Origin of the sequence: Haemophilus paracuniculus (genome assembly GCF_002015115.1) — a bacterium.
Taxonomy (GTDB): Bacteria; Pseudomonadota; Gammaproteobacteria; order Enterobacterales; family Pasteurellaceae; genus Haemophilus_E; species Haemophilus_E paracuniculus.
The window spans coordinates 141,606-183,619 of the sequence record NZ_MUYA01000003.1; the positions used below are offsets into that span (position 1 = coordinate 141,606).

A 42,014-nucleotide genomic window follows, 5' to 3' on the forward strand; every position below is an offset into this window, starting at 1 on the left:
ATCAGCAAAATGCTCGGGGCGTGTTTCTTTGGTTACTTTCTTTGCACGAGCAAAGAAAGTAACAATTACAAGCGGTCAGATTTGTGAAATTTTCTGCATATTAAGAATAATAAACAGGTACAGCAATGAAACAATCCATTCGCCACAAAAAAATCATCGATCTGGTGAAACAACTGGGTTACGTTAGCACCGAAGAGCTGGTGAATCAGCTTGGGGTGAGTTCGCAGACGATTCGCCGTGATTTAAATGAACTGGCGGAAAATAACCAGATTCGCCGTCATCACGGTGGGGCGGCGTTGCCGTCGAGTAGCGAAAATAGTGATTATGCCGACCGTAAATTGTTCTTTTCGCACCAGAAAAATGCGATTGCCAAACAGGTGGCGGAACATATTCCGCACGGGGCTTCGCTGTTTTTGGACATCGGCACGACTTCCGAAGCGGTGGCGTTTGCGTTGCTTTCCCATAAAAATTTACGTATTGTTACCAATAACCTCAACGCCGCCCATATTCTGATGCAAAAAGAGGATTTTCATATCACGGTGGCGGGTGGTAATTTACGCACGGACGGCGGGATTATCGGCGAGGCGACCGTCAATTTTATCAGCCAATTCCGCCTTGATTTTTGTATTTTGGGGATCAGTGCGGTGGATAAAGACGGCTCAATGCTGGATTACGATTATCACGAAGTGCAAGTGAAACGTGCCTTAATGGAAAGTGCCAGACGGGTAATGCTGGTAACGGATCATTCCAAATTTAGCCGTAGTGCGATTGTTCGTTTAGGCGACATTCGAGAGGTCGATGATCTATTCACGGATAGCCCTTTGCCGTTAGAATTACAACAACATTTAACTGCCTCTAACGTCAATTTGCATATTTGCGAATAATGAAGAAAAAATAGATGAATTTTTTGCAACGCCATTTTAACCGAGATAAATTAACCGCTTACGCCCAACTGATGCGGCTCGACAAGCCGATCGGCACGCTGTTACTGTTGCACCCAACCTTGTGGGCGTTGTTTGTGGCGGCTAACGGAATGCCACCCTTGCCGATTTTGCTGGTGTTCGTGCTGGGCGTGATTGTAATGCGTTCGGCAGGTTGCGTGATCAATGATTATGCGGATCGCCACATTGACGGCAACGTAAAACGCACCGCCAACCGACCGCTTGCCACGGGGCGAGCCACCCCCAACGAAGCGAAAGCCCTGTTTGCGGCACTGATTTTGATCGCCTTTGTGTTGGTATTGCAACTCAATGCTTACACGATTGGCTTATCCTTTGTGGCGGTGGGCTTGGCAGTGGTCTATCCTTTTATGAAACGCTTTACCCACTTACCGCAAGTGGTGCTGGGAATGGCGTTCGGTTGGTCGATCCCAATGGCGTTCGGGGCGGTGTCGGAAACTTTACCGCTGGAATGTTGGATTTTATTCTTCGCCAATTTAGCGTGGACAGTCGCCTACGACACTCAATACGCAATGGTTGATCGTGATGATGATCTACGGATCGGGGTTAAATCCACTGCGATTTTGTTCGCCCAATACGACAACAAAATCATTTCCCTACTGCAACTGATCACCTTGATTTTACTCGGCTCGCTCGGGGTGGTAAAAGGCTATTCCCTCGGCTATTTTGTGGTGCTTGCCCTCACCGCCACTCTGTTTATCTATCAATGTAAATTAGTCAAAGACCGCCAACGTGAAGATTGCTTCAAAGCCTTTTTGAATAACCATTATGTCGGGTTGGGGGTGTTGATCGCCATTTGGGTGGCACTTTTCTCGTGATTGGGTGGGTTGTTTATCTGCTCAAAAGTGAGATAATACGCCGATTTATTTTTACGAGATAAAAAATTCAAGAGCTTGCAATTTAATGGTTGATTATCTACTTCTCATCATCAGCACGGCGTTGATTAACAACTTCGTGCTGGTTAAATTTTTGGGGCTATGTCCGTTTATGGGGGTGTCGAAAAAGGTCGAGACCGCCATTGGAATGGGCTTGGCGACCACCTTTGTGCTAACAGTGGCGAGCCTCGCCGCCTATTTGGTGGAACGCTATTTGCTCGTGCCGTTGGATGCCCAATTTTTACGCACCCTTGTGTTTATTTTAGTAATTGCGGTCATCGTGCAATTAACGGAAATGATCGTCCACAAAACTAGCCCCTCTTTATACCGCTTGCTCGGCATTTATTTGCCGTTGATTACCACCAACTGTGCCGTATTGGGGGTGGCGTTGCTGAATGTGAACCTCGCCAATAATTTGGTGCAATCGGTGCTTTATGGCTTTGGGGCGGCAGCCGGTTTTTCGTTGGTGCTGGTGCTATTTTCCGCCCTGCGTGAACGCCTTGCCGCCGCCGATGTGCCGAAACCGTTCCAAGGCACGTCTATCGCCTTTATCACGGCAGGGCTGATGTCCCTCGCCTTTATGGGCTTTACAGGATTGGTAAAAATCTAATGTTCGACCAAAGCCTTTTAACCTATGTGATTTTGATTATTGCGATCATCGCCCTGATTTTCGGGGCGGTGCTGGGCTATTCCTCGATCAAGCTCAAAGTGGAAGCCGATCCGATTGTCGATCAAATTGATGCCTTATTACCACAAAGCCAATGCGGACAATGTGGCTACCCTGGTTGCAAACCCTACGCCGAAGCGATAGCCAACGGCGATCAAATTACCAAATGCGTCCCTGGCGGACAGCCTCTTGTCGTCAAAATCGCCGATTTAATGGGGGTTGAAGTGCCAGAAATGGACGGCGAACCAGCCCCCGAAGCGAAAGTGGCGTTCATCATTGAAGATTTATGTATCGGCTGCACCAAGTGCATTCAGGCTTGCCCCGTTGATGCCATTATCGGCACGAACAAAGCAATGCACACGGTGATCGCCGATCTCTGCACGGGCTGCGAATTGTGCGTTGCCCCTTGCCCGACCGACTGTATTGAAATGAAACCGATTAAAATGACCACCCAAACTTGGAACTGGAAATTCGATCAAAATTTAGTGATCCCGATTGTGAACACCACCGAATTGCAACCGAAATTGGTGGTTGGCAATCAAACAGGGGGCGGCAATGTCTGATGTGATTAGTCGTATCCGCCAAGGGAAATTGTGGGATTTCCCAGGGGGAATCCACCCGCCTGAAATGAAAAAACAGTCGAATCAAAAACCGATTCGAACCTTGCATTTGCCGAAATTTTTCTACGTTCCCGTGTTGCAACATAGCGGCGAGGCAGGCGAACTGATCGTGCAAGTGGGCGATTTGGTGCTGAAAGGGCAACCCCTCACCAAAGGCAGCCACTACCGCCAACTGCCCGTGCATAGCCCCACTTCGGGCAAGATCGTGGCGATTGCCCCTCACGTTTCTAGCCACCCCTCTGGGCTGGCGGAACTGACGGTGGTGATCGAAACGGACGGCAAGGATCAATGGATCGAACGCCAGCCGATTGAGGATTTTTTGAGCCTCACAAGCGATCAGATTATTCAAAAAATTTACCAAGCAGGGATCGCAGGCTTGGGCGGTGCGGTGTTTCCAACATCCAGCAAACTGCACCATGCCGACAAGCGTTGTCGCCTGTTGATTATCAACGGGGCGGAATGCGAGCCTTACATCACCTGCGATGATCGCCTAATGCAAGATTACGCCGTTGAGCTGATCGAGGGCATTCGCATTTTGCGTTATGTGCTACGCCCCGAAGAGGTGGTGCTGGCGATTGAAGACAACAAACCGCAACCGATCAAGGCGATTGAAAAAGCCCTGCGTGGGGCGAACGATATTATCCTGCGTGTGATCCCAACCAAATATCCCTCTGGGGCGAGCGATCAACTGGTGCAAGTGCTGACGGGCTTAGAGATCCCGCAAGGCAAACGTTCAATCGAAATGGGGATCGTGATGCACAATGTCGGCACGGCATTTGCGATCAAACGAGCGGTGATCAATGATGAACCGCTGATCGAGCGTGTCGTAACCCTAACGGGCGATAAAATCCGCAACAAAGGCAATGTGTGGGCAAGGCTCGGCACGCCGATTTTGCACCTGCTCGAACAGGTCGATTATCAAGCTGACGAACGTTTCCCCGTGTTTTTGGGTGGCCCGATGATGGGCTTTATTCTGCCGTCTTTGCAGTCGCCGATTACCAAAACCGCCAACTGCATTATCGCCCCAGACCATTTTGAATACGCACCGCCCGAGCCAGAGCGAAGCTGTATCCGCTGTTCTGCCTGCTCGGACGCTTGCCCTGTCGGTTTGCTGCCGCAACAACTTTACTGGTTCGCCCGATCCGAAGATCACGACAAATCCAAAGCCTACCATTTGGACGCTTGTATCGAATGTGGCGTGTGTGCCTACGTCTGCCCGAGCTACATTCCGTTAATTCAATATTTCCGCCAAGAAAAGGCGAAAATTGCCGAAATTGACCTCAAAGCGAAACAGGCGGAAGAAGCCAAACAGCGATTTGAAGCCCGCGAAGCCCGTCTCAACAAAGAAAAAGAGGCTCGCACCGCACGCATTCAACAAGCCGCCGAAAAACGCCGCGAGGAAATCGCCAACCAACAAGGCGAAGACCCCGTCGCCGCCGCCCTCGCCCGCCTCAAAGCCAAAAAAGAAGCGGAACAAGCGGTTGCTTCCCAAAACTCTCTCCCTCAGAAAGAGGGAGAGAGACAGCTCGACACTGCGTTCAGCAGTGGCGAGCAGAGAGAGGGTAATGATGTAGAACTCGACCCACGCAAAAAAGCCGTCGCCGAAGCCCTCGCCCGAGCCAAAACCAAAACCAAAACCAAAACCAAACCAAACGGCGAACCCGACAACAGCGAACTAATGGCACAACGCCGAGCCAGACACTTAGCCAAACAAGCCGAAAACGAAGCTCAACAAGCGGTCTCTTCCGAGCAAATTTCTGCAACATCTGCCCCCGCTCGCGGGGGAAGTACCGCCGAAGGCGGGGATGGGGGCAACGAACTTGACCCTCGTAAGAAAGTAGTCGCCGAAGCTCTCGCAAGAGCCAAAGCCAAAAAAGCAGCTCAACAAGCGGTCAGTTCCGAGCAAATTTCCACAACGACTGAACCAACGGAAGAATTGGACCCTCGCAAAAAAGCCGTCGCCGAAGCCCTAGCACGAGCCAAAGCGAAAAAAGCGGCTCAACAAGCGGTGAGTTCCGAGCAAATTTCCGCAACGGCAGAACCTGCGGAAACATTAGACCCACGCAAAAAAGCCGTCGCCGAAGCCCTAGCCCGAGCCAAGGCTAAGAAAGCCGCTCAACAAGCGGTGCGATCAGCAGAAAATTCTGCAAAAGTGGAATAAAAGGAGAAGGCAATGAGCGAAGTGATCTCGACCCAATTAGTCAATCGGATTAGCCAACTGCTTGAATTAGCTCGTCAAAAAGTGGTGCAAAGTGTCAACACCACAATGGTTCGTACTTATTTTGAAATCGGTCGAATGATTGTGGAAGACGAACAACAAGGCGAGAAGCGAGCCAGCTATGGAAAACAGCAGTTGCAACAAGTCTCGGCAGTTTTAACGGAAAAATATGGTCGAGGTTTTTCCGTTGGAAATCTGAAAAATATGCGTCAATTTTTCCTGACCTACACCCAACAGCAAACATTAATTGAGGAAGTGAGCAATACTTTACAAATTCGCCAGACACTGTCTAGCGAATTTGAATTAAGCTGGTCGCACTACTTAAAATTGATGCGAATTAACGATCCTTACGAACGCCATTTTTATGAAGTGGAAGCAATTAAAAATCAGTGGAGTTTACGAGAATTAGAACGTCAATATGACACCGCATTATTTGCTCGTTTGGCGAAAAGTAAAGATAAACAAGCCGTTTTAGATTTGGCGTTACAAGGACAAAAAATTGAAAAACCGCAGGATTTAATTAAAGATCCTTATATTTTGGAATTTATTGGTTTACCTGAAAATTATCATTATTCTGAAAATGAATTAGAGCAAAAACTGATTGATAAATTAGAACATTTTTTATTAGAACTCGGTTCTGGCTTTACCTTTGTTGGTCGCCAGCAACGAATGAGTTTTGACGAAAAACATTTTTATATTGATTTAGTTTTTTATAATCGTTTATTACGCTGTTTTGTGTTAATTAATTTAAAATTGGGTGAATTAAAACATCAAGATATTGGACAAATGCAGATGTATGTCAATTATTATGATCGTCAAGTGAAATTAGCCGAAGAAAATAAAACGATAGGCATTATTTTATGTCAAGATAAAAGTCAATCAGTGGTGGAATTTACTTTGCCCGAAGATAATACCCAAATTTTCGCCAGCCTTTATCAAACCGTATTACCGAGTAAAGAAACCTTAATTCAATTACTCGAAAATGAAACCAAAGGACAACTATGTTTAGAATAACCAGTTCCCCCCACACCCACGCCAAGCGTTTAACGGCGAATGTGATGTTGTGGGTTGTGGCGGCGATGTTGCCTGCCCTCGGTGTGCAGAGCTATTTTTTCGGCTACGGCACGCTGATTCAATCCGCCCTTGCGATTGCGTTGGCGGTGACGATTGAGGTGGCGGTGGCAAAACTGCGAGGCAAACCGACCGCTTTCTATCTGGAAGATTTGTCGGGCATTTTGACCGCCCTGATTTTGGCGATGTCGATCCCAGCCTACGCCCCTTATTGGCTGATTTTGATCGGCACGCTAACCGCCCTCGCCCTTGCCAAACATAGCTACGGCGGTTTGGGGCAGAATTTGTTCAACCCTGCAATGGTGGGTTATGCGTTGCTGTTGGTATCGTTTCCGTTGCAGATGACCTCGTGGCTACCGCCTGTGGATTTATTGAGCGAACCACCCACCCTAGCGGATAGTTTTTCGTTAATTTTTACGGGCGTGAGTACGGACGGTTTTACCTTGCATCAACTGGTTAATAGCATTGACGGCATTTCGCAGGCGACCCCCCTCGACAGTGCCAAAACCAGCCTTGCCAAGTTAGGGCTGGACGGCGTACTTGCCTCGCCAATTTTTAGTGGCAGCTTTGCGAATGGTTGGTGGCAAGTGAATGTGGCGTTTTTGCTCGGCGGTATCTTCTTGATTTATAAGAAAATTATCCATTGGCAAATTCCGTTTGCGATGTTGGCGAGTTTTGCCCTGTTAAGCGGATTGACCTCGCTGATTTCGCCGAATTTGCATTTGAACGTATTGAGCCAACTATTGAGTGGGGCTATGATGTTCGGGGCGTTTTTTATCGCCACCGATCCCGTTACCGCCTCGATCACCCCTCGTGGCAAATTGATTTTTGGCGGTTTGGTGGGCGTGCTGGTTTATCTGATCCGCTACTACGGCAACTACCCTGACGGTGTGGCGTTCGGCGTGTTGCTTGCCAACATTGCCGTGCCGTTGATCGACCACTACACCCAACCTCGCTTATACGGCACAAACAGAGGGAAGAAATAATGAACATTTACAATGATCGACCACTAAACCCAACCTCGCTTAAACGGCACAAACAGAGGGCAGAAATAATGAACATTTCCAAAATTAGCGTCCGCTACGGCTTGATTTTAGGGGCGGTTGCCCTCGTTTGCACCGCCGTTTCGGTGGCGGTCTATGGGCTAACCAAGGGGCGAATTGAAGCGGTCGCCGCCGCCCAGCAACGCCAACTGTTGTTGGAAGTCGTGCCACAAAGCGAATTTGATAACGACTTGCTCGCCACCTGCAAAGCCCTCAACTTGCCGAATGCGACCTTTTTAAATCGCCTTTATGTGGCAAAAAAAGCGGACAAACTGACCGCTTACGCCATTCAAGCCACTGCCCCAGACGGCTATTCGGGCAATATCGTGTTGCTCATCGGCATCAAGCCAGACGGCACAGTTCTCGGCGTGCGAACCCTCGCCCATAAAGAAACCCCAGGGTTGGGCGATAAAATCGAAACTCGCTTATCCGATTGGATTTTATCCTTTAATAATCAACAGTTTAGCCTCGAAAACGAATCACAATGGGCGGTCAAAAAAGACGGCGGTCAATTCGATCAATTCACAGGGGCGACCATCACCCCCAGAGCGGTGGTCAATAACGTCCGCCAAACGGCAAAATGGGTGATCACTGAATTGGCGAAATCGCCAGAGGTGGTGGGGGATTTTGCGAATTGTAAGTAAATTCCCCAAAATCTACCCGCTTGTAGATCTACTTTTCTTTGCTTCGCCAAAGAAAAGTAGCAAAAGAAAGGCGACCCCGAGCATTTTGCTATGTTTCGCTTGTTGCTAATTTCTACGGTCGATTTGTAAACTCGCCAGCAAGCTGGCTCAAACAGTACAAATCGCCCTTGAAATTTAACGCAACCGCTCAACGCAAAATGACGGGGAATTTGTCGAGCAATGGTTTAAAATTTTTGGAAATGAAAGTAACAATTACAAGGGGGAGGATTTCTGAAAATTTCGCCCCCTACCCCCTGCTTCGCAGGGTACTTCCCCCGCAAGCGGGGGAAGATCTGTATCTATTGGTGAGGATAGGTCTTAGAATTGTTGAAGAACTAGATCTGCCCCCGCTTGCGGGGGAAGTGGCACGAAGTGCCAAAGGGGGCAAATCCGAGTAAGGATTTTAGATCATAGAAGTAGCACATTTAGTTTTGATAATAGAGAAGAAGATGAATAACGAAAATAGAATTGAAATTCAACAGATTGATACAGCGGATTCAAAATCAACTGTGTGGAAAAACATTTTCACGCAGGGGGTGTGGTCGAATAATGGGGCGTTGGTGCAGTTGTTGGGGCTTTGTCCGCTGTTGGCGGTGTCGAATAGCGTTACCAACGCACTCGGTTTGGGGCTGGCGACAATGGTGGTGCTGATTTGCACCAATTTTACCGTGTCGCTGTTCCGCAAATTTATCCCGCACGATATTCGGATTCCGATTTATGTGATGATTATTGCGACTGTCGTTACTGCGGTGCAGTTGCTGATGAATGCCTTTGCTTTTCCTGTTTATCAATCCCTCGGGATTTTTATTCCGTTGATTGTAACCAACTGTATTGTGATTGGGCGTGCCGAGGCATTTGCCTCGAAAAATAGCCTCGCTCATTCCGTGTTTGACGGTTTTTCAATGGGGCTGGGAATGGCATTTAGCCTTGTGCTACTTGGCTCGATTCGTGAAATTATCGGCAACGGCACGCTGTTTGACGGTTTGGATCAACTTTTCGGCAGTTGGGCGAAAGGGCTGAAAATCGACCTGCTCAATTTGGATTTTGGCTTATTACTCGCCATTCTGCCACCTGGGGCGTTTATCGGTCTGGGAATTATTTTGGCGGGCAAAAATCTGATTGATCAACGTAAGAAAAAATAAGTAAGGGGAAAGAAATGGCAGACGAAAATCAACGTTTAACCGCTCGCACGGGCTATCAACATCAATTTTCCCTCTCGTTTTTGCACCCGAAGTATTGGGGCGTGTGGCTCGGCATTTTCGGCTTGGTGCTGCTTGCTTTTGTGCCGTTTCGCCTGCGAGACAAATTCGGGGCGTGGTTGGGCAAAATTGTGGCAAAAAAATTGAAGGGCAAAAAACAGTATCATCGTGCAGAGGTCAATTTGCGTTACTGCTTTCCCGATTGGTCGGCGGAAAAGCGAGCCGAAGTGATTGAGCAGATGTTCATCACTGTGTCGCAAACGATGCTGGCGATTGGCGAAATTGCGATTCGCTCGACCAAACACCTGCAACAACGTAGTGAATTTAAGGGGCTGGACTATGTGAAAGCGGTGCGATCTTCGGGAAAAAATGTGATTTTGCTGGTGCCGCACACTTGGGCGATTGATGCGTCTGGCATTATTATGCACACCTACGGAATGCCGATGACCTCAATGTATAATCCGCACCGCAATCCGCTGGTGGATTGGCTTTGGAACCGCACCCGTGAACGCTTTGGCGGCAAGATGCACGCCCGTCAAAATGGGATTAAGCCCTTTTTGGCGGACGTTCGCAAAGGCGAGTTGGGCTATTTTCTGCCCGATGAGGATTATGGCGAAGAATTGAGCGTTTACACCGACTTTTTCGCCACTGAAAAGGCGACCCTGCCAGGACTGAATAAAATGGCGAAAGTGGCGAATGCGGAAGTGATCCCGATGTTCCCGATTTACAATGCGAAAGCGGGCAAATACCAAATCGAAATCTTGCCACCCCTTGAATTTTCAGGCTTGCCAGAGCAATCGGCACGCGAAATGAACAAAGTGATTGAGTATTTCGTGAGCAAAAATCCTGAGCAATATGTGTGGATTTTACGCCTGCTCAAAACTCGCCGAGACGGGGCAGACATCTATGCTTAACATCTATGCCTAGCAAGCGGTCAGATTTCACGAAATTTTACGTTTTTACCTTAAACCTCTGCCAAAAGCAGAGGTTTTTTATCGGCTGTTGAATGTGAGTTGAAAATGCTAAATGCACCGATAAAAACCAATGGATTATGCTAAATCATTAAAATTTAACCAAACAATCCACCAAATTCCGCAAAAATGTTAGCGAGATCACAAAATTGAAATCTGGTGCTTGTGGATTTGCCAAATAGGTTTACCATACGCCCGTTTTTTCAACCTTTTTAAGGATTTTGTTATGACAAACCGTCATTTTTCTTTAACGTGGATATTGAACTTATTTGGTACGGCGGTCGGGGCTGGCGTGCTGTTTCTGCCGATTAACGCAGGAATGGGCGGATTTTATCCGTTGCTGGTAATGACGTTACTCGTTGGACCGATGACCTACCTTTCCCACCGTGCCTTGGCACGTTTTGTGCTTTCGTCAAAACAACAGGGCAACGACATTACCAACGTGGTGGGCGAGCATTTTGGCAAAGGGGCGGGTAAGTTGATTACCTTGCTCTATTTTTTTGCGATTTTCCCGATTCTACTGATTTATGGGGTGGGGATTACCAATACGGTAACTTCGTTCATTGAAAATCAGTTGCAAATGGTTGCACCGCCGAGAGCCGTGCTGTCGTTGATTTTGATTGCAATAATGATCGGCGTGATGTTGCTAAGCGAGCAACTGATGTTGAAAATTACCACTTGGTTGGTTTATCCGCTGGTGCTGATTTTGCTTGGGCTATCGATTTATTTGATTCCGCAATGGAATGGGGCGGCGTTAAGCCAAATGCCGACCACGGGCGATTTCCTCACCACTTTATGGCTGACGATCCCTGTTTTGGTGTTCTCATTTAACCATTCGCCAGCGATTTCTTCCTTTGCCCTTTCGCAGCAGAAACATTATCAAGATCCTGCTCGCACCGATGCGGAAGCCAGTCGCGTGCTACGTTCAACGGCGTTGATTTTGGTGCTATTTGTGATGTTCTTCGTGTTTAGCTGCGTGCTAACCCTCACCCCAGCGGAATTGCAACAGGCGAAAGCTCAAAACATTTCGATCCTCTCTTATTTGGCGAATAAATTTGATAATCCGATAATTTCTTATTTCGGACCGCTTGTGGCATTCTTGGCGATTGGCAGCTCATTCTTCGGGCATTATTTGGGGGCGAGAGAGGGCTTAGAGGGTTTGGTGAACCAACTACGTGATAAGCCGATTGAGCCTGCCAAATTCCGCAAAATTACCGCAGGGGTTTTCCTCGTGATTTTATGGATTGTCGCCACCCTCAACCCAAGCATTCTCGGCTTTATCGAAAGCCTTGGCGGACCGATTATTGCGATGATCTTATTCGTAATGCCGATTTATGCGATTTACACCGTGCCAGCTTTGCAACGCTTCAAAGGGCAAATCAGCAACATTTTTGTGCTGATTATGGGGCTAATCGCTATTTCAGCGATAGTGTACGGATTGTTTTAATCCGAGTAAAATAAGCGACTTTTGCAAGCGGTGGGATTTTTCCCTCTCTCTGCAAAAAATGCTGAACGCATTTTTCGCTGTCTCTCTCCCACAAGTGGGAGAGAGTTTTTACCCTCGCCCGCTTGCGGGAGAGGGACAGAAATTGACTTCGTGTAGAAGTCAATTTCAGGGAGAGGGTAACAAAATTTTGAAAAATCCCACCGCTTGTTTACAACAACTGAGTGGATTTTTTTATGATTAGTGTGTTTGATATGTTTAAAGTGGGCATCGGGCCGTCGAGTTCCCATACGGTCGGGCCGATGAAAGCGGGCAAATTGTTCGTTGATGAACTGATTGCTCGTAATTTTATGGCGGAATTAAACCGCTTGCAAGTTGATGTTTATGGCTCGCTCGCCCTCACGGGGCGGGGGCATAACACCGACATTGCGATTGTAATGGGGCTGATGGGCTATCTGCCCGATAGTGTTGATATTGAGCGAATTGAGGGCGTGATTACCCAGCTCAAAGCGGATCATCAACTGACGGTTGCCGAGCCAACCGCCCAAGCGAAAACCATTCATTTCGACTTTTTCGCCGATATGCCGTTCCATTACGACTTTTTGCCTCGCCACGAAAATGGGGTAACCTTTAAAGCGTTCAACGGCGATAAGTTATTGTTTGAAAAGACATTTTACTCAATTGGCGGCGGTTTTATCGTGGACGAAGAAACCTTCGACCAACCCAAACAAGCGGACATCAGCGTGCCGTATCCCTACAAAAATGCGGCGGATATTTTGCAACACTGCAAAGAGCAAGGCTTGCCGATTTCCACCCTCGTGTGGCGAAACGAACTTGCCCTACACCAAAAAGAGGACATCGAGGCATATTTGGCGAACATTTGGCAGACAATGGAAGCCTGCATTGCACGAGGGTTGCACACCGAAGGCTTGTTACCAGGACCGCTGAAAGTAACTCGCCGCGCCAGCTCGCTACGCCGAACCCTTGAAGCGACAGGGCAATTAACCAACGATCCAATGCAAATTATCGACTGGATCAACCTGTTTGCCTTGGCGGTAAACGAAGAAAATGCGGCAGGCGGACGGGTGGTTACCGCCCCAACCAACGGGGCGTGTGGCATTGTGCCAGCGGTGCTTGCCTACTACCAAAAATTTGTCGCCCCCCTCACGCCCGAAACGGTGGAACGCTATCTGCTCACGTCTAGCGTGATTGGCTCGCTCTATAAAATGAATGCGTCCATTTCAGGGGCGGAAGTGGGTTGTCAAGGTGAAGTCGGGGTGGCTTGCTCAATGGCGGCGGCAGGTTTAGCGGAAATTATGGGCGGTACGCCCGATCAAGTTTGCATCGCCGCCGAAATCGCAATGGAACACAACCTCGGCTTAACCTGCGACCCCGTGGGCGGACAGGTGCAAGTGCCTTGTATCGAACGCAATGCAATTGCGTCTGTCAAAGCGATCAACGCCAGCCGAATGGCACTTCGCCGCACCACCTCGCCACGGGTAACCCTCGACAAAGTGATCGAAACAATGTACGAAACCGGCAAAGATATGAACGCCAAATACCGCGAAACCTCAACGGGCGGATTAGCGATTAAAATTGTGCCGTGTGATTAGTGCTTTTCGTAAGAGGTAAGATTACAGGAAAATTTAAGTAAAAAATAATGGGGCTTTCGCCCCATTTTTATCATCATTAGAATTTATAACCAAAACCTGCGAAGTAAACCATTGGATCAAGTTTGAGTTTCACTTCGTGAACGCTTTGACCCGTAACCGCTGGGGTTTTGAATTTTGCGGTGGTTTTAATGCGGGTGTACCAAGCGGCGGCGTTGAAGTAGAGTTCGTCCGTTAATTTCACGTCAAGACCTGCGTTCACAACAGGGGCGAATGAGTGTTTTTTCACGTTCAACTCTTTGACTAATGGATGCACAGATCTCGCATTGTAGAAACGAGTGTAGTTCAAACCTGCCCCAACGTATGGGCGAACAGGCGATTGTGCGTTGCCAAAATAGTATTGTGCGTAAAGGCTTGGCGGTAGTTGTTTCACAATCGCCACACGACCTAAATTCGCATTCAAAGCGGGTACTTTGGCTTTAATTTTGTGTGAGAATGGGGTTGCACCGAGTAATTCCACCCCGATGTTATCGGTCAGCATATGGGTGGCGGTTAAGCCTAATTGTGCGTTGTTTTGCACTTTGAGCTTAATTTCGGTCGCTGTTTTTGTGGTGGATGTTGAATTTGCTTGAACAATCACGCCCCCTGCACGCACAATGGTGCTGCCTGCTTGATGTGCCATTGCTGAACCCGCTACGAGTAAGCTACCTAATGCGATAGTTAAAACCGCTTTTTTCATACCTAAGTCCCCTCAAATTGGTGTTGAACATTGAATTTTTGCCACGCAAACGATTGCAAGCGGTTACATTCTAAAAAATTTTTGCAGAGCATTTTTTGATTCTTATCAATAATCCTTGATTTTAAAGGGGTTTTTGCCAACCAATTTCTTTTTTTGTGATCTTGTTCACATTTTTCCTTGAAATCCTCTTGACAAGCACCATTTATGGTGTCGTTGAGCAAGGCGGTGAGCCTGCTCGAAGAAATCCATTTTACAGAGGAACAGAATATGAACTTTGATAAATTTACCACCAAATTACAAGAAGCGATTGCGGAAGCCCAATCCCTTGCGGTTGGCAAGGATCAAGCCTACATCGAACCAGCCCATTTACTTTATGCGTTGTTGAAGCAAAACGATGGCTCAATCGCACCGCTTGTTACGGCGTTGAATGTGCAGCCGAGCCAGTTGCAACAAGGGTTGGAAAATATCTTAAACCGTTTGCCAACGGTGCAGGGCGTGAATATCCAGCCGTCTCAGCAGTTAATTCGCTTGCTGAACCAGTGCGATAAATTGGCTCAACAGTTTGGCGATAGTTTTATTTCGTCTGAATTGTTTGTGTTGGCGGCGGTGGACGACAGTGGCGATCTCGGCAAATTACTCAAACAACTCGGCTTAACTAAACAGAACGTAACCCAAGCCATTTCACAAATTAGAGGGGGTGAAACCGTGAATAATCAAAATGCAGAAGAAACCCGTCAAGCGTTACAAAAATATACGATTGATTTAACCGAACGAGCGAGATCAGGCAAGCTCGACCCTGTAATCGGGCGTGATGAAGAGATCCGCCGTGCGATTCAGGTGCTACAACGCCGCACCAAAAATAACCCTGTGCTGATCGGCGAACCAGGGGTGGGGAAAACGGCGATTGTTGAGGGCTTGGCTCAACGCATTGTAAACGGCGAAGTACCAGAGGGCTTGAAGAACAAGCGGGTGCTTTCCCTCGATATGGGGGCGTTGATCGCAGGGGCGAAATACCGTGGCGAATTTGAAGAACGCTTGAAAGCGGTGCTGAACGAGCTTGCCAAAGAAGAGGGGCAGGTAATCCTGTTTATTGACGAGATCCACACAATGGTCGGGGCAGGCAAAACAGACGGGGCAATGGACGCTGGCAACTTGCTCAAACCGTCCCTCGCCCGTGGCGAATTGCATTGCGTTGGGGCGACCACTTTGGACGAATATCGCCAATATATTGAGAAAGACGCCGCCCTCGAACGCCGTTTCCAAAAGGTGTTGGTTGATGAGCCAACGGTGGAAGATACCATTGCGATCTTGCGTGGCTTGAAAGAGCGTTATGAAATTCATCATCACGTTCAAATTACCGACCCTGCGATTGTGGCGGCGGCGACCCTTTCCCACCGTTACATTTCCGATCGCCAGTTGCCTGATAAGGCGATTGATTTGATCGATGAAGCTGCGTCAAGTTTGCGTATGGAAATTGATTCTAAGCCAGAGCCGTTAGATCGCCTTGAACGCCGTATCATTCAGCTCAAATTGGAACAGCAAGCGTTGCAAAAAGAGGACGATGAAGCCAGCCGCCAACGCCTTGCAAAATTAAGTGAGGATCTGACCGCTCGTGAGCGTGAATATGCGGAATTGGAAGAAGTGTGGAAAGCGGAAAAATCTGCCTTGCTCGGCACGCAGCACATCAAAGAGAAGTTGGAACAAGCCCGTTTCCAAATGGAACAGGCTCGCCGTGAAAACAATTTCGAGAAAATGTCGGAATTGCAATATGGCACAATCCCCGCCCTTGAAAAACAGTTGCAAGAGGCAAGCAAACGTGAGGAAGAGGCCGCGGCAAATCAGCTACTTCGCACCAAAGTAACCGATGAAGAAATCGCCGAAGTGCTTTCACGAGCTACGGGGATTCCTGTTGCCAAAATGATGGAAGGCGAAAAAGAGAAATTGCTCAAAATGGAAGAGGTGTTGCACACCCGTGTGATCGGGCAAAACGAAGCGGTGGAAGCCGTGGCGAACGCCATTCGCCGCAGTCGTGCTGGGCTTTCTGACCCAAATCGCCCGATTGGTTCGTTCCTGTTCTTAGGCCCGACTGGGGTCGGCAAAACCGAGCTTTGCAAAACCTTGGCGAATTTCCTGTTCGACAGTGAAGAGGCAATGATCCGCATTGATATGTCGGAATTTATGGAAAAACATAGCGTTTCACGCTTGGTTGGGGCGCCCCCTGGCTATGTCGGCTATGAAGAGGGCGGTTACTTGACCGAAGCCGTTCGCCGCCGTCCTTATTCAGTGATTTTGCTGGACGAAGTGGAAAAAGCCCATAGCGATGTGTTCAATATCTTGTTGCAAGTGCTTGATGACGGACGTTTAACGGATGGGCAAGGTCGTACGGTGGATTTCCGCAACACGGTGGTGATTATGACTTCCAACCTCGGCTCGCATTTAATTCAAGAAAATGCGGAAACGATGAATTATGAAGAAATGAAAACCCTTGTAATGTCGGTGGTGGGGCAACATTTCCGCCCAGAATTCATCAACCGCATTGACGAAACCGTGGTATTCCACCCGCTTGGGCAAGAACATATCCGCTCAATCGCTCAAATTCAGCTACAACGCCTAATCAAACGAATGGCGGAACGTGGCTACCAAGTGAGCGTAACGGACGCGGCGTTAGACCACATCGGCAAAGCAGGCTTCGACCCACTGTTCGGGGCAAGACCGCTCAAACGTGCAATCCAACAAGAGCTTGAAAATCCGCTCGCCCAGCAAATTCTTAGCGGTAAATTGCTACCGAATTTGCCAGTCAAAGTGGATTATCAAAATGAACAGATTGTGGCGGTGCAATAATCGCTAAAATCCCTTAAACAAGCGGTAGGGTTTCCAAAAATTTCGCGGAATCCTACCGCTTGCTTTTGTAAGAAATTTACAATAATTTCGCCCTGTTATTGCGAAAAATTCTTATTTTGGCGGAATAAAACCGCTAAAATGGTTCAATTTTTACAATTCTTTACGCTAATTTACCCCCCCCTAATCGTGATTTTTACCACCTTTTTGCTAAAATCTCGCTCACTTTTGTGTGCTGTATTTGCAAAAGAAAAAGCGTAATTTTTTTGAAATGAAGGATTTTAATTTATGAATAACATCTTTAAAGTAATTTGGAATCAATCAACTCAAACGTGGGTGGCGGTTTCTGAATTAGCACGCGGTGTCGTGAAAAGCTCATCAAACAACGGCGAAAAACCAACCCGCCACAGCAAAAAATTAGTGGCGACCACTATTGCTCTTTCCTTATTAGGGTTTGGGGTGGCGAATGCGAATGAACCTGATGGCATAAGTTTTGATGATGAAGATGTTTCATCAATTACTGAAAACGTTAATCAGTCAAAACCTAAGACATCTTCTCGCCCAAGCCCAACCGCAGAACAATTAGCCAGATTAAAAGCCCAAGCAGCAGCTAATAAAGTTCCTGGTGCACATTCAGTTTCAGTTAATGTTGGTGAAGATGGCAGTGATGAAGATGATGAAGATTATGCTTCAACAACAAACAATCCAACAAATAATACTTCTCAGCCACAACCTAGCAATCAGGCTACGGCTACCCCGCAACCAGCGGAAGCAGAATCTGTTCCAGCCCCAGCTCAACCACAATCTAGCGAGCCAGTTGAAACTACCGCTCAACCAACGGTAACAGAAACTGCTTCAACCCCAGCTCAACCACAACCTAGCGAGACAGTTGAGGCTACCTCTCAACCAACGACAGCGGAAACAGAAACCGTTTCAGCCCCTGCACAGCCAGAGAGTTCAACCGATGTTGAAGACAAGGAACATAAGGTTGAAGTTGAAGGTCAAGAAAATCAGTCCGAAGAAGAACCTCGCCGCTTGACAAGAAAGGGAACGACTACCCCAGAACAAGAACAGCGAATGAAAGAACAGGCGAAAAATCATAAAGCGGATGATGTAACTTTCGAGCCAGAAACGCCAGCAGAAAAAATGAAAGAATTGGCGAGAGATGCTGTTGAACACAGGGTAACAGTGGAAGGACAAGACGCAGAGGAAGATTCTGCAACCAAAGGAAATCCATCAGAGCCATTACACAGTGTAAGCTCAGATGATCCTAATGTTGAGATTGGTTCAGTCGGCAATCCAAACAGAAAAGATCCTGTTCTTACCGCCAAAGATGTACAGAAATTATCTCAACGTGCATTAAAATCAGCCCAAGATGCTACAACCCAAGCAGATAAAGCGAAAAAATTAGCCGATACTGTTACAGAGCAAACGATTCTAGCAGTCGATTCAGCATTTACTTCTGCAATTGGTGCGTCAGAGTCTAAAAAATCTGCTAAACAAGCGGCTACTTCTGCGAAAAATGCAGCAGATTCAGCAACAACGGCATCGAATAAAGCAGAAGAAGCAACCGCACAGGTTGGTTTAGCTCAACAACAAGCCGAGCGAGCAGAGACAGCCGCAAGAGCCGCAGAACAATCTGTTACAGCCGCACAAGGCAAAGTTGAAGATGCTGCTGAACAGGTTCGCCTTGCCAAAGAGCAAGCAACTAATGCAGCAAATTCAGCGACAGAAGCCACTACCCAAGCAGGCAAAGCGAAAGAATTGGCGGATCAAGCGGTAGCTTCTGAGAAAAATGCTGCCAAATCTGCGGAAAGTGCAAGAACCGCAGTTTCAGATGCAACAAGAAAAGTTGAAGAAGCGACAGAACAAGCTGGTTTAGCCAAAGCCCAAGCAGACCGTGCAGAAACTGCTTCAACAGCCGCACAACAAGCTGTTACAGCCGCACAAGGCAAAGTTGAAGATGCAGCTGAACAAGTTCGTTTAGCCACAGCACAGGCAACTAGTGCAACAAATTCAGCGGCAGCCGCTACTACCCAAGCGGGCATTGCGACAGACAAAGCACAATTGGCAAGAAACGCAGCAGGTGAAGCATTAAGAAGCCAACAAAGTGCAGTAAATGCTCTGAAAGATGCAAACCAAGCTGTCGCAAATGCTAATAATGCAGCAGTGGGGGCATCTATTTCCGCAGGCAATGCATTAACAGCGAAAAATCAAGCAGAGCAAGCGGTGTCAGCAGCGAGAGAGCAAGCGAACAATGCTCAAACTCACGCTCAATCAGCTCAAAATGCATTGACAGCGGCTCAATCTGTGAAAGAAGCTGTTGATGGTGTGAAATCGCAAATCGAACATACAGCTAGTCAAGTTGAATCACAGTTAGACCAAGCAAGAAGCCAAGCAGAACAAGCGACAAATCAAGCGGAAGACGCTAGATTGAAAGCTCTGATGGCGAAAGCTAACGCAGACTTTGCCGTAACCCAAGCTAAAAATGCAGAGGGGTCAGCAAGAGCTGCGAGTGATTCTGCGACTGATGCAGCAGGTTCAGCCACAACAGCATCAAACAAAGCCAAAGAAGCAACAGCACAGGTTGGTTTAGCAACAGAGCAAGCGGATCGTGCAAAAACAGCGGCAGATAACGCAGCGGGATCGGCAGAAACTGCTACTACCCAAGCAGGCATCGCAACAGACAAAGCACAGTTAGCCCAAGATGCAGCAACAGAAGCCTTGGCAAGCCAACGTGGTGCAGCGAATGCAGTGGGTGATGCAAACCGAGCAGCGACAAGTGCAAATCGTTCAGCGGTAGATGCGTCTGTTGCGGCAGGTAATGCATTAACAGCGAAAAATCAAGCAGAGCAAGCGGTGTCAGATGCGAGAACCCAAGCAGATAATGCTCAAACTCACGCTCAATCTGCTCAAAGCGCCTTGACAGCGGCTCAATCTGTGAAAGAGGCTGTTGATGGTGTGAAATCACAAATTGACCGTACTGCAAATCAAGTTAAATCGAATTTAAGTCAAGCCCAAGCACAGGCATTTAAAGCGACCACAGAGGCAGGTAACGCCAAATCGCACGCAGGTGTAGCAGTTGCCAGAGCGAATAAAGCAGCAGAATCAGCAAAACAAGCGGGTATTTCTGCAACTAACGCAGCAAACTCAGCAACCACTGCAACAGAACAAGCAGCGGTAGCGGCAGAATCAGCTTTAACCTCATTAGCGGGTTCTTCATCGGCAGGTAAATCAGCAGAGCAAGCGGCAACTTCTGCAACGAATGCTGCGAACTCAGCAACCACAGCAATAGAACAAGCTGCGGTAGCGACAGAATCAGCCTTGACCTCATTAGCAGGTGCGTCATCAGCAGGAAAATCGGCTGAGAAGGCAGCGGCTTCTGCAAGCACAGCGACTGAACAAGCAGCGGTAGCGTCAGAATCAGCCTTGACCTCATTAGCGGGTGCTTCATCGGCAGGTAAATCAGCAGAGAAAGCGGCAGTTTCTGCGAACAGTGCTGAAACTTCTGCGACCAATGCAGCAAATTCAGCAACGACCGCGACAGAACAAGCAGCGGTGGCAGCAGGCTCTGCTTTGACATCCTTAGCGGGTGCTTCATCAGCAGGCAAATCGGCAGAGAAAGCGGCAGCTTCTGCGACCAATGCAGCAAACTCAGCAACCACAGCAACAGAACAAGCAGCAGTAGCGGCGGAATCAGCTTTGACTTCATTAGCGGGTGCTTCATCGGCAGGTAAATCAGCTGAGCAAGCGGCGACGTCTGCAACGAATGCAGCAAACTCAGCAACCACAGCAACAGAACAAGCGGCAGTTGCAGCGGGATCTGCATTGACCTCATTAGCAGGTGCATCGTCAGCAGGTAAATCGGCAGAGAAAGCAGCAACTTCTGCGACGAATGCAGCAAGTTCAGCAACGACTGCGACCGAGCAAGCGGCAGTAGCAGCGGAATCAGCTTTAACCTCATTAGCAGGTGCATCGTCAGCAGGTAAATCAGCTGAGCAGGCAGCAACTTCTGCGACCAATGCAGCAAGTTCAGCAACCACAGCAACAGAACAAGCGGCGGTGGCAACGGAATCTGCATTGACTTCGTTAGCTGGTGCATCATCGGCAGGAAAATCAGCCGAGCAAGCAGCAACTTCTGCGACCAATGCAGCAAGTTCAGCAATCACAGCAACAGAACAAGCGGCAGTTGCAGCGGAATCAGCTTTAACCTCATTGGCAGGTGCTTCATCAGCAGGCAAATCAGCCGAGAAAGCAGCTGCATCTGCAACCAATGCGGCAAACTCAGCAACCACAGCAACAGAACAAGCAGCGGTGGCAGTGGAATCTGCATTAACCTCATTAGCAGGGGCTTTATCAGCAGGCACATCAGCCGTGCAAGCGGCGACGTCTGCAACCAATGCGGCAAACTCAGTAACCACAGCAACAGAACAAGCAGCGGTAGCAGCGGAATCTGCATTGACCTCATTAGCAGGTGCATCCGTCGCCGTGGAATCGGCAGAGAATGCGGCGGTATCCGCAGAAAAATCGGCTGAGTCGGCACAACAAGCGGGTGTTTCTGAATTAAATTCAGGAAATTCTGCGGAACAAGCTGCAACTTCTGCTACGAATGCGGCGAAATCGGCTGAAATGGCTAAGGCTCAATCTGCGGTAGCGGTTGAGGCGGCTGAGATGGCGGTAAGTTCGGCGGATCAAGCGGTGGTTTCAGCGGAAACCGCAGAGCAGTTTGCGAAGCAAGCGGAATTGAGTGTGCTCGCCTCAGAGAATGCGGCAGTTAATGCGAGAAAAGAAGCAGATATTGCCTTCGACAATGCCGATATTGCGATTGAGCAAGCGAATATCGCCAAAGGGGCGGCAGTTGTCGCAACGGATAAAGCGAATTTTGTTTCGCAAAAAGCGGAAGAAATTTCTCGTGTAACCATTGAGGCGATGGGCGTGGCTCGTTCAGCGGAAAATACGGCGAACCAAGTGTCGAAAGCGGTGAATGATCCAACCACGGGCTTGAACAGCAAGGCAAGCCAGGTGTATGTGGATTATGAGCTGGCGAAAAAAGCGAACAAATCAGATGTTGAAGTGGTGAGAAATACCGCAAATCAAGCGTATAGCACTGCTCGTCAAGCGAAATCGGCATTGAAAGCCTCGGGCATTGTGGACGAACAAAATAATGTTACGGTGGCAATCAAAGAAGGTTCGGTGGCGGTGGGTCGCAAGGCGGCAGCTCAACGTAAAAATAGCACAGCTGTGGGTCAAAATGCCAAAGCAAGTGCAGAAAATGCAACGGCACTGGGGGCAAATAGCCAAGTAACGGCAACCAATGCGGTGGCGGTGGGTGCTGGCTCGGTGGCGGATCGTGAAAATAGTGTATCCGTAGGGCGAGCAGGGGCAGAGCGTGTGATCACCAATGTCGCTGCGGGATCGAGAGACACCGATGCGGTCAATTTCTCGCAATTAAAACAAACGAATCACCGTGTTGATAAGCTAGAAAAACGCGTGGATAAAGTGGATAAAAAATTGCGTGCAGGCGTGGCTGGCGTTACCGCAATGGCGAATTTACCGCAGGTTTCTCGCCCTGGTAAAGTAATGACCTCGGCGGCGGTTGGCTCATTTGCAGGGCAAAGCTCTGTGGCGGTTGGGGTAAGTAAAATGTCGGCAGACGGCAGAATGATCCTCAAAGCCTCAGGCAGTGCCAACACACAAGGCAACGTAAGCGTAGGTGCTGGTGTGGGCTATGAGTGGTAAAATGAGTTAATTCGCCTTTAATAAGCGGTGGGGGGCGCAAAATTTTTTGGAATCTCACCGCTTGTTTTTCATTTCCGTCAAAAAAGTGGGTAATGCAGAAGTAGAGAGTGAAAGTCTGAGGTGTAGTATTATTTTAGCTTATAATTTTACGTTGAATTTTGAAAAATGTTTGATAGCTAAATGTTAGATAGCTAAATGTTAGATCGGTGGTTTGTCAAATTCCAAGGGGATATTTGGGACATAGAAAAAGTGGATATTTAGCAAAAAGAGCCGTTTGGCTCTTTTTTATAGCAGATCCCAAAAGGCTTTGATGATTGGCTCTTGCAAACGGCGTTGTTGAACGCAGATGCCGAGTTCAAAGGCGTGAATCGGAATCGGCAAATTAAAATAGGCAACTTGATTATTGACGGGGCTGTGTCGTACTACAATATCGGGGATCAACGCCACCCCAAAGCCGAGAGCCACCATTGGCACGATTGCTTCGTGTCCTGTTACGGTGGCGTAAATTTGTGGCTCTCTAATTTTTTGCGATTTAAACCAATGATCTATCCGCTTGCGAGCAGGGCCGTCCACGGGCAGAATGAACGGTACATTTTGCCAATCAATCGGGTTTTGTTGCAGTAATTGGGTGGCGAGACAAGCCACTTTCGGGGTAATCAACGAAAGGGGAATATCATCAATATAATGGAAAGCGATATTATTCGGCAGATGTTCTGGCTTGCCCGTGAGGGAAATATCCGCTTGTAAAGATTGCACCTGTTCGAGGGCTTGGGCAGGGTCGCCGGTGGAAAGTTTAATATCGACTTTCGGATAATATTGGCGGAATTTGGCGAGAATTTGTGGTAAATGGCTGTAAGAAGCGGTTACCGAACAAAATAAATTGAGTTCGCCCTCTAATTCCCCTTTTTCGGGGGAAAGATGATGTTGAATTGCCAACCAATTTCCCCAACTTTGTTGAGCAAAAGATAAAAAACGTTCCCCTGCTTCCGTTAATAATACTTGGCGGTTATCCCGTAATAAAAGGGGCTGCCCGATTTCTTGCTCAATCCGTTGAATATGACGTGTCAAGGTGGGGGCGGACATATAATTTTTTTCCGCCGTTCGTTTAAAATTTTTGGTTTGAGCAAGATCTAAAAAGAGTTTTAAACTTTGGAAGTCCATTCTCGTTAATTTTTTAAATAGGGTGCTTTAAAGCGGTCGTAGATAAATTTATTGATAATATCTTTAAGTTTAAATAGCTCTCTATTTAATTTTGTTAAAAGGGTTCTTTGTGATCTGCCTTTATCAACGGGAATGTTACTTTCTAAATTAAAATTAGGTTCAACACAAGCGGGCGTAACAGCGAGATAATCTAGCCCATTTTCCCAATATCGATCCATTGAAATATCCACATCATAAATCCACTCTTGTGTGTAATTGATAAGTTTTTGTGCAGCATTTTGGGTTATATAATAACCTGTTGCATTTCCCCAGCCTTGATAGAAGCGAGCAACTTTATTGTTTGTATTTTGAATATCAAGAATAATATCGCCTTTTTGATTTCTTCTCGCAGGGGCTGGTGGACTTAGCCATAGAAATTCAAAGTGATTTTGAGGAGAGGCTAGGAAGTCGTTTATTTCAACAAAATTAGAATGAATAATTGCATCATCTTCCAGAATAATTATACCTTGATCTAATTCTATACATTTTTGCCATAATAAATAATGGCTTGCAAAGCAACCTAGTTGAGAAAGGCTCATTTTATGCCCTTTTCTTAATAACCTTTTACTTTCATTATATTTTTGAAAAAGAGGGTGGTTGGGATTTTATTTGCCGTATACGGCAGGAAAGAATTGGTATGCGATATTAAGTGGATTTAATTGTTGTTCGATATGAGAACGTCTGTCAGCAGATTTGGCTAAGTTGATGATAAAAATAGGGCAGTAATTATTCATACATATTCTCTTTATATTCTATATACAATAAAACCCTGCATAACAGGGTTTTATTGATGAGTTTTTTAAATAACTTATTTTGTGCTTGGAATGCTGAAACGTTTGTTAAAGCGTTCAACACGACCACCAGTATCAACCACACGTTGTTTACCAGTGTAGAATGGGTGGCAGTTGCCACATACGTCTAGGTTTAAGTTTTTACCTACGGTTGAACGAGTTTTGATGACATTACCGCAAGAGCAAGTTGCTGTAATTTCTGTATATTCTGGGTGAATACCTTGTTTCATTATGGATAACCTCTGATGAAGCCATATCGCCACTTATTTTGTTGTGCATTTTGTGGTTGCACACCGCATATAAGCACCATATGTGATGAATAAAATGTTGAGCCAAAACTCAACGCCTAAAAAAGAGTGCGTATTCTATTTGATCTTTTCGATCTTTGCAACGGCTAAATTTATGTGATTTTGATCACACTTTTTCACGCAACATTTTGAGTTTTCCGCTAGAAATGGTGTAGAATCGCTACACTTTTTGTCGCTTTTAGATTTGACTTTACTAAGGAGTATAAAAATGGCTGAACGCAAAGTGTTAGCGAATGCAATTCGTTTTTTAAGTATGGATGCTGTCCAAAAAGCAAATTCAGGACATCCAGGGGCGCCAATGGGAATGGCGGATATTGCCGAAGTGTTATGGCGTGATTTCCTTTCACACAATCCAACCAACCCACAATGGGCAAACCGCGACCGTTTCGTGCTTTCTAACGGACACGGCTCGATGTTGATTTATAGCTTGTTGCACCTCACAGGCTACGATCTTTCGATTGAAGATTTAAAACAGTTCCGCCAACTTCACTCTAAAACCCCAGGCCACCCAGAATATGGCTACGCACCAGGGGTTGAAACCACCACTGGCCCACTCGGTCAAGGGATCACTAACGCCGTGGGTATGGCGATTGCGGAAAAAACCTTAGCGGCTCAATTTAACCGTGAGGGGCATAACATTGTTGATCACTATACTTATGCTTTCCTCGGCGATGGCTGCTTAATGGAAGGGATTTCCCACGAGGCTTGCTCGTTGGCGGGGACGCTCGGTTTAGGCAAGTTGATCGCTTTCTATGATGATAACAATATCTCGATTGACGGCCACGTTGATGGCTGGTTCTCTGATGATACGGCTCAACGCTTTGAAGCCTATGGCTGGCAAGTGATCCGCAATGTGGACGGCCACGATCCTGACCAAATCCAATTTGCGATTGAAAATGCCCGTGCGGAAAAAGATCGTCCAACCTTAATTATCTGCAAAACCATTATCGGTTACGGTTCGCCAAATAAATCAAACTCGCACGATTGCCACGGTGCACCATTAGGCGATGCGGAAATTCAAGCGGCACGTGAATTCTTAAAATGGGAACACGCACCATTTGAAATTCCTGCGGATATTTATGCGGAATGGGACGCAAAAGCCAAAGGGGCGATTGCGGAAAAAGAGTGGAATGCAAAATTTGCCGCTTATGAGACCGCTTACCCAGAGCTTGCCGCTGAATTTAAACGCCGTGTGGCAGGCGATTTACCTGCAAATTGGGCGGCAGAATCACAAGCCTTTATCGAAAAATTACAGGCAAATCCAGCCACTATCGCCAGCCGTAAAGCCTCACAAAATGCGATTGAAGCCTATGCAAAACTCTTACCAGAGTTCTTAGGCGGTTCGGCTGACTTAGCAAGTTCTAACTTAACTTTATGGTCTGGTTCAAAACCAATCCGTGCCGATCACAATGTGGACGGCAACTATATCAACTACGGCGTGCGTGAGTTCGGTATGTCAGCGATTATGAATGGTATCGCCCTACACGGCGGATTCATTCCTTACGGTGCAACTTTCTTAATGTTTATGGAATACGCCCACAACGCAGTGCGTATGGCGGCGTTGATGAAACAGCGTTCATTATTCGTTTACACCCACGATTCCATCGGTTTAGGCGAAGACGGCCCGACCCACCAACCTGTTGAACAAACCGCAACTTTACGCTTAATTCCAAACTTGGAAACCTGGCGTCCGTGCGATCAAGTGGAATCAGCGGTGGCGTGGAAAGCGGCGGTTGAGCGTAAAGAAGGCCCGAGTGCGTTAATTTTCACTCGTCAAAACCTTGCTCAACAAGAGCGTAATCCAGAGCAATTAGCCAACATCGCACGAGGTGGCTACATCTTAAAAGATTGTGCAGGCACGCCAGATTTGATCTTGATTGCAACAGGTTCAGAAGTGGAATTAGCGGTGAAATCTGCCGAAGTCTTGGCTGGCGAAGGCAAAAACGTGCGTGTGGTTTCAATGCCAAGCACTAACGTGTTCGACAAACAAGACGAAGCCTACCGTGAAGCGGTATTGCCAAGCTCAGTAACCAAACGTGTGGCGATTGAAGCGGGTATTTCAGACTACTGGTACAAATACGTTGGCTTCGGTGGCAGAATCGTTGGAATGAACAGTTTCGGTGAATCCGCCCCTGCGGATCAATTATTCAAATTGTTCGGCTTTACCGTTGAAAACGTAGTCGCAAAAGCGAAAGAAATTCTCTAATTGAGAATGAAAAAAGGCGAGGTAACTCGCCTTTTTGTTTTTTTATTCAATTTGCAAGAAAATTCCTTGCAAAATATAGGGGGTGGCTTAAAATGCCCCCGTCTTTCCTTGTGAAAGGTCAGTGAAAAAACGGCGTAATCTTACCGCTTGTCTTTCTTTTTTATACGGAGAAATCTTAAATGAAAAAATTAGTTGCACTCGCTGTGGCAGGTGTTCTCTCGGCAACATTAACAGGTTGTAACGACAAAGAAACCAAAACAGCTGAAACCAAAGCCCCAGAAGCTGCACCAGCACAAGGCGGCACGGTTCATCTTTACACTTGGACAGAATATGTGCCAGACGGTTTATTAGATGAATTTACCAAAGAAACGGGTATCAAAGTTGAGGTTTCAAGCCTTGAATCTAATGAAACGATGTACGCGAAATTGAAATTACAAGGTAAAGACGGCGGCTACGATGTTATCGCACCAAGTAACTACTTTGTATCAAAAATGGCGCGTGAAGGAATGTTAAAAGAGCTTGATCACAACCAATTACCTGTGATCAAAGACCTCAACCCAGACTGGTTAGACAAACCTTACGACAAAGGCAACAAATACTCACTACCGCAATTATTAGGTGCACCAGGTATTGCTTACAACACCAACACCTACAAAGCGGATAACTTCACCTCGTGGGGCGACTTATGGAAGCCAGAGTATAAAGGCAAAGTTCAATTATTAGACGATGCCCGTGAAGTATTCAACATTGCGTTGTTAAAATTAGGTCAAGATCCAAACACCAAAGATCCTGCGGTGATTAAATCGGCTTACGAAGAATTGTTGAAATTACGTCCAAACGTGCTTTCATTCAACTCTGACAACCCAGCGAACTCATTCATTTCAGGCGAAGTGGAAGTGGGTCAATTATGGAACGGTTCTGTACGCATTGCGAAAAAAGAGCAAGCCCCAGTAAATATGGTGTTCCCGAAAGAAGGCCCTGTACTTTGGGTTGATACCCTCGCAATCCCTGCGAATGCGAAAAACCCAGAAGGTGCGCACAAATTGATTAACTATCTATTAAGTGCAAAAGTAGCTGAAAAATTAACCTTAGCTATCGGCTACCCAACTTCTAATATGGAAGCGTTGAAAGTATTACCGAAAGAGATCACCGAAGATCCTGCAATCTACCCACCAGCGGAAGTATTAAAAACCGCCCAATGGCAAGATGACGTAGGCGATGCGATTGAACTCTACGAAAAATACTACCAAGAATTAAAAGCGGCGAAATAATCAGGAAACTGACCGCTTGAATCATAAAAAAGCACTACGAATGTAGTGCTTTTTGTTTGCGTTAAACCCACCCCAACTGCCTTAAAACAAACAGTCCAATACTGGATGTAAAAATTGAACCAATGGTGGTAATGCCGATTAGGTTCGCCGCAGCAGTGGCATCGCCGCCGTAGTTTCGCACCATTGCGTAAGTGGCGGAAGCGACTGGAGTAGCCGTGGTTAAAAACACCACACCGAGGGACATTGGGTCAAGCTGGAACACAAATTTGCCGAGCATTAACATAAACATCGGGGCAATCAGCAAGCGGATAAAACTTGAAGCCCACACGATTTGGCTAACTTGATTGCTCGTTTGGCTGGCGTTTTCGTCCTCACTTTGAGCTTTAAATTTGCGTAACTGCTTAAAATTCAGGCTTGCCCCCGTGCAAATTAACGCAAGGGGTAGGGTAATGTTCGCCAAATAGCTACCCGTTTGCATTAGCGATTTTGGAATCAGCTCTTGGACAGGATTCGCCAACATTCCGAGTAGGGTGGCTAAAATCAGCGGATTTTTCGCAATCGAAATCAGTAATCGCCCGATGTTTGGTTTATTGTCGCTAAGAGAGAGGGTTAGGGTAATCACGCCAAAGGTGTTGAACAGGATAATCAACATCGCCGTGTAAACGGACACCGCCCCAATCACACTATTGCCGTAAGCGTTAATCGCCAACGCTAGCCCCAAAATCGCACTATTCGAGCGAAACGTGCCTTGCACAAAAATGCCCCGATAACGTCGCTCTTTCACATATTTCGCCGCCCCCATTTCCGCCAGCAGATAAATCAGCACTGTGCCGACAAACCCAGTCGCCAGCAACGAAAATTGCCCCGTGTATTCGCTTGGGCTTTTGAGAACGTTAAGGAAAATTAAGGTTGGCAGGGAAAAGTTAAAAATCAGTTTTGACGCCATTTCACAAAACCGATCATCTAAAATTTGCCGCCTGCGTAAGAAAATCCCGAGTAACATCATTAAAATGGTGGGTAGGGTTACGCTAAGGCTAAATTGTAAGGAAGATAACAGCATAATAGTTCCTGTCATTTATAAAAGATTAGCGGAAGATTTATCGTTTGGATTGTTTCTAATTTCTGCGGTCTTGGGTCGCAAGCATTGCGACCCTACGGTAGGGACGCCACGCTGGCGTCCTTTCCGCTTGAAATTTCGCTTAATCCCACCGCTTGAAAATTACAATCCCGCCTTTAAACTCGCTTCAATAAAGCGATCCAAATCGCCGTCTAGCACCGCTTGGGTGTTGCGGTTTTCGACCCCTGTCCGCAAGTCTTTAATGCGAGAATCGTCCAGCACATAAGAACGAATTTGGCTGCCCCAGCCGATGTCGGACTTGCTGTCTTCCATCGCCTGTTTATCAGCATTTTTCTTCATCATTTCCAGCTCGTACAATTTCGCTTTGAGCTGTTTCATACATTGATCTTTATTTTTGTGCTGGGAACGGTCGTTCTGGCATTGCACCACAATCCCCGTGGGAATATGGGTGATCCGCACCGCCGATTCGGTTTTATTGACGTGCTGACCGCCCGCCCCCGAGGCTCGGTAAACGTCAATCCGCAAGTCCGCAGGGTTGATTTCAATATCGATATCATCATCAATTTCAGGGTAAACGAACACCGCACTAAACGAGGTGTGGCGGCGGTTGTTTGAGTCGAACGGACTTTTACGCACCAAGCGATGAATACCCGTTTCGGTGCGTAGCCAGCCGAACGCATATTCGCCCGACACGCGAATGGTTGCCGATTTCAGCCCTGCCACATCGCCGTCCGACACTTCCATTAGCTCGGTTTTGAAACCCTTGCTTTCCGCCCAACGCAGATACATTCGCAACAACATTTCCGTCCAGTCTTGGGCTTCCGTTCCGCCCGAACCTGCCTGCAAATCCACATAGCAATCGGCACTGTCGTGCTGACCGCTAAACATACGGCGAAACTCTAATTTGGCGAGTTTTTGTTCTAATTGGTTCGCCTCATCGCACGCCTCTTGAAAAGTATGCTCATCTTCCGCTTCAAGGGCGAGTTCCAGCAAGCCCTCAACGTCCTCAATGCCTTGCTCTAAGGCTTTGATCGTCTCGACCACCGCCTCTAATTCCACCCGCTCTTTGCCGAGGGCTTGGGCTTTTTCAGGGGTGTTCCACACGTCAGGTTGTTCTAATTCTGCATTGACCTCTTCCAACCGCTCGACCTTGTGATCGAAGTCAAAGATACCCCCTAATCACGGTGGTGCGTTCGGTTAAATCGGCAAGTTGGTTTTTTAATGGATTGATTTCAAACATTTTCTTTCCTTATTTTTCATTTTTAAGGGCGAGATTATAGCCTAAGCGTGCCGCAAGCGGTAAGATTGTGGCATAATTTTTCATCATTCATTTTTATTTGAGGATTTTATGCTTTCCGAACGTTGGACAGAACGCTTTTTAGCGGATAAAAAACGCGAGCAAGATCACCGTTCCCCCTTTCAGCGAGATCGGGGGCGGATTTTGCACTCTGAGGCTTTTCGCTGTTTGCAAGCCAAAACCCAAATTCACGCCGTGGGCGAGGACGATTTTTACCGCACTCGCTTGACCCATTCCCTCGAAGTGGCACAAATCGGCAGCAGTTTGCGAGCCAAATTGGTGGGCGATAAAACAGGCTTTCAAGCGGTCTGTTCCTTGCCAGAATTGCGAGGGTTGGGGGAAAATCTATCCGCGTTGTTGCCCTCTCGCAGTTTGATTGAAAGCCTTTGCTTCGCCCACGACATCGGGCATCCGCCCTTTGGACACGGTGGCGAAACTGCCCTCAATTACAAAATGCGACAACACGGCGGCTTTGAGGGCAACGCCCAATCATTTCGGATCGTTACTCAACTCGAACCCTACACCGAAAAAGCAGGAATGAACCTCTCTCGCCGCACCTTGCTCGGCATCATCAAATATCCTGCATTCCTCGATGAAACCGCCCCCAAAGATCTGCCACCGCCAGCGGAAAGCCGTTACATCAACCTGCACGCTTACCCCGCCAGCAAAGGGCTTTACCGTGATGATGAACCCTTTTTAGATTGGGTGTTAGATCCCCTTTGTGCAGCGGATAAAGCCTTGTTCCGTACCCTGAACGACAATCCCGATCCGACTAAACCGACCAAAACCCGTTACAAATCCCTCGATTGTAGCCTAATGGAATTGGCGGACGACATTGCCTACGGCGTACACGATTTGGAAGATGCGATTGTGGGCGGAATGGTTACGCCTCAATCGTGGGCGGTGGCGGAACAGCAACTTGCCGAATGTTGTTCAACGTGGGTCAAAGCAATGTTGCCCGATCTTCGCCAAAAATTATTTTCCGATCATCGCTATGAACGTAAAGATGTGATCGGGGCGTTGGTCAATCATTTTGTAACCAATGTGAAATGGAAAGAAACCGCCGATTTCGCCGAGCCGTTGCTACGCTTCAACGCCTATTTGCCCGAAGACGTGCAATGCGTTCTCGATATTCTCAAAAAATTCGTGTACGAATATGTGATCTGCGATGTGAAAACCCAAAGGGTAGAGTACAAAGGGCAACGCATTTTAATGGAACTGTTCGATATGCTTAGCACCGACCCCGTGCGGCTGTTACCTAAATTGATTGCAGAACGTTGGCAACAACAGCAAGAATCCAAACGAGCCAGAGTGATTTCCGACTACCTCGCCAGTATGTCAGACGGACAGGCGTTTAAGCTTTATCAAATGCTCTAAACGGGCAAAAATAAAGGGGCATAAAGCCCCTTTTTCATTCACTAAATTACCAATTTCGGCAGATTATTCACGATCTTCATCGTCTCAATGCTTACGGTAATCACCCGTAGCAATAATTCGAGCGGGTAGCGAGGGTTGTTCATTGTTTCCTTCGCCCAGTCGTTCGCATCATTGACGATACCGCTGGCTTTGTCGATTTTGACCCCTTGTCGCTCCATTACCCATTCAATCGCTGATTTACCGTTTACGATGTAATCAAACGCCTGTTCAGGGATATTTTCCACTGTGATTTTTTTATTGTAGAGAATTTTGCTTTTCTCTTCTTTGCTAGCAAATTTCATTTTTTCCACATAAAAATCTTCGGGAACGCCGCCCAAAATGCCATTTTCGGTCAGTTTTCCGCCCCCAGAGAGTTTCACGCCTTGATAAAGCGGTGCATTTTCATAATTTAAATGCCATTCCGCTAAGGCTCGCCCCGCTTCACAAAAGGCTTGAAAATCTTCCACTTTTTTGACGCACGGAATACGAGGCAGCTGTTTACTGAGGTTATCCGCATATTTTTGGCGATAATCTTCCGAATGAAGCAAGCCGTAGATATAGTAGAAAATATCTTCCTTGCTGATCGGCTGATTTGGGTAAGCCGTTTGGAAATGGGCTAATGATTCATCAGTAATTGCCTCTTTCCGCTGATAGCCTTCCACCGCTTTGCCATTTTCTTCCTCAAACAGACCGCTTGTTGTGCCAACTTTTGGCTCGGTTTTTTCGTAGAGGTAGAGGGGGAAGCATTGATTTGTTGAAATGAACCCTAGATCGGGAATTTTATCTGTAATTAAAATAGAAAATGGTGTAGTAGCCCCTCTTCCTGTAATACAAATTACTTTATTTTCTGTATTTTTAGTTGGAAAAATATTAAACATTTGATAGACCATATCATTAAATGTTCTATTAAAGTAAATATTGGATTGAGTATAAGGTCTATACATTCCTAATCTTATTGAATTATCATCAAAATTAAATTTTCTAGCTTTTGATAGATCGTTTTTTAGACTTCTGTTCCAACTTATTTTTGTTGGATCTAGATCGATAATTTCATCAATGTTTATATTTTCATTGTTTTCTCTTTGAACTAGGAAAAATAATACTTGTTGGTTATAAAATTTAATCATTGACCGCATATTGGATGTTAAGTTTTCTTTTGAAAAGTTATAAACCCACGCATCTCTGGCAGTTGCGACACCTCTTGAATAATTTTCAAAAATAGTAATAACATTTTTATCTTCTTTATTACCTAATTCAATATAGCTGTCAAAATTTGGATCACGTTGATTTAACCAGTCGTTAAATTGATCGGGGATAATTTGTGTCCATTGATCTTGCTCGCTGATCCCTGCAATTGAGCGGAATTGCTGAATTTTTTCCAATTTTTGCTCACGGGTTAAATAATCTCCAATATCGTGGAAATAGATTTTACCCATTTCACAAGCGGTCGGATTTTTAACTAAAATGGCAATTGCAATCGGTGCTCGGCTTCCTGAACCGAAAATTTTTCCACCCTCTTTACGAGAACGCTCGCCTGATGTTCGTTGATTGCCCCTTAAATGGAAAATATAGAGCGAGCTAAATTCTTCCGCAAGGCATTTGCGTAAACCATCAGCGGAATTACTTTCTAAATAACCCCCATTGGTAACAAAGCCAATAATGCCACTGCCTTTAATACGATCACTTGCCCAGCGAATGGCTCGAATATAGCTATCATACAACGCATTTTTATTGGTTGAGGTGCTATATTCGGCATAGGTTGAGCGAATTTTTTCATCTAAGTGAGGGTAAGCGATATTGGCATTATTATCGTTTGCCGACTCTTGCCCTGCGGAATAAGGCGGATTGCCGATAATCACTTTAATATCCAGTGTCTTTTGTTTTTTACGGCGTTTGCTGTTTACCTCTAAAATTTGATCCACCATATCTTCTTTTTCATACATTTGGAACGTATCCGTTAAACAAATGCCCTCAAAAGGTTGATATTCCGCTTTGCCGATTTGATGCTGTTCCAATAAAGCGTGATAAACGGATTCGATATTGATTGCCGCAATATAATAGGCAAGTAACACCATTTCGTTAGCGTGAATTTCTTTATATTTTTCAGGCAGTTTATCTGCTGGAATAATGCCACTTTGTAATAAACGTGTAATAAATGTGCCAGTTCCCGTAAATGGATCAATAATTTGCACGCCGTTATCTTTTAAAGAGCTATTAAATTCGCTATTTAAAATATGTTCCACACTGTGAATAATAAAATCAACCACTTCCACTGGCGTGTAAACAATACCTAAACGTTCTGCCATTTTCGGGAAGGCTTTATTAAAGAAACTATCATAAAGTTGTTTAATAATATGTTGTTTACCCTCGGCAGTTTTAATGCCTGCGATTTTTTCTTTGATGCTATTATAGAAATAATCCAATTTTTTGGTGTTCGCAAAAGATTTCTTTTTATTTAACACTTCAATCACTTGCTGAATTGCCTGCGACATTGGATTTTGCTGGGTAAATTGAGCATTGGCAAATAACGCATTAAAAACAGGTTCAGTAATTTGATGTTGAGCTAACATTTCAACAATTTCACTTTCACTGATTGCCGTGTTTAAATCATCTTTTAATTCTTGGGCAAATTCTTCAAACATTGCTCGCTCTAATTTATTTTCAGGGTTGGCAATGATCTCGTTAATTTCTTGAATATGTTCATTGGCAATTTTTGCCACTTCTTTTGCCCAATCTTCCCAATACTCTCGTTTTCCACAACGTTTGACGATTTTGGCTTTTAAGGCAAGTTCAATATCGCCGATTTCGTAAGGCAATTCATATTGTTCGCCATTGAAATTTTGAGTAGGGTCAGCTTTCCCAATGCTATTTTGTCCTTTGCCATCAGCTTTTTTCTTTTTGTTAGCGGTTGGTTTTTGTTTTTTGCGAGCGAGATGATCCACCACAGCGATCACTTCAATTTTATCGTTCGCGGCTTTATCAAATTCCATTGCGTTGATCATTGCATCAAAGCGATCATCGTGGGCTCGCAACGCATTTAGCACTTCCCAAACCACTTTATAGTTTTCATTTTTATTTAAGGCTTCTTCGGGAGAAAGGGCAGCAGGGATCACCACTGGTAATACAATGTAACCACGTTTTTTGTTCGGGGCATTTCGCATTACACGCCCAACGGATTGCACCACATCAACTTCGGAATTGCGAGGGGTTAAGAATAACACCGCATCAAGGGCTGGCACATCAACGCCCTCAGATAAACAGCGAACGTTAGATAAAATTCGGCAGCAGTTTTCATCGGTTTCTTCTTTTAACCAGCTAATTTTGCTGGCTTTTTCGCTGGCATTCATTGAGCCATCAACGTGCTGGGCTTCACATTTTAAATTGACCGATTGAGCGAGTTCGGCTTGTTGTTCATCATTTTCATCAAGGTGCTGGCGTTCATAGCGTTGGTAAGCGGATACCACCGTATCAAAAATTTCCGCAATCTGTTTTGAACTCACTTTGTGGAATTTGTTTTTGGTGCTGTCCGTTGGCTCAATCACTTGACAGAAAGCCACCGCTCTTTTCATTGCTTGTTTGTCATCATCTAAATCTTCCGTTACGCCATATTTGGAAAGGGCTTTCCAACATCCGACAATTTTCGCCGCATCGTCCACTTCAATTTCACCGTTGGCAACGGATAAATTGGCAAGGTCGAGATGACGGCGAATGTGGCTTTCTTCCACCGCTAGCACTAGCACTTTGTAATCAACTAATAATTTACGTTTAACCGCTTCGGAAAATGAAATCGTGTGCAAGGTTTCGCCAAAAGAGGCAGGATCGTCCATTGAATAAAGTAGTTCAAGATCGTCCGTTTCTTTGGCTTTTTCGCCATAAATACGAGGGGTTGCCGTCATATAAAGGCGTTTGGCTGCTTGAATATAGTCATTATCGTGGATACGAATAAATGGGGACGTTTTTTCGTCTTGTTTGAATTTTGTGCCAGTGGTACGGTGGGCTTCATCGCAAATCACCAAATCAAATTCCCCTAAGCCGAGTTGTTGAGCTTGGTGGATCACATCAATCGAATGGTAGGTGGAAAAAATCACCGTCATTGCAAGATCGTGATTTTGGGCATTTATCGCTTTAATCAGACCGCTTGCGTTGGTGGTGGCAGGGAAGCGTAATTCGTGATTGAGTAATTGCACCCGATCATCGTCAATTTTACCTTTGTTTTGTTTGCCCACATCGCTATCAGAACAGACCGCAAAACTATGCAGTGGCGTTTCGGACTCTTGTGTCCATTCCGTTAAACTTTGCGAAAGAAGGGCAAGGCTTGGCACAAGGAACAGCACTTTTTTCCCTTTGCCTGCCATTTCTTCGGCAATTTTGAGGGAAGTAAAAGTTTTGCCCGTGCCACACGCCATAATCAATTTACCTCGATCTGCCGTTTCCAACCCTTTTACTACATTTTTTAAGGCGGTTTGTTGATGTTCTCGTAGGGTCTTTTTCGTTTTTAATTCAATAGTTTGAGCGGTTTCAAATTGTTGCCAGTCAATCGCACTGTTTTCTAAATCAGAACGGTTGATGAGGGTAACAGGGGGATTTTGATCAGCGAGTGAGGCGTAGGCGTTATCCGTCCATTCATCGGTGGTTGCCACAATAATACGGTGGTCGAAATACTTTTTTCCCGAAGCGGTGAAGAAACTATCAATATCACTTTTGCTGATTTTGTGGTCAATCGCGTAATTTTTACATTGAATGGCGTGGGTTTCGCCTGAATGGGTTAAAGCGACTAGGTCGATGCCTGTGTCATTTGAGGGTAATTCTGGATAGTAGGTTTCAGCCCAATCTTTAAATGTGAGAACTTCTTTGTAAAGGGTTTGGTAGAAAGGTTCGTGTTTGAAGTAGAGTTGCGTTAATTGCTCAAAATAAGTACCTTTTTCACGCTCGGTAAGCGATTTTGCTTGATAATCAGCGAGCAGGCGAGATAATGCTGATGATTGATTGATTGATTGATTGATTGATTGATTGATTGATTGATTGATTGATTGATTGATTGATTGATTGATTGATTGATTGATTGATTGATTGATTGGACATAGTTGTATGCTCTGAATTTTGAAAAAAGTGGCGAAATTTTACTGAATTTGTGTAAAAGAATAAATCGAAAAATGCAAGTAAAATAAGAACAAGCGGTGCGATAGGGTAAATTTTTTACCGTATCGCACCGCTTGTTTTTGTGTTAAATCATTTATTTCATCAATTTAATTAAATCCCCTTGGAAAATCATTTCAATTTAGGGTATATTTGCCCTAGTTAAATTTATGCCAAAGATAGGATTTTTTTATGAATGAACCATATTCTGCATTGCGAAGCAACATTCACTTACTCGGCGAATTTTTAGGCGAGACCATTCGTGAAACCCAAGGGAATGAGATGTTAGAGCTGATTGAGAGTATTCGTCTGCTTTCAAAAAATTCCCGAGAGGGGGATCGGCAAGCCCGTGAGGCATTGCTTGATAAACTCGCCAACATTTCCAATGAAAACGTGCTGCCCGTGGCGCGTGCGTTCAGCCAATTCTTGAATTTAACCAACATTGCGGAACAGTATCAAACCATTTCCCGTCATCATCACGACAGTTCTATGGGAAATCGTTCTCTTGGCTCGTTATTTGCCCGTTTGAAAGAGCAAAATGTGCCGGTGGAAACCGTGATTCAAACCGTTGAAAAACTGTTGGTGGATCTAGTGCTGACCGCCCACCCAACGGAAGTTACCCGCCGTTCCCTCGTGCATAAACACGTTGAAATCAACAAAGCATTGGGCTTGTTGGAACACGATGATTTAACCGCTGCCGAACAGCAAAAACTGAAACGCCGTTTGATGCAGTTGATCGCGTTGGCGTGGCACACCAATGAAATTCGGGCGGAACGCCCAACCCCAGTCGATGAAGCGAAGTGGGGCATTGCGATGATCGAAAATAGCCTCTGGAAAGCTGTGCCAGATTTTTGCCGTGAGCTGAATTTCCAGCTGGAAAAATACTACGGCGTTCAGCACCCCGTTGGGCTTGCACCCGTGCGTTTTTCTTCGTGGATGGGTGGCGACCGAGACGGCAACCCGTTCGTTACCGCCGAAGTTACTCGCCGTGTGTTGCAAATGAACCGTTGGAAAGCGGCGGAACTCTTTTTGCGTGATGTCTCTGCCTTGGCGGAAGAGCTTTCGATTGTGCAATGCACCAACGAATTTAGAATGAAATATGGTACGCACCGTGAGCCTTATCGTGTGGTGGCAAAAGATCTGCGTGCCAAACTCAGCAAAACCCTTGCCTATTATGGCGAATTGTTAGAGGGCAAACCGCTCACCATTGAGCGAAGCGAGATTTTGACCGATGATAACCAACTTTGGGAACCGCTTTACGACTGCTATCAATCGCTACACCAATGCGGAATGAGGATTATCGCTAACGGTGATCTGCTTGACTGTTTACGCCGTATCCGCTGTTTCGGTTTGGGCTTATCTCGTTTGGATATTCGTCAAGAAAGCACCCGCCACGAAATGGCGATTGCGGAAATCACTCGCTACATTGGTTTGGGCGATTATTCTCAATGGACGGAAGATGATAAACAGGCGTTCTTAGTGCGAGAATTAAGCTCTCGCCGACCGCTTGTACCAACCAACTGGACGCCAAGTGCCGAAACCCAAGAGATTTTGGATACCTGCAAAGTGATTGCCGAACAGCCACAGGGCGTGATTTCTGCCTATGTGATCTCAATGGCTCGCGAAGCGTCCGATGTGCTAGCGGTGCATTTATTGCTCAAAGAGGCAGGCTGTAAAACTTCCATTCCAGTTGTGCCACTGTTTGAAACCCTTGACGATTTGGATCATAGCGAAAAAGTAATGAGCGACCTGTTTAGCATCGGTTGGTATCGTGGAGTGATCAATAATTATCAAATGATTATGATCGGCTATTCCGATTCGGCAAAAGATGCGGGAATGTTAGCCGCTTCGTGGGCTCAATATCGAGCACAAGAGGCGTTGGTCAATCTCTGTGAAAAATATAATATTGAATTGACCCTCTTCCACGGGCGTGGTGGCACAGTGGGGCGGGGTGGCGCGCCAGCCCACGCAGCTTTACTTTCCCAACCGCCTCGTTCCCTCAAAACAGGCTTGCGTGTTACCGAACAGGGCGAGATGATCCGTTTCAAATTAGGCTTGCCAGCGGTGGCGGTGGAAACCCTGAATTTATATGCGAGTGCGATTTTAGAGGCGAATTTATTACCGCCACCTGTGCCAAAACAACTTTGGCGTGAGGTAATGGATCGTGGGGCGGAAATTTCCTGCCAAATCTACCGTGGTGTGGTGCGGGGCGAGCCTGATTTCGTGCCTTACTTCCGTTCGGCAACCCCAGAGCAAGAACTCTCAAAACTACCGCTTGGTTCACGCCCTGCTAAACGTAATCCAAAAGGCGGTGTGGAAAGCCTGCGTGCGATCCCGTGGATCTTCGCGTGGATGCAAAACCGCCTAATGCTACCCGCGTGGTTGGGGGCAGGGGCTGCGTTGAAACAACTGATTGAGCAAGGCGATGAACAAACCCTTAAAGAAATGTGCCAAGAGTGGCCGTTTTTCTCAACCCGTATTGGAATGTTGGAAATGGTGTTCAGCAAAGCGGATCTCGGCTTGGCGGAATACTACGATCAACGTTTGGTCGCCCCAGAATTGCACCGTTTAGGCAAATCGTTGCGAGCACAATTAGCGGACGACATTCAAACGGTTCTCGCCCTTTCCCACGATGGACAGTTAATGGCAGACTTGCCTTGGATTGCGGATTCCATTGCGTTACGCAATGTTTACACCGATCCGCTCAACTTACTGCAAGTGGAACTCTTACACCGCCTACGTAGCCAAGGCGACAACCCAGACCCGATTCTGGAACAGGCGTTAATGGTTACGATTACCGGAATTGCGGCGGGAATGCGGAATACGGGTTAGTGTTTCATCAAAGAAAAAGGCGTGAGAAATCACGCCTTTGTTTTTTTATTGCAAGGGGTGGGATTTTTAAAAAATTTATAAAAAGATTCTATTTTTCATACCAAACCCGATTCACATAAAGGGTAACCTTTCCTGTTGGGGTTTCGACTTGGATTTCATCGTCCACCCCTTTGCCGATTAAGGCACGGGCGACGGGGGAATCAATGGAAATCCATTGTTTGGCGGGGTCAAATTCATCGCAGCCGACAATGCGATATTGCTTGATTTCGCCCTCGTCATTTTCCAATTCCACCCACGCCCCGAAAAAAACTTTGCCCTCTTGTTTCGGGTGGTAATCGACAATTTGTAACACTTCTAACCGCTTGCTGAGGAAACGCACGCGGCGGTCGATTTCACGCAAGCGTTTTTTGCCGTAAATATATTCGGCATTTTCGCTACGGTCGCCCAATGCCGCTGCATCAGACACGGCTTGGGTAACTTTCGGGCGTTCTTCCCGCCAGAGGAATTTCAGTTCTTGGTCGAGGGCTTGCCAGCCTGCTCGGGTGATATAGTTTGATTTTGCCATTAGCTTGAAAACTCAATTAAGCCCGTAACCTTGCCCTGTTCATTCACGGCGATCAGCGAGTGAATATGCAACTGCTTCATCACTTCTTCCGCTTTGGCGAGGAAGGTGCTATCTAAAATCGTTTTTGGATTGCGAGTCATAATCTGCTCGGCGGTTTTGGAAAGGCTTTCCGCCCCAAATTTGGCAAGGGTGCGGCGAATATCGCCATCGGTAATAATGCCTTGCAGTTCGCCTTGTTCCATTACCAACGCCACCCCCATTCGCCCCTCGTTCATCACCGAAAGCAGTTGGCTAAAATCGCTGTTCGGCGGGGTGGTCGGCAGTTTAGTTTGCATTACATCTTTGACACGACAAAGCAATTTACGCCCCAAACTGCCCCCTGGGTGGAAGCGGGCGAAATCTTCCGCCTTAAAGTTGCGGGCTTTGATTAACGCAATCGCTAACGCATCGCCCAACGCCATTGTTACCAACGCTGAGGTGGTCGGGGCGAGGTTGTTCGGGCAAGCCTCTCGCTCTATGCCGATATTCAACACCACATCGGCGTGCTGGGCGAGGGTGGAATTGAGGTTGCCCGTCATCGCAATAATGCGGTTGCCGAAATTTTTCAGGCTTGGGATCAATTTATTCACATCATCGGTTTCGCCACTGTTGGAAATCAACAGCACAATATCAATCGGCTTTAACATTCCCAAATCGCCGTGAAAGGCTTCGGTCGGGTGCAGGAAAAAACTCGGCGTCCCCGTTGAGGCAAAGGTCGCCACCATTTTCTGCCCGACTAACCCCGATTTACCAATCCCTGCCACCACAATTCGACCCTCGCAGTTTAAAATCATCTCAACCGCTTGGTTAAATTGCTCATTGAGGTTGCCGTTTAGGTTGCTAATCGCTTGGGCGTAAAGGCTTAAAGTCTCGTTGGCACTTGATAGATAGTTCATAAAAATCCCACAAAAAGAGGTTATCAACGGGGCGGAATTATACGCTAGCTTGGGGGAAAACCAAAGGGAATAAGGGATAAGTTTGGAATATAAGGATTATCAAAAATCGTACCCCTTGTTTGAGATCTGTTACTTTTTCTTTGCTTCGCCAAAGAAAAAGTAACCAAAAAGAAAGGCGACCCCCGAGCATTTTGCTGATGTTTCGCTTGTTTCTAATTTCTACGGTCAATTTGTAAACTCGCCTACTTCGTAGGCTCAAACAGTACAAATTGACCTCGAAATTGACGAAACCGCTCAACGCAA

General features: G+C 46.4%; 27 protein-coding genes and 1 pseudogene. 18 read left to right on the forward strand and 10 right to left on the reverse strand.

The window, feature by feature from the left end; translation table 11 throughout:
• Window positions 1–125: 125 nt before the first annotated feature.
• From B0187_RS02315 to B0187_RS02375, 12 genes are all read left to right on the forward strand, one after another.
• The gene (locus tag B0187_RS02315) at window positions 126–884 is read left to right on the forward strand and encodes a DeoR/GlpR family transcriptional regulator (RefSeq protein WP_078236254.1); all 759 of its coding nucleotides are present in this window, start codon (window positions 126–128) and stop codon (window positions 882–884) included.
• Window positions 885–898: 14 nt separating this feature from the next.
• Window positions 899–1,777, forward strand: coding sequence for a 4-hydroxybenzoate octaprenyltransferase (gene ubiA, locus B0187_RS02320; protein WP_078236255.1), 879 nt, complete (start codon window positions 899–901; stop codon window positions 1,775–1,777).
• Window positions 1,778–1,862: 85 nt separating this feature from the next.
• Window positions 1,863–2,444, forward strand: a complete 582-nt coding sequence (gene rsxA / locus B0187_RS02325; RefSeq protein WP_078236256.1) for an electron transport complex subunit RsxA — start codon at window positions 1,863–1,865, stop codon at window positions 2,442–2,444.
• Window positions 2,444–3,064, forward strand: coding sequence for an electron transport complex subunit RsxB (gene rsxB, locus B0187_RS02330; RefSeq protein WP_078236257.1), 621 nt, complete (start codon window positions 2,444–2,446; stop codon window positions 3,062–3,064). The genes rsxA and rsxB overlap by 1 nt, the downstream gene beginning before the upstream one ends.
• Window positions 3,057–5,282, forward strand: a complete 2,226-nt coding sequence (rsxC, locus tag B0187_RS02335; protein ID WP_078236258.1) for an electron transport complex subunit RsxC — start codon at window positions 3,057–3,059, stop codon at window positions 5,280–5,282. Before rsxB ends, rsxC begins: the two co-directional genes overlap by 8 nt.
• 12 nt (window positions 5,283–5,294) lie before the next feature.
• Complete coding sequence (locus B0187_RS02340) at window positions 5,295–6,353, forward strand: PDDEXK nuclease domain-containing protein (protein WP_078236259.1); 1,059 nt, start codon at window positions 5,295–5,297, stop codon at window positions 6,351–6,353.
• Window positions 6,341–7,396: an electron transport complex subunit RsxD gene (gene rsxD, locus B0187_RS02345; protein ID WP_078236260.1), complete on the forward strand. Its 1,056-nt coding sequence runs from the start codon at window positions 6,341–6,343 to the stop codon at window positions 7,394–7,396. Before B0187_RS02340 ends, rsxD begins: the two co-directional genes overlap by 13 nt.
• Window positions 7,397–7,464: 68 nt before the next feature.
• Window positions 7,465–8,097: an electron transport complex subunit RsxG gene (gene rsxG, locus B0187_RS02350; protein WP_078236261.1), complete on the forward strand. Its 633-nt coding sequence runs from the start codon at window positions 7,465–7,467 to the stop codon at window positions 8,095–8,097.
• Window positions 8,098–8,585: 488 nt separating this feature from the next.
• Window positions 8,586–9,278: an electron transport complex subunit E gene (locus B0187_RS02360; protein WP_078236263.1), complete on the forward strand. Its 693-nt coding sequence runs from the start codon at window positions 8,586–8,588 to the stop codon at window positions 9,276–9,278.
• Between the two features lie 14 nt (window positions 9,279–9,292).
• Window positions 9,293–10,249: a lauroyl-Kdo(2)-lipid IV(A) myristoyltransferase gene (gene lpxM / locus B0187_RS02365; protein ID WP_078236264.1), complete on the forward strand. Its 957-nt coding sequence runs from the start codon at window positions 9,293–9,295 to the stop codon at window positions 10,247–10,249.
• A 283-nt stretch (window positions 10,250–10,532) separates the two neighbouring features.
• Complete coding sequence (locus B0187_RS02370) at window positions 10,533–11,753, forward strand: serine/threonine transporter (protein WP_078236265.1); 1,221 nt, start codon at window positions 10,533–10,535, stop codon at window positions 11,751–11,753.
• A 233-nt stretch (window positions 11,754–11,986) separates the two neighbouring features.
• The gene (locus B0187_RS02375) at window positions 11,987–13,363 is read left to right on the forward strand and encodes an L-serine ammonia-lyase (RefSeq protein WP_078236266.1); all 1,377 of its coding nucleotides are present in this window, start codon (window positions 11,987–11,989) and stop codon (window positions 13,361–13,363) included.
• Window positions 13,364–13,439: 76 nt separating this feature from the next.
• On the opposite strand, the gene B0187_RS02380 is transcribed toward B0187_RS02375, so the two are convergent.
• Window positions 13,440–14,099, reverse strand: coding sequence for an OmpW/AlkL family protein (locus B0187_RS02380; protein WP_078236267.1), 660 nt, complete (start codon window positions 14,097–14,099; stop codon window positions 13,440–13,442).
• A 267-nt stretch (window positions 14,100–14,366) separates the two neighbouring features.
• Between B0187_RS02380 and clpB the strand changes: the two genes are divergently transcribed.
• Window positions 14,367–16,940: an ATP-dependent chaperone ClpB gene (gene clpB / locus B0187_RS02385; RefSeq protein ID WP_078236287.1), complete on the forward strand. Its 2,574-nt coding sequence runs from the start codon at window positions 14,367–14,369 to the stop codon at window positions 16,938–16,940.
• Between the two features lie 285 nt (window positions 16,941–17,225).
• Window positions 17,226–22,676, forward strand: coding sequence for a YadA-like family protein (locus B0187_RS02390; protein WP_078236268.1), 5,451 nt, complete (start codon window positions 17,226–17,228; stop codon window positions 22,674–22,676).
• A 285-nt stretch (window positions 22,677–22,961) separates the two neighbouring features.
• Here the strand turns inward: B0187_RS02390 and ilvY are convergent, their stop codons facing one another.
• The 3 genes and pseudogenes from ilvY to rpmE form a co-directional block, all read right to left on the reverse strand.
• Window positions 22,962–23,837 carry an HTH-type transcriptional activator IlvY gene (gene ilvY / locus B0187_RS02395; RefSeq protein WP_078236269.1) on the reverse strand — a complete coding sequence of 292 codons (876 nt, stop codon included), beginning with the start codon at window positions 23,835–23,837 and terminating at the stop codon, window positions 22,962–22,964.
• A 5-nt stretch (window positions 23,838–23,842) separates the two neighbouring features.
• Window positions 23,843–24,610 (reverse strand): annotated as a pseudogene (locus tag B0187_RS02400) (glycosyltransferase family 25 protein).
• A 74-nt stretch (window positions 24,611–24,684) separates the two neighbouring features.
• On the reverse strand, window positions 24,685–24,897 hold the full coding sequence (gene rpmE, locus B0187_RS02410) for a 50S ribosomal protein L31 (RefSeq protein WP_005597698.1): 213 nt from the start codon (window positions 24,895–24,897) through the stop codon (window positions 24,685–24,687).
• Between the two features lie 280 nt (window positions 24,898–25,177).
• Here rpmE and tkt point away from each other — a divergent pair, with 280 nt between their 5' ends.
• Entirely contained in the window at window positions 25,178–27,181 is a 2,004-nt protein-coding gene (gene tkt / locus B0187_RS02415) for a transketolase (RefSeq protein WP_281247593.1), read from the forward strand.
• Between the two features lie 179 nt (window positions 27,182–27,360).
• Complete coding sequence (locus B0187_RS02420; RefSeq protein WP_078236273.1) at window positions 27,361–28,452, forward strand: extracellular solute-binding protein; 1,092 nt, start codon at window positions 27,361–27,363, stop codon at window positions 28,450–28,452.
• A 61-nt stretch (window positions 28,453–28,513) separates the two neighbouring features.
• Here the strand turns inward: B0187_RS02420 and B0187_RS02425 are convergent, their stop codons facing one another.
• Window positions 28,514–29,512, reverse strand: coding sequence for an AEC family transporter (locus B0187_RS02425; RefSeq protein ID WP_078236274.1), 999 nt, complete (start codon window positions 29,510–29,512; stop codon window positions 28,514–28,516).
• 159 nt (window positions 29,513–29,671) lie between these two features.
• Window positions 29,672–30,770 (reverse strand): peptide chain release factor 2 gene (prfB, locus tag B0187_RS02430; RefSeq protein WP_143413750.1). Its coding sequence is split into 2 segments (ribosomal slippage): window positions 29,672–30,694 and window positions 30,696–30,770, totalling 1,098 coding nucleotides; the frame shifts between segments, so codons are not numbered across the junction.
• 108 nt (window positions 30,771–30,878) lie between these two features.
• Here prfB and B0187_RS02435 point away from each other — a divergent pair.
• Window positions 30,879–32,204, forward strand: a complete 1,326-nt coding sequence (locus B0187_RS02435; protein WP_078236275.1) for an anti-phage deoxyguanosine triphosphatase — start codon at window positions 30,879–30,881, stop codon at window positions 32,202–32,204.
• A gap of 41 nt (window positions 32,205–32,245) precedes the next feature.
• On the opposite strand, the gene B0187_RS02440 is transcribed toward B0187_RS02435, so the two are convergent.
• Both B0187_RS02440 and B0187_RS10410 read right to left on the reverse strand, forming a co-directional pair.
• A complete protein-coding gene (locus B0187_RS02440) occupies window positions 32,246–37,258 on the reverse strand; it encodes a type ISP restriction/modification enzyme (protein ID WP_143413751.1) in 5,013 nt (1,670 codons plus the stop codon).
• Window positions 37,197–37,325, reverse strand: a complete 129-nt coding sequence (locus B0187_RS10410; RefSeq protein WP_281247591.1) for a hypothetical protein — start codon at window positions 37,323–37,325, stop codon at window positions 37,197–37,199. Before B0187_RS10410 ends, B0187_RS02440 begins: the two co-directional genes overlap by 62 nt.
• 246 nt (window positions 37,326–37,571) lie before the next feature.
• On the opposite strand from B0187_RS10410, the gene ppc reads away from it, so the two are divergent.
• Complete coding sequence (gene ppc, locus B0187_RS02445; protein ID WP_078236277.1) at window positions 37,572–40,211, forward strand: phosphoenolpyruvate carboxylase; 2,640 nt, start codon at window positions 37,572–37,574, stop codon at window positions 40,209–40,211.
• A gap of 88 nt (window positions 40,212–40,299) precedes the next feature.
• Here ppc and greB read toward each other — a convergent pair whose 3' ends face one another.
• Both greB and B0187_RS02455 read right to left on the reverse strand, forming a co-directional pair.
• On the reverse strand, window positions 40,300–40,776 hold the full coding sequence (greB, locus tag B0187_RS02450) for a transcription elongation factor GreB (protein WP_078236278.1): 477 nt from the start codon (window positions 40,774–40,776) through the stop codon (window positions 40,300–40,302).
• Window positions 40,776–41,711, reverse strand: a complete 936-nt coding sequence (locus tag B0187_RS02455) for a KpsF/GutQ family sugar-phosphate isomerase (RefSeq protein WP_078236279.1) — start codon at window positions 41,709–41,711, stop codon at window positions 40,776–40,778. Before B0187_RS02455 ends, greB begins: the two co-directional genes overlap by 1 nt.
• Between the last annotated feature and the right edge of the window lie 303 nt (window positions 41,712–42,014).

Bases quoted from the DNA above. Each gene is read 5' to 3' on its own strand.
- rpmE (WP_005597698.1), bottom strand. From the start codon at position 24,897: ATGAAACAAGGTATTCACCCAGAATATACAGAAATTACAGCAACTTGC.
- clpB (WP_078236287.1), top strand. From the start codon at position 14,367: ATGAACTTTGATAAATTTACCACCAAATTACAAGAAGCGATTGCGGAA.
- B0187_RS02340 (WP_078236259.1), top strand. From the start codon at position 5,295: ATGAGCGAAGTGATCTCGACCCAATTAGTCAATCGGATTAGCCAACTG.
- ubiA (WP_078236255.1), top strand. From the start codon at position 899: ATGAATTTTTTGCAACGCCATTTTAACCGAGATAAATTAACCGCTTAC.
- B0187_RS02370 (WP_078236265.1), top strand. From the start codon at position 10,533: ATGACAAACCGTCATTTTTCTTTAACGTGGATATTGAACTTATTTGGT.
- B0187_RS02420 (WP_078236273.1), top strand. From the start codon at position 27,361: ATGAAAAAATTAGTTGCACTCGCTGTGGCAGGTGTTCTCTCGGCAACA.
- B0187_RS10410 (WP_281247591.1), bottom strand. From the start codon at position 37,325: ATGTCCAATCAATCAATCAATCAATCAATCAATCAATCAATCAATCAA.
- rsxD (WP_078236260.1), top strand. From the start codon at position 6,341: ATGTTTAGAATAACCAGTTCCCCCCACACCCACGCCAAGCGTTTAACG.
- ilvY (WP_078236269.1), bottom strand. From the start codon at position 23,837: ATGGACTTCCAAAGTTTAAAACTCTTTTTAGATCTTGCTCAAACCAAA.
- B0187_RS02425 (WP_078236274.1), bottom strand. From the start codon at position 29,512: ATGCTGTTATCTTCCTTACAATTTAGCCTTAGCGTAACCCTACCCACC.
- B0187_RS02380 (WP_078236267.1), bottom strand. From the start codon at position 14,099: ATGAAAAAAGCGGTTTTAACTATCGCATTAGGTAGCTTACTCGTAGCG.
- rsxB (WP_078236257.1), top strand. From the start codon at position 2,444: ATGTTCGACCAAAGCCTTTTAACCTATGTGATTTTGATTATTGCGATC.
- rsxG (WP_078236261.1), top strand. From the start codon at position 7,465: ATGAACATTTCCAAAATTAGCGTCCGCTACGGCTTGATTTTAGGGGCG.
- greB (WP_078236278.1), bottom strand. From the start codon at position 40,776: ATGGCAAAATCAAACTATATCACCCGAGCAGGCTGGCAAGCCCTCGAC.
- rsxC (WP_078236258.1), top strand. From the start codon at position 3,057: ATGTCTGATGTGATTAGTCGTATCCGCCAAGGGAAATTGTGGGATTTC.
- B0187_RS02435 (WP_078236275.1), top strand. From the start codon at position 30,879: ATGCTTTCCGAACGTTGGACAGAACGCTTTTTAGCGGATAAAAAACGC.
- B0187_RS02360 (WP_078236263.1), top strand. From the start codon at position 8,586: ATGAATAACGAAAATAGAATTGAAATTCAACAGATTGATACAGCGGAT.
- B0187_RS02455 (WP_078236279.1), bottom strand. From the start codon at position 41,711: ATGAACTATCTATCAAGTGCCAACGAGACTTTAAGCCTTTACGCCCAA.
- lpxM (WP_078236264.1), top strand. From the start codon at position 9,293: ATGGCAGACGAAAATCAACGTTTAACCGCTCGCACGGGCTATCAACAT.
- rsxA (WP_078236256.1), top strand. From the start codon at position 1,863: ATGGTTGATTATCTACTTCTCATCATCAGCACGGCGTTGATTAACAAC.
- B0187_RS02375 (WP_078236266.1), top strand. From the start codon at position 11,987: ATGATTAGTGTGTTTGATATGTTTAAAGTGGGCATCGGGCCGTCGAGT.
- B0187_RS02315 (WP_078236254.1), top strand. From the start codon at position 126: ATGAAACAATCCATTCGCCACAAAAAAATCATCGATCTGGTGAAACAA.
- B0187_RS02390 (WP_078236268.1), top strand. From the start codon at position 17,226: ATGAATAACATCTTTAAAGTAATTTGGAATCAATCAACTCAAACGTGG.
- ppc (WP_078236277.1), top strand. From the start codon at position 37,572: ATGAATGAACCATATTCTGCATTGCGAAGCAACATTCACTTACTCGGC.